The organism is Streptococcus parasanguinis, assembly GCF_964238605.1.
In the GTDB taxonomy this organism is placed as follows: Bacteria; Bacillota; Bacilli; order Lactobacillales; family Streptococcaceae; genus Streptococcus; species Streptococcus parasanguinis_AJ.
Genome location: NZ_CAXSMM010000013.1, coordinates 1 through 52,099 on the forward strand (window position 1 = coordinate 1; position 52,099 = coordinate 52,099).

General features: G+C 41.2%; 67 protein-coding genes and 2 pseudogenes. 58 read left to right on the top strand and 11 right to left on the bottom strand.

All coding sequences use genetic code 11. From position 1 onward, the window contains the following. A pseudogene (locus tag ACESR9_RS08790) lies at positions 1-114 on the top strand (DNA-binding protein); the annotation flags it as partial. A 112-nt stretch (positions 115-226) separates the two neighbouring features. Here the strand turns inward: ACESR9_RS08790 and ACESR9_RS08795 are convergent. Both ACESR9_RS08795 and ACESR9_RS08800 read right to left on the bottom strand, forming a co-directional pair. Continuing rightward, on the bottom strand, positions 227-1,597 hold the full coding sequence (locus ACESR9_RS08795) for a sensor histidine kinase (RefSeq protein WP_070458754.1): 1,371 nt from the start codon (positions 1,595-1,597) through the stop codon (positions 227-229). Then, the gene (locus ACESR9_RS08800; protein WP_006149379.1) at positions 1,594-2,292 is read right to left on the bottom strand and encodes a response regulator transcription factor; all 699 of its coding nucleotides are present in this window, start codon (positions 2,290-2,292) and stop codon (positions 1,594-1,596) included. Before ACESR9_RS08800 ends, ACESR9_RS08795 begins: the two co-directional genes overlap by 4 nt. A 180-nt stretch (positions 2,293-2,472) precedes the next feature. Between ACESR9_RS08800 and ACESR9_RS08805 the strand changes: the two genes are divergently transcribed. From ACESR9_RS08805 to ACESR9_RS08820, 4 genes are all read left to right on the top strand, one after another. Continuing rightward, entirely contained in the window at positions 2,473-2,613 is a 141-nt protein-coding gene (locus ACESR9_RS08805) for a type A2 lanthipeptide (RefSeq protein WP_006149380.1), read from the top strand. A gap of 153 nt (positions 2,614-2,766) precedes the next feature. After that, complete coding sequence (locus ACESR9_RS08810; RefSeq protein ID WP_014713369.1) at positions 2,767-3,678, top strand: ABC transporter ATP-binding protein; 912 nt, start codon at positions 2,767-2,769, stop codon at positions 3,676-3,678. A 5-nt stretch (positions 3,679-3,683) separates the two neighbouring features. Then, positions 3,684-4,433 carry an ABC transporter permease gene (locus tag ACESR9_RS08815; RefSeq protein WP_029689695.1) on the top strand — a complete coding sequence of 250 codons (750 nt, stop codon included), beginning with the start codon at positions 3,684-3,686 and terminating at the stop codon, positions 4,431-4,433. Then, positions 4,430-5,158 carry an ABC transporter permease gene (locus ACESR9_RS08820; protein ID WP_006149384.1) on the top strand — a complete coding sequence of 243 codons (729 nt, stop codon included), beginning with the start codon at positions 4,430-4,432 and terminating at the stop codon, positions 5,156-5,158. Before ACESR9_RS08815 ends, ACESR9_RS08820 begins: the two co-directional genes overlap by 4 nt. A gap of 69 nt (positions 5,159-5,227) precedes the next feature. On the opposite strand, the gene ACESR9_RS08825 is transcribed toward ACESR9_RS08820, so the two are convergent. Both ACESR9_RS08825 and ACESR9_RS08830 read right to left on the bottom strand, forming a co-directional pair. Continuing rightward, the gene (locus ACESR9_RS08825; protein WP_373106317.1) at positions 5,228-5,590 is read right to left on the bottom strand and encodes a hypothetical protein; all 363 of its coding nucleotides are present in this window, start codon (positions 5,588-5,590) and stop codon (positions 5,228-5,230) included. Positions 5,591-5,887: 297 nt separating this feature from the next. After that, positions 5,888-6,250 (bottom strand): MerR family transcriptional regulator, encoded by a 363-nt coding sequence (locus tag ACESR9_RS08830; RefSeq protein WP_000332322.1) that lies wholly within the window; start codon positions 6,248-6,250, stop codon positions 5,888-5,890. A 283-nt stretch (positions 6,251-6,533) separates the two neighbouring features. Here ACESR9_RS08830 and ACESR9_RS08835 point away from each other — a divergent pair, with 283 nt between their 5' ends. Beyond that, positions 6,534-7,289, top strand: a complete 756-nt coding sequence (locus ACESR9_RS08835; RefSeq protein WP_049526034.1) for an SDR family NAD(P)-dependent oxidoreductase — start codon at positions 6,534-6,536, stop codon at positions 7,287-7,289. Between the two features lie 192 nt (positions 7,290-7,481). On the opposite strand, the gene ACESR9_RS08840 is transcribed toward ACESR9_RS08835, so the two are convergent. The 4 genes from ACESR9_RS08840 to rpmF all read right to left on the bottom strand — a co-directional run bounded on the left by ACESR9_RS08840 (position 7,482) and on the right by rpmF (position 9,005). Beyond that, positions 7,482-8,093, bottom strand: coding sequence for a Fic/DOC family protein (locus tag ACESR9_RS08840; RefSeq protein WP_000240414.1), 612 nt, complete (start codon positions 8,091-8,093; stop codon positions 7,482-7,484). Beyond that, positions 8,086-8,274, bottom strand: a complete 189-nt coding sequence (locus tag ACESR9_RS08845; protein WP_000171299.1) for a hypothetical protein — start codon at positions 8,272-8,274, stop codon at positions 8,086-8,088. The genes ACESR9_RS08840 and ACESR9_RS08845 overlap by 8 nt, the downstream gene beginning before the upstream one ends. Before the next feature lie 383 nt (positions 8,275-8,657). Next, positions 8,658-8,807, bottom strand: a complete 150-nt coding sequence (rpmG, locus tag ACESR9_RS08850; RefSeq protein WP_001265622.1) for a 50S ribosomal protein L33 — start codon at positions 8,805-8,807, stop codon at positions 8,658-8,660. A gap of 15 nt (positions 8,808-8,822) precedes the next feature. After that, a complete protein-coding gene (rpmF, locus tag ACESR9_RS08855) occupies positions 8,823-9,005 on the bottom strand; it encodes a 50S ribosomal protein L32 (RefSeq protein WP_003009516.1) in 183 nt (60 codons plus the stop codon). A gap of 214 nt (positions 9,006-9,219) precedes the next feature. Between rpmF and ilvD the strand changes: the two genes are divergently transcribed. Continuing rightward, positions 9,220-10,923 carry a dihydroxy-acid dehydratase gene (ilvD, locus tag ACESR9_RS08860; protein ID WP_373106320.1) on the top strand — a complete coding sequence of 568 codons (1,704 nt, stop codon included), beginning with the start codon at positions 9,220-9,222 and terminating at the stop codon, positions 10,921-10,923. A 531-nt stretch (positions 10,924-11,454) separates the two neighbouring features. Further along, on the top strand, positions 11,455-12,729 hold the full coding sequence (locus ACESR9_RS08865) for a uracil-xanthine permease family protein (RefSeq protein WP_373106321.1): 1,275 nt from the start codon (positions 11,455-11,457) through the stop codon (positions 12,727-12,729). A 162-nt stretch (positions 12,730-12,891) separates the two neighbouring features. Here ACESR9_RS08865 and ACESR9_RS08870 read toward each other — a convergent pair whose 3' ends face one another. Beyond that, positions 12,892-13,233 (bottom strand): metal-sulfur cluster assembly factor, encoded by a 342-nt coding sequence (locus ACESR9_RS08870; protein WP_003010891.1) that lies wholly within the window; start codon positions 13,231-13,233, stop codon positions 12,892-12,894. Positions 13,234-13,403: 170 nt separating this feature from the next. Between ACESR9_RS08870 and hisS the strand changes: the two genes are divergently transcribed. The 16 genes and pseudogenes from hisS to ACESR9_RS08950 all read left to right on the top strand — a co-directional run bounded on the left by hisS (position 13,404) and on the right by ACESR9_RS08950 (position 31,235). Beyond that, entirely contained in the window at positions 13,404-14,687 is a 1,284-nt protein-coding gene (hisS, locus tag ACESR9_RS08875; RefSeq protein WP_003010893.1) for a histidine--tRNA ligase, read from the top strand. Between the two features lie 180 nt (positions 14,688-14,867). Then, positions 14,868-16,352, top strand: a complete 1,485-nt coding sequence (gene thrC / locus ACESR9_RS08880) for a threonine synthase (protein ID WP_014712664.1) — start codon at positions 14,868-14,870, stop codon at positions 16,350-16,352. A 50-nt stretch (positions 16,353-16,402) separates the two neighbouring features. Beyond that, positions 16,403-17,683 (top strand): MATE family efflux transporter, encoded by a 1,281-nt coding sequence (locus tag ACESR9_RS08885; protein WP_373106322.1) that lies wholly within the window; start codon positions 16,403-16,405, stop codon positions 17,681-17,683. Further along, positions 17,680-18,309 carry an HAD-IA family hydrolase gene (locus tag ACESR9_RS08890; RefSeq protein WP_373106323.1) on the top strand — a complete coding sequence of 210 codons (630 nt, stop codon included), beginning with the start codon at positions 17,680-17,682 and terminating at the stop codon, positions 18,307-18,309. Before ACESR9_RS08885 ends, ACESR9_RS08890 begins: the two co-directional genes overlap by 4 nt. 268 nt (positions 18,310-18,577) lie before the next feature. Further along, positions 18,578-19,006: a MarR family winged helix-turn-helix transcriptional regulator gene (locus ACESR9_RS08895; protein WP_023920160.1), complete on the top strand. Its 429-nt coding sequence runs from the start codon at positions 18,578-18,580 to the stop codon at positions 19,004-19,006. 15 nt (positions 19,007-19,021) lie between these two features. Further along, positions 19,022-19,384: a DUF1304 domain-containing protein gene (locus tag ACESR9_RS08900; protein WP_023920162.1), complete on the top strand. Its 363-nt coding sequence runs from the start codon at positions 19,022-19,024 to the stop codon at positions 19,382-19,384. A 514-nt stretch (positions 19,385-19,898) separates the two neighbouring features. Beyond that, positions 19,899-21,257, top strand: coding sequence for an anthranilate synthase component I (trpE, locus tag ACESR9_RS08905; RefSeq protein WP_373106324.1), 1,359 nt, complete (start codon positions 19,899-19,901; stop codon positions 21,255-21,257). Next, positions 21,254-21,814 (top strand): annotated as a pseudogene (locus ACESR9_RS08910) (aminodeoxychorismate/anthranilate synthase component II); the annotation flags it as partial. The gene trpE and the pseudogene ACESR9_RS08910, both read left to right, overlap by 4 nt. A gap of 9 nt (positions 21,815-21,823) precedes the next feature. After that, positions 21,824-22,828, top strand: coding sequence for an anthranilate phosphoribosyltransferase (gene trpD, locus ACESR9_RS08915; RefSeq protein ID WP_373106340.1), 1,005 nt, complete (start codon positions 21,824-21,826; stop codon positions 22,826-22,828). Then, positions 22,825-23,592, top strand: coding sequence for an indole-3-glycerol phosphate synthase TrpC (trpC, locus tag ACESR9_RS08920; protein WP_373106325.1), 768 nt, complete (start codon positions 22,825-22,827; stop codon positions 23,590-23,592). The genes trpD and trpC overlap by 4 nt, the downstream gene beginning before the upstream one ends. Next, positions 23,579-24,166: a phosphoribosylanthranilate isomerase gene (locus ACESR9_RS08925; protein ID WP_373106326.1), complete on the top strand. Its 588-nt coding sequence runs from the start codon at positions 23,579-23,581 to the stop codon at positions 24,164-24,166. The genes trpC and ACESR9_RS08925 overlap by 14 nt, the downstream gene beginning before the upstream one ends. Further along, complete coding sequence (gene trpB, locus ACESR9_RS08930) at positions 24,156-25,361, top strand: tryptophan synthase subunit beta (protein ID WP_373106327.1); 1,206 nt, start codon at positions 24,156-24,158, stop codon at positions 25,359-25,361. The genes ACESR9_RS08925 and trpB overlap by 11 nt, the downstream gene beginning before the upstream one ends. A gap of 1 nt (position 25,362) precedes the next feature. After that, positions 25,363-26,139 (top strand): tryptophan synthase subunit alpha, encoded by a 777-nt coding sequence (gene trpA, locus ACESR9_RS08935; protein ID WP_373106328.1) that lies wholly within the window; start codon positions 25,363-25,365, stop codon positions 26,137-26,139. A gap of 141 nt (positions 26,140-26,280) precedes the next feature. Next, positions 26,281-27,744 (top strand): alpha-L-fucosidase, encoded by a 1,464-nt coding sequence (locus tag ACESR9_RS08940; RefSeq protein ID WP_373106329.1) that lies wholly within the window; start codon positions 26,281-26,283, stop codon positions 27,742-27,744. A gap of 257 nt (positions 27,745-28,001) precedes the next feature. After that, on the top strand, positions 28,002-30,647 hold the full coding sequence (gene polA, locus ACESR9_RS08945; RefSeq protein WP_373106330.1) for a DNA polymerase I: 2,646 nt from the start codon (positions 28,002-28,004) through the stop codon (positions 30,645-30,647). 135 nt (positions 30,648-30,782) lie between these two features. Beyond that, a complete protein-coding gene (locus tag ACESR9_RS08950) occupies positions 30,783-31,235 on the top strand; it encodes a CoA-binding protein (protein WP_021154247.1) in 453 nt (150 codons plus the stop codon). A 57-nt stretch (positions 31,236-31,292) separates the two neighbouring features. Here ACESR9_RS08950 and ACESR9_RS08955 read toward each other — a convergent pair whose 3' ends face one another. Next, entirely contained in the window at positions 31,293-32,162 is an 870-nt protein-coding gene (locus tag ACESR9_RS08955) for a DUF975 family protein (protein ID WP_373106331.1), read from the bottom strand. Positions 32,163-32,312: 150 nt separating this feature from the next. Between ACESR9_RS08955 and tgt the strand changes: the two genes are divergently transcribed. The 34 genes from tgt (at position 32,313) to ACESR9_RS09125 (ending at position 51,928) form a co-directional block, all read left to right on the top strand. Next, the gene (tgt, locus tag ACESR9_RS08960; protein ID WP_003010858.1) at positions 32,313-33,455 is read left to right on the top strand and encodes a tRNA guanosine(34) transglycosylase Tgt; all 1,143 of its coding nucleotides are present in this window, start codon (positions 32,313-32,315) and stop codon (positions 33,453-33,455) included. Position 33,456: 1 nt separating this feature from the next. Then, positions 33,457-34,077 (top strand): uridine kinase family protein, encoded by a 621-nt coding sequence (locus ACESR9_RS08965; protein WP_373106332.1) that lies wholly within the window; start codon positions 33,457-33,459, stop codon positions 34,075-34,077. Between the two features lie 108 nt (positions 34,078-34,185). Then, the gene (locus ACESR9_RS08970; RefSeq protein ID WP_315376041.1) at positions 34,186-35,097 is read left to right on the top strand and encodes a helix-turn-helix domain-containing protein; all 912 of its coding nucleotides are present in this window, start codon (positions 34,186-34,188) and stop codon (positions 35,095-35,097) included. 76 nt (positions 35,098-35,173) lie between these two features. Further along, a complete protein-coding gene (locus ACESR9_RS08975; RefSeq protein WP_150905105.1) occupies positions 35,174-35,554 on the top strand; it encodes a hypothetical protein in 381 nt (126 codons plus the stop codon). Positions 35,555-35,882: 328 nt separating this feature from the next. Next, positions 35,883-36,191 carry a 30S ribosomal protein S10 gene (rpsJ, locus tag ACESR9_RS08980; RefSeq protein ID WP_003009585.1) on the top strand — a complete coding sequence of 103 codons (309 nt, stop codon included), beginning with the start codon at positions 35,883-35,885 and terminating at the stop codon, positions 36,189-36,191. Positions 36,192-36,272: 81 nt separating this feature from the next. Next, complete coding sequence (rplC, locus tag ACESR9_RS08985; protein WP_003010846.1) at positions 36,273-36,899, top strand: 50S ribosomal protein L3; 627 nt, start codon at positions 36,273-36,275, stop codon at positions 36,897-36,899. Between the two features lie 24 nt (positions 36,900-36,923). Beyond that, positions 36,924-37,547 (top strand): 50S ribosomal protein L4, encoded by a 624-nt coding sequence (gene rplD / locus ACESR9_RS08990; RefSeq protein WP_003009591.1) that lies wholly within the window; start codon positions 36,924-36,926, stop codon positions 37,545-37,547. Then, positions 37,547-37,843 (top strand): 50S ribosomal protein L23, encoded by a 297-nt coding sequence (locus tag ACESR9_RS08995; RefSeq protein ID WP_003009593.1) that lies wholly within the window; start codon positions 37,547-37,549, stop codon positions 37,841-37,843. The genes rplD and ACESR9_RS08995 overlap by 1 nt, the downstream gene beginning before the upstream one ends. A 17-nt stretch (positions 37,844-37,860) precedes the next feature. Further along, positions 37,861-38,694 carry a 50S ribosomal protein L2 gene (gene rplB, locus ACESR9_RS09000; RefSeq protein ID WP_000512900.1) on the top strand — a complete coding sequence of 278 codons (834 nt, stop codon included), beginning with the start codon at positions 37,861-37,863 and terminating at the stop codon, positions 38,692-38,694. A gap of 96 nt (positions 38,695-38,790) precedes the next feature. Beyond that, complete coding sequence (rpsS, locus tag ACESR9_RS09005) at positions 38,791-39,072, top strand: 30S ribosomal protein S19 (protein WP_000533766.1); 282 nt, start codon at positions 38,791-38,793, stop codon at positions 39,070-39,072. Positions 39,073-39,083: 11 nt separating this feature from the next. Next, a complete protein-coding gene (gene rplV, locus ACESR9_RS09010) occupies positions 39,084-39,428 on the top strand; it encodes a 50S ribosomal protein L22 (protein ID WP_000818139.1) in 345 nt (114 codons plus the stop codon). A 12-nt stretch (positions 39,429-39,440) separates the two neighbouring features. Continuing rightward, positions 39,441-40,094, top strand: a complete 654-nt coding sequence (gene rpsC, locus ACESR9_RS09015; protein WP_003002336.1) for a 30S ribosomal protein S3 — start codon at positions 39,441-39,443, stop codon at positions 40,092-40,094. Positions 40,095-40,097: 3 nt separating this feature from the next. Further along, positions 40,098-40,511: a 50S ribosomal protein L16 gene (gene rplP, locus ACESR9_RS09020; RefSeq protein ID WP_000960947.1), complete on the top strand. Its 414-nt coding sequence runs from the start codon at positions 40,098-40,100 to the stop codon at positions 40,509-40,511. 9 nt (positions 40,512-40,520) lie between these two features. Continuing rightward, positions 40,521-40,727, top strand: a complete 207-nt coding sequence (gene rpmC / locus ACESR9_RS09025; RefSeq protein ID WP_003002350.1) for a 50S ribosomal protein L29 — start codon at positions 40,521-40,523, stop codon at positions 40,725-40,727. 23 nt (positions 40,728-40,750) lie between these two features. Beyond that, a complete protein-coding gene (rpsQ, locus tag ACESR9_RS09030) occupies positions 40,751-41,011 on the top strand; it encodes a 30S ribosomal protein S17 (RefSeq protein ID WP_003009600.1) in 261 nt (86 codons plus the stop codon). Between the two features lie 25 nt (positions 41,012-41,036). Next, a complete protein-coding gene (gene rplN / locus ACESR9_RS09035; RefSeq protein ID WP_003002384.1) occupies positions 41,037-41,405 on the top strand; it encodes a 50S ribosomal protein L14 in 369 nt (122 codons plus the stop codon). A gap of 74 nt (positions 41,406-41,479) precedes the next feature. Continuing rightward, positions 41,480-41,785, top strand: a complete 306-nt coding sequence (rplX, locus tag ACESR9_RS09040) for a 50S ribosomal protein L24 (RefSeq protein ID WP_003002315.1) — start codon at positions 41,480-41,482, stop codon at positions 41,783-41,785. A gap of 23 nt (positions 41,786-41,808) precedes the next feature. Next, positions 41,809-42,351, top strand: a complete 543-nt coding sequence (rplE, locus tag ACESR9_RS09045) for a 50S ribosomal protein L5 (protein WP_003009606.1) — start codon at positions 41,809-41,811, stop codon at positions 42,349-42,351. A 17-nt stretch (positions 42,352-42,368) separates the two neighbouring features. Then, positions 42,369-42,554, top strand: a complete 186-nt coding sequence (locus ACESR9_RS09050) for a type Z 30S ribosomal protein S14 (RefSeq protein ID WP_001085699.1) — start codon at positions 42,369-42,371, stop codon at positions 42,552-42,554. Positions 42,555-42,837: 283 nt separating this feature from the next. Beyond that, complete coding sequence (gene rpsH, locus ACESR9_RS09055; protein ID WP_003010897.1) at positions 42,838-43,236, top strand: 30S ribosomal protein S8; 399 nt, start codon at positions 42,838-42,840, stop codon at positions 43,234-43,236. 189 nt (positions 43,237-43,425) lie between these two features. Further along, positions 43,426-43,962, top strand: coding sequence for a 50S ribosomal protein L6 (gene rplF, locus ACESR9_RS09060; RefSeq protein ID WP_003010839.1), 537 nt, complete (start codon positions 43,426-43,428; stop codon positions 43,960-43,962). An 83-nt stretch (positions 43,963-44,045) separates the two neighbouring features. After that, positions 44,046-44,402 carry a 50S ribosomal protein L18 gene (gene rplR, locus ACESR9_RS09065; RefSeq protein WP_003010871.1) on the top strand — a complete coding sequence of 119 codons (357 nt, stop codon included), beginning with the start codon at positions 44,046-44,048 and terminating at the stop codon, positions 44,400-44,402. Positions 44,403-44,419: 17 nt separating this feature from the next. Then, positions 44,420-44,914, top strand: a complete 495-nt coding sequence (gene rpsE / locus ACESR9_RS09070; RefSeq protein ID WP_003009617.1) for a 30S ribosomal protein S5 — start codon at positions 44,420-44,422, stop codon at positions 44,912-44,914. 14 nt (positions 44,915-44,928) lie between these two features. Continuing rightward, the gene (gene rpmD / locus ACESR9_RS09075) at positions 44,929-45,111 is read left to right on the top strand and encodes a 50S ribosomal protein L30 (RefSeq protein ID WP_002894509.1); all 183 of its coding nucleotides are present in this window, start codon (positions 44,929-44,931) and stop codon (positions 45,109-45,111) included. Between the two features lie 145 nt (positions 45,112-45,256). Next, positions 45,257-45,697 (top strand): 50S ribosomal protein L15, encoded by a 441-nt coding sequence (rplO, locus tag ACESR9_RS09080; protein WP_003002405.1) that lies wholly within the window; start codon positions 45,257-45,259, stop codon positions 45,695-45,697. Positions 45,698-45,709: 12 nt separating this feature from the next. Next, positions 45,710-47,020, top strand: a complete 1,311-nt coding sequence (secY, locus tag ACESR9_RS09085; protein ID WP_023920186.1) for a preprotein translocase subunit SecY — start codon at positions 45,710-45,712, stop codon at positions 47,018-47,020. A 96-nt stretch (positions 47,021-47,116) separates the two neighbouring features. Continuing rightward, positions 47,117-47,755, top strand: a complete 639-nt coding sequence (locus ACESR9_RS09090) for an adenylate kinase (protein WP_021154254.1) — start codon at positions 47,117-47,119, stop codon at positions 47,753-47,755. Positions 47,756-47,871: 116 nt separating this feature from the next. Next, positions 47,872-48,090 carry a translation initiation factor IF-1 gene (gene infA / locus ACESR9_RS09095; RefSeq protein WP_001029883.1) on the top strand — a complete coding sequence of 73 codons (219 nt, stop codon included), beginning with the start codon at positions 47,872-47,874 and terminating at the stop codon, positions 48,088-48,090. Between the two features lie 23 nt (positions 48,091-48,113). After that, positions 48,114-48,230: a 50S ribosomal protein L36 gene (rpmJ, locus tag ACESR9_RS09100; protein ID WP_001808836.1), complete on the top strand. Its 117-nt coding sequence runs from the start codon at positions 48,114-48,116 to the stop codon at positions 48,228-48,230. A gap of 17 nt (positions 48,231-48,247) precedes the next feature. After that, complete coding sequence (gene rpsM, locus ACESR9_RS09105) at positions 48,248-48,613, top strand: 30S ribosomal protein S13 (protein WP_003009631.1); 366 nt, start codon at positions 48,248-48,250, stop codon at positions 48,611-48,613. A gap of 23 nt (positions 48,614-48,636) precedes the next feature. Beyond that, positions 48,637-49,020 carry a 30S ribosomal protein S11 gene (gene rpsK, locus ACESR9_RS09110; protein ID WP_003002390.1) on the top strand — a complete coding sequence of 128 codons (384 nt, stop codon included), beginning with the start codon at positions 48,637-48,639 and terminating at the stop codon, positions 49,018-49,020. A gap of 45 nt (positions 49,021-49,065) precedes the next feature. Further along, the gene (locus ACESR9_RS09115) at positions 49,066-50,004 is read left to right on the top strand and encodes a DNA-directed RNA polymerase subunit alpha (RefSeq protein WP_003009635.1); all 939 of its coding nucleotides are present in this window, start codon (positions 49,066-49,068) and stop codon (positions 50,002-50,004) included. 11 nt (positions 50,005-50,015) lie between these two features. Then, positions 50,016-50,402, top strand: coding sequence for a 50S ribosomal protein L17 (gene rplQ, locus ACESR9_RS09120; protein WP_003002399.1), 387 nt, complete (start codon positions 50,016-50,018; stop codon positions 50,400-50,402). Between the two features lie 254 nt (positions 50,403-50,656). Beyond that, positions 50,657-51,928: a glutamate-cysteine ligase family protein gene (locus ACESR9_RS09125; protein WP_373106337.1), complete on the top strand. Its 1,272-nt coding sequence runs from the start codon at positions 50,657-50,659 to the stop codon at positions 51,926-51,928. Here the strand turns inward: ACESR9_RS09125 and ACESR9_RS09130 are convergent. After that, positions 51,920-52,099: hypothetical protein (locus ACESR9_RS09130; protein ID WP_373106338.1), on the bottom strand; the 180-nt coding region annotated here is incomplete at its 5' end. The two genes, ACESR9_RS09125 and ACESR9_RS09130, sit on opposite strands and share 9 nt — an antisense overlap.

Genomic DNA, 52,099 nt, shown 5'->3' on the forward strand with positions numbered 1-52,099 from the left:
GGATTAAGATTAGTTTCTATCAATCTAAAGTATCAAGATATTTTTTTATCGTATGATGAAGATCCTAGAATTGTAGGGATTATTGTAGGGAATTTCTTACCTGTTGAACAGTGATATTGTTAATGTAAAATAATAATAGTGTATTATTTTTTCTAGACAGGGTATAAGTGGAAGATAAGATGAATAAAATGGAGAAGACTCTAATGGTTCTTCTCCATTTTTTTATCTAATTGGTAATGTTGAAAATCGGAAGTGAAATGATACTTTCAAAGAATTCATTTTGAACACTAGCAAATGAAATAGAGCCCTGATGCAAATCAACAATTTGTTTTGAAATTTTTAGCCCAATTCCAGTCGTTCTAATTTTAGAAATATCAATATTTTTAAAAGATAATTCATTAAGTTCAGCAATTTTTTCTGGTGAAGCTCCCTGTCCATTATCTTTGATTTCGACAATTACATTTGTATCTTTTTTGTATAAGTGGATTCTTATTGTGCAACCCTTTTCGTTATGTAAAACAGAGTTGTAGATGATATTATGGATAACTCTTGTGATTAAAAACTGCTCAATCATGATAGATTGATTAACAAGTGAATAATCGTAATCAAATTCAAATTCAAATTCATTCCAGATTTCTTGATTTAAAATATGGATGAGAATGTCTTTGAAGAAGGGGATAATTTTTGTTTCAGTCTGATTTAATTGAAGATGACCGGATGAAAGGCGAGCTACTATATTTAAGTCATTTAAAACATTTTGGATGTAATAGGATTCCGTCAATATTGGACGAATATGTTTTTTAAACTGTGTATCTAGTTCAGAATCATTTAACAAGGACGCGTTAGAAATGATGACAGAAAGAGGTGTTTTGATATCGTGTGCAATACCTGAAATCCATTGCTCTTTAAAGACTTCATTCTCTTTGAGTAGAGTATCGGTTTGATTAATTGCAGTTGTAAGATATTCTAGTTCTGATATAGAATTTATTGGATTTTTCAAACCATCTGGGAGATTCTGAATAGCAGTTACAAGAGGCACAATTTTACGATTGATATGCGTCACGCCATAGTAGTAAAGAAAAGCGAAATAAAGGCAGTTGAAAAGCAATACTCCAAATGCTATTAGTGGAAACAGGCGGAGACTATCTATATCTAAGTAATTAAAACTATAACGAGCAATTTTATCTTTTGGAAAACCAACAACAATGATGTATCCACCTTTTATCTGACTAAAAACAGGATAATCTGAAAGATAATAGCGAGAAAACTGTAAAATGTCCCCGTAGTCAAATTGCGAAGGAACTTCTGTAGGTTTATACTGTTCGAACACTTGTTTTCCAGTCTGCTTATCCAATACCATGAGCCATAACTTTTGTTCTTTTAGACTAGAAATATCATTTTCAGGTATGTGGACGTTATTATTTGTGATGGTAATGTGTTCAGAAATTATTTTCACAGTCTCAGTAGCAGTTTGCTTTTTACTAATGTAGAAAACAAAACTGGCAATTAGAATAATATTGGTAATAAAGATAATGATGGAAGAAAAGATAAATTTCTTTAGTGAATACCTTAAAATTTTGGTTTGATTCATAATCATGATAACAATTTATATCCTAGCCCTTTAGCTGTCTTTAAATATTGAGGTTTTGAAGGATTTTCTTCTATTTTTTCTCGAATTTTCCGAATATGTACAGTCAAAGAGTTTTCATAACCAAAGCTATCCACTCCCCAAATCGTATCACAGAGAGATTCGGTTGAAACGATGTAATTTTTATTATCGTAAAGTTTTTTCAAAATCTGAATTTCAATTGGCGTAATAGAAATTTCTGCTCCATTTTTTTGTACTGTTGCATTCCGAAAACTCACCAAAGTCTGTCCAATCTGTATTGTTTCCTGTTCTGATTTATAACTTCTACGGAGCAGAGCCATAATACGATAGATAAGATTTTTTGGAATGAAGGGTTTCATGATATAATCATCACCACCAGCATTGAAACCAGCTATCTCATCTTCAGGATTATTTTTGGCAGTCAGAAAGAGGATAGGAGTATCGCCTTTTTTTCGGATATGTTTTGCTAATGTGTAGCCATCCCCATCGGGTAGCATAATGTCCAAAAGGAAAAGGTCGAACTGCTCTATTTCAATCATGTCCAAACTAGATTCTATATCATAGGCTGATGTTAGATTGGAAAATCCGTAGGCAGTGAGAATATCTCTTATGGAAGAGTTTAAAATTTTGTCGTCATCAATGATAAGGATGTGCTTATTCAGGAGTTGTTGTTCGAAACTCATAATCTTACCTCGCTTATTTAAATTATACCATTTAAAAGAGTGAAAAAAAGAAAAATACTTTAATCTTAATGTAAAATTAAGGTTAGCTTAGTTTAAAATTAATCTAGCATGTCTATAATAAAGACATAACCTAGATAGAGATACTTCTCAAATTAATTTTAATCAGTGAGGTATTTCCAAATGGTTAAACAACAAATGAATCTCGTTGAGATTGAAGCAATGAATTCTCTTCAAGAATTGACTCTTGAAGAACTTGATAACGTTCTTGGTGCTGGTGGTGGAGTAATCCAAATCCATTTTATTCAGACAAAACAATGGTAATAGTGACTCACCAATTAGATATTGTGAATTATGTTGATTCTATCATTTTTGTTGATAAGAGTAGTAGAGATGTTATCAAAGATACTCATGATAATTTGATTCATGGAAATCAAAATTATAGAAAATTTTTTAGTTTAATGGAGGAAGTTCATAATGATTAGTAATGTTTTACAGATAAAAAACTTACAAAAGGAATTTAAGGACACTCAGGTAGTTAACCTTAGATCCTTATCAGTTCAACAAGGTGAGATTTATGGTTTTCTAGGTCCAAATGGAGCTGGGAAAACAACCACCATGAAGATGATTTTGTCTTTGATTTCTCGTACAGCTGGGGATATTGAAGTGTTCGGTCAATCCATAGGTACGGACAAGCAGTATCTTAATCAGATTGGCTCTATGATTGAAGAACCGTCTTATTATCCTAATTTGACAGGCTATGAAAATCTCTTGGTTTTCCAAAAAATCCTTGGATTTGATAAGAAAAATATTCAGGAAACCTTGAAAATTGTTGGGTTAGATCAACCTAAAAACAAGAAAAAATTGGTTAAAGATTATTCTCTGGGTATGAAACAGCGTTTGGCTTTAGCCTTTGCCTTAGTCAAGAAACCGCGTTTGTTGATACTGGATGAACCAACTAACGGGCTAGACCCAGCAGGGATTCATGAAATTCGGGAACTGATTATCAAGTTGGCAAAAGAACAGGGCATTACTGTCTTCATCTCTACCCATATCCTTTCTGAAGTAGAGCATATCGCTGACCGTGTAGGGATTATCAATCATGGTCAACTCGTTTACGAGGGAGAAATTCGTAAAATTCAGTCCAATAAATGGCTGGAAGTGCGTGGGGATTTTAGAGGTCGACGTGAAGCCATTAGCCAAGTGTTATTTGGTTATCCGTGCAAGATGTTAGAAATACATGAGGATAAACTCAAGCTGACTAACCTTGCCGACCAGCAGATTTCTAGTTTGTTACGAGATTTAATAGTCGAGGAAGTTCCAATTTATGAAGTGAAGCAAGAACAAGAAACCTTGGAATCTATCTTCCTCAACTTAACCAAGGAGTGAGTCTTATGTTGAATAATTTGTCTATTGAATTGCTCAAGGCAAAACGAACCAAATCCTTCTTCATTATCATACTAGTTATGGGAGTCGGATTTGCTTGGGCAATTGCAGCCGCTACACGTTACCTAAGTAATCCAGACATGCACCAGATTAACCTAATTTTCTATATGATAAAAGAAGTAAATGGCTTGATTCTCCCTATCGTGATTGCTCTCTTTGTATCCCGGATTGTCAAGAACGAGAAGGAGGGCAACACTTTCAAACTGCTTTTGGCAAATGGTGAAAATGTACGGCATATCTTTCTGAGTAAGCTTGGCCTGACTATGTTCGTTTTGACCTTTCTCGCTATTTTGGAGGGAGTAGTAGTCCAGTTGATTGCAAACTTTTCTGGTCTAGAAATGCCTGTTAGCCTAATCCTCTGGCAAATCGTCATTTTCTTGCTAGCATCTTTTGTCTTAACCTGTCTGTTTTTGACTTTGCAGTTTTTACTGAAAAAGCAGGCATTGATAATGGCATTAGGGATTTTCGGAGGATTTCTTGGAGTTGGATTTGGTCATGCAACAGCTTTTCTACAGCTGATTTTCCCATTTGGTGGTATAGCATATCTGTCTCTGGTGGATTACCAGAAAGTCGCCAGTCAAGTGAGTTATGTTTTGGCGACAAACCTAGGATTTAAACTCTTTACATATTTGCCAATAGCCCTAATCTATCTCTTCTTATCTCTCTATCTAGTTGAAAAGAAAGGAGGCAAGCTATGATGTCTTATCTATCAGTAGAATGGCGGAAAACCCAAAAATTTTCCATGTTGATGATTGGTATTTTCTTCTTAGCTTTTTGTAGCCTGATTGGTCTTGGTATTTACTTAGGTGCAGCTTATTCTATGGTTGCAGAAAGTGAAAAAGTGCCTGTTTTATGGGGACAATTGACCTTCTATTATAGCCAGCTTTTCTTTCCGATTTTGGTCAGCATTTATGTAGCCATGATGTTAGGAAAAGAGTTTGATAGGAAAAATATTGAATTTCTCAGAGCTAATAATGTCAGTCTTGGGAAATTATTGTTGGCAAAAGAAATAGTAATTATCTTGTTTATTGCTGTTTTACAGTTGTTCTTGTTTGGTATTTTTTATGTCAGTGCTCACCTAATTCATTTAGAAATTTCTAATTTGTTCACCTACCTTAAGTGGGATTTATTGGGGATTTTTGGAACAATTAGTATGATGGCAGTACAGTTTTTTGTGACAGCTAAAACTCGTGTTTTTAGTAAATCTGTGGGAATTGGTTCTATTGGTACTTTCGTAGGATTCATGATGATTTTTGTATCAGATAAATTATCTTTAATCTATCCCTACTCCCAAGCTATGGTGGCAATGCGGTCACGGAATTTGATAGACTTTAATTTAGTGGAAATTTTGCTGTTTATCATTGTAAATATTCTTCTGTGGGGTATTTTTCATACATTGAGTAATAAAGAATTGCATAAGTAATGCGAAGACTCTCCGGAGTCTTTTTTATTTGAAAAAAACACCTATTCAGGAAAATAGGTGTGAATGATGTTATTTATTTCCATATTGTTTTAGTGCGTTATTATATGCTTCGCTATCTTTAAGATAGTAGTCGTGCTTAACTCCACTAATATCAACAGAAAAGACCCCATCTTTAAATGAATATTCTTCTGTTCGACTTGCAATATTTTGTCCAGTTAATTCGATCGTATTCTTTTTTTTGTTAATGATAAAACTATCGGCTTCTCCATGCTCTATGGAAGCATTATCTCCTTTAATAGTAAACGCCAACTCGTTTCTTTCACTTGAGATCCAATAATACTCACCATCTAAAGATTGGTGGTTGTTTTTTGAGCAAGCAATTAAAGTAATTATTGATAATGAAAGCAGTAATATACCTACTAATTTTCTCATAATCTTTGCCTCCTTTTATAATATTACTATACCAAAATAATGTTACAAAACTGTATTAATGTCTGTTATAATGGAAATTTCAAATAATGTCCATTATAACAGACATTAGTAAATTATAGAAAAAGATCTATATTTGGCTATAGTTTTACTAAATCTCTACGACTATAGATTAAAAATGTATACACTTCTATTTTACAAGTTCAACTTAAGAAAATCCCAATTACAACCATTTAACAAGTAATATAAAAAGAGTTCAATTGTCAATCCCTTTTTTAGATAAAGAAAATAATAATGGTGCTAATTAGGATTAATACCTAAATAAGTTTTAATTTTCTTTTCAAGAAAATCAATATGTTGGTTAATTTCAGTTTGTTGCTTATGAAGTTCATCAAGTTGAAAAAATAGTAGTCTAAGTCGTTGAGGAATTGTGGAGTCTCCTTTATATCTTAGGTCAGCGTATTCTTGCATATTTTTAATAGACATTCCCGTCTTTTTTAATCTAATAATGAATTGAGCCCACGCTATATCAGAGTCATCATAGTATCTACGATTATTTTCTTCTCTGTGTGAGTAAATCAATTTTTCTTGCTCATAGTATCGAAGTGTGGGAATAGGAAGTCCAGTTTTTTTAGCAAATTCTCCAATAGAATAGTAAGCCATAATATTTCCCCCCTTTATTTTTTATTATTTTAGCATAATTTTTAAAAAATTAAAAAATTTTCAGTTTTCTCTTGACATAAAGTGCGCTTTACTATGTAAAATACATAGTATCAAAGGAATTTGATATAAAGCTAGGAGAGGAGGTAATACCATATAGACGAAAAATTGGTTTGAAGGAATAGAGAGCTCCAAAGGGGCTTAGTGATAAGGCTGTCAAGAACCTTGATGGGAGCAGCGACTCTTATAAAAAATGCAAATAGCAATCTGTAAAGGAGAAAATAGTATGGAACAAACGAAGAATTATACTTGTATTACTGGAGCCAGTGCTGGTATAGGAGCGGAGACAGCAAGACAATTTGCAAAATTAGGAACGAATCTTATTTTAATTGCTCGGCGTCAAGAACGACTAGAAAAATTGAAGCAAGAGATTTTGAACCATTATCCGGATTTAGATGTTGTTATTAAAGTTGTTGATTTATCGAAGTCCAGTAATATTTTTGCTCTTTATGAAAGCTTGAAAAAATATCACATTACTACGCTAATAAATAATGCTGGTTTTGGAAATTATGATAAGGTTGAATCTCAAGATTTAGAAAAGATAATAACATTAATCCATCTAAACATTGAAGCTTTAACAATTCTATCAACTCTATATGTGAGAGATTATAAAGATTGTAAAGGCGCTCAATTGATTAACTTATCATCTAGAGGCGGATACATGATGGTTCCAAATGCAGTTACATACTGTGCAAGTAAATTTTATGTCAGTGCTTTTACAGAAGGCTTGGCATTGGAACTAGAGGCAAATCAACATCAATTAAAAGCTAAGGTTTTAGCTCCAGCTGCCACAAAAACGGAATTCGGTCAAGTTGCTACAGATTCTAAAGAATATGATTATGATGAGCATTTTGCTAAATATCACACAAGTGAAGAGATGGCACAATTTTTGATGGAATTATATCAAAGTGACAAAGTTGTTGGTTTAGTTGATGTTACAAATTTTGAATTTCATCTTAGCGGACCACTACTTAATTATTAATTATTTTAATAAATAGATATAATATGTATTGAATAATAATAGTTGTAGCCATTTTATGACAAGAAAAAAGCTTCTGAAATGTTAGATTTCAGAAGCTTTTTGTCTATCTATTATGATTTAAACCTTGGTAAGTTATAATTTTCTGTGATATTTAGGATATTTAAAAATATAGAAGTATTTTTGTAGACTAATTTACAATTTTTCCAGTATTTTACCAAGTAGTTCTTCTAACTTTCTTAAATCTCCATAGACTGTTCCGTCCATATAAAGATTGTAAACCTCGTCATCTTGCTCCACACGTATTTGTGCAGAATATCCTTTTGACAGTGCTAAGGAACGAATAACTTCTCGTTGAGTTCGTCCATTACCTTCTCGGAAGGGATGGAAATAATTAAGATTATCAAGAATTTTTGCTAATTGTTTAATAATCCCATCTTTTGAATTAGCAGTTTGATAATAGGTATGAATAAGGCGGTTTATATATACTTGGGCAGTACTGAAAGATTGTATTGACATAAAAGGATTCCCATTTTTTGAGATATTCACCTTGCGAAATTGCCCCGCCCAAGCATAGACATCTTGAAATAAATATTTATGAATGGCTAAAATATCACTAATGGAATATACTTCAATGGTTTTCAAGCGCAAGTCTGCAAGCCTTTTAGTAACGAATAAATGCTCATTCCGATAGGCTTCTTCAATATTTGTAATATTTTGTTTGTTGATTAAGACTGTAGAATTTGGATAGGTATATTGGTGATTGGGGTCAATGTACTCATAGCCTTCGTATTGATTTTTAACCAATATTCAATTCCTTTCGTTTGTTGATAACATAAGTTTTTAAATCAATCACATCTTGAACAGTAGGTTCATAATTTTCAATCATTGATGACCCAATAGCATACCAGACAGTATCAAAATCTGAAAAGTTATCAAAGGGAATTCCTAAAATTGTTAATTCTTCTTTATTCACATCAAGAGTCATGGCACACCTCCTTATATAGAGTTATCCTTATTATACCATAAAATCGGTATTTTCACCTAAAGGATAGAGAGCAAAAGATATATGTAAGCGTATAGATTAATACTTACAGAACTAAAAATATTCCCCTGTTTTTAACCCAACTGAAAACCCATACTTTCCAAACCAAATGTTACTATTTGTAAGTAAAAGAACAAATAACAAAAAGAGGAGCTTCACACTAAAGTTCCTCTTCTTTTAAATATCCGAATCATTATTTTTATTTCAAAAAAGGTAGTGAAAAAGGTAGTGATTCGATTGATTTATATTGCAATGTAGTGAAATTTGAAATTTCAAAAATTGCTTAAAATCAAGGTTTTTAACGTCTATTGACGTGTAGTGAACCCCTATTTCACTTCTGTAAACACAACGTGTTTGCGAAGTTTTGGTGAGTATTTCTTCAATTGAAGACGGTCTGGAGTGTTACGTTTGTTTTTAGAAGTAAGGTACAAGCGTTCACCAGATTCTTTGTGTTCAAGTGTAATATTTACGCGCATGGTATCTCCCTTCTATTATTCAGCTGATGCAGCTTTAGCGATCTTACGTCCTTTGTAGTATCCTTTAAGTGATACACGGTGTGAACGTGAGTAATCTCCAGTTGCTTCGTCAAAGTTTACAGATGGAGCTGTTACTTTGTAGTGCGTACGACGTTTGTTTTTCTTCGCTTTTGATGTGCGACGTGCAGGTACTGCCATTTCATTTTTCTCCTTTTAAGATATAAATTCAATTAGGTTTGATTTTCATCAACTTTAACAGTATAACAAAACTTTTTTGTAAAGTAAAGTTACTTGACAAAAAAATTGAAATTTTTGAAAGAAACTTTTCTGTTGTCTGTTTCTCCAAAGTCCATGCCTATCTTTGTGGCCTCTTTTATGCTATAATGGTAAAAAATGTAACGAGAGGAATGACATGACAGAATTAGACAAACGCCATCGTAGTAGTGTCTACGATAGCATGGTAAAATCTCCCAACCGTGCCATGCTTCGCGCGACGGGAATGACCGATGAAAGTTTTGAGAAACCGATTGTTGGAGTGATTTCGACATGGGCGGAAAATACCCCTTGTAACATCCACCTCCACGATTTTGGAAAATTGGCCAAAGAAGGTGTGAAAGATGCAGGTGCTTGGCCAGTCCAATTTGGCACTATTACGGTTGCGGACGGGATCGCTATGGGGACTCCAGGAATGCGCTTCTCCTTGACTTCTCGCGATATCATTGCGGATTCTATCGAAGCGGCTATGGGCGGTCACAACGTCGACGCCTTTGTAGCCATCGGGGGCTGTGATAAGAACATGCCTGGTTCGATGATTGCCATTGCAAATATGGATATTCCAGCGATCTTTGCTTATGGTGGGACTATTGCTCCAGGGAATCTCGATGGGAAAGATATCGACTTGGTTTCTGTTTTCGAAGGTATCGGGAAGTGGAATCACGGCGATATGACCGCTGAAGAAGTGAAGCAATTAGAGTGTAATGCCTGCCCTGGCCCTGGTGGCTGTGGTGGGATGTATACGGCCAATACCATGGCGACAGCGATCGAGGTCCTTGGGATGAGCTTGCCCGGTTCCTCTTCTCACCCTGCTGAATCAGCTGATAAAAAGGCCGATATCGAAGAAGCAGGTCGTGCTGTTGTCAAGATGCTGGAAATGGGACTGAAGCCATCTGATATCTTGACACGTGAAGCCTTTGAAGATGCCATTACTGTCACCATGGCGCTGGGTGGCTCCACCAATGCCACCCTTCACTTGCTTGCGATCGCTCATGCGGCCAATGTAGACTTGACCCTTGAAGACTTCAACGATTTCCAAGAGCGCGTGCCTCATTTGGCGGACTTGAAACCTTCAGGGAAATATGTCTTCCAAGACCTTTACAATGTCGGTGGGGTGCCTGCTGTCATGAAATACCTTCTTAAGAATGGTTTCCTTCATGGGGATCGCATCACCTGTACCGGTAAAACGGTGGCTGAAAACTTGGAAGCCTTCGCTGATTTGACACCAGGTCAAAAAGTCATCATGCCACTTGAAAATCCTAAACGTGCGGATGGTCCATTAATCATCTTGAAAGGAAACTTGGCTCCAGAAGGGGCAGTCGCCAAAGTATCAGGTGTGAAAGTTCGTAACATCACGGGCCCTGCTAAGGTCTTTGACTCAGAAGAAGCTGCCATTGAAGCCGTTCTTTCGGACGAAATCGTGGATGGCGATGTTGTTGTTGTACGTTTCGTAGGTCCGAAGGGTGGACCTGGAATGCCGGAAATGCTGTCCTTGTCATCTATGATCGTTGGGAAAGGTCAAGGGGACAAGGTGGCCCTCTTGACAGACGGTCGTTTCTCAGGTGGGACTTATGGTCTCGTTGTTGGTCACATTGCGCCTGAAGCTCAGGTCGGTGGACCAATCGCCTACCTCCACACAGGAGATCTGGTAACGGTTGATCAAGATACCAAAGAAATCACCATGCACGTTTCAGACGAAGAGTTAGCAAAACGCAAGGCTGCAACAACCTTGCCACCACTGTATAGCCGTGGGGTTTTGGGTAAATACGCTCATATCGTGTCTTCAGCATCACGTGGTGCCGTAACCGACTTCTGGAATATGGAACAGTCTGGTAAACAGTAAATACAAGGACGACTTTGTCCCACCTCCGCACAGTTGAGTAGAGCTGTAAAAGCTGATGAAATCAGTGTAGTAGAGCCCACTCAACCACTGCGTCTTGCTCGACAATCCAAAAATAATTGAGAGGCTAGGACTTTTGTCCCAGCCTCTTTTTTGGCTCAAAGTCGCTATTTTTAACCCTGTCGCTGAAGCGTATGAATATTACTTTTTGGGGGATTTGAGTGTATTATCTGTCATTTTTCTTGTAAATCCGTCTATAATTTGCTATAATTGTGACTAATCGAATCAATCCTTTAATACTGTCCAGAGAGGCAGGCAAGGAGCTATGGAAATGAAAGGCCTGGGAAGACCAGCCTATATTTTGTGTATCTCCTTGTTGTGGGGGATTTTTTTGTATATTGAAAAGTGGTTTGATAAAAAAGAAATCGTCGATGATGGAGCATGAAGCACTCCCTTACGATTTGGTCATCGAAGGTAGACGTTTTTGTTCAGCCATAGCTTGTCGCATCTTAATTTTAGGAGGTTTTTACGATCGTGAATGACGTTAAATATGATGTGAATGATATGCCAAAACCTGGTTTATTGGTTGGTTTATCTTTCCAGCATTTGTTTGCCATGTTTGGGGCGACAGTGCTGGTGCCGATTTTGGTTGGTATTGATCCTGCCATCGCTCTCTTCTCATCTGGTTTGGGGACCTTGGCTCACTTGACCGTTACCAAGTATAAGATTCCAGCCTACATGGGATCTAGTTTTGCTTATATTGCTGCTATGCAGATGTTGATGAAGACTGATGGAATCGCAGCAGTTGCCCAAGGTGCCATGGCAGGCGGTTTGGTCTACTTGTTTGTAGCTCTGATTGTTAAGCATGCGGGTAAAGATTGGATTAATAAGGTCCTTCCACCAATCGTGGTTGGTCCCATTATCATGGTAATTGGTTTGAGTCTTGCGGCGAATGCAGTCACTGATGCGACAACCTTAAATAAAAGCTATAGCGGTTATGCTCTATTGATTTCGATGGTGACCCTCTTTGCGGTTATCCTATTTAACATGTATGGCAAGAAGATTGTCGGTGTTGTCCCAATTTTACTTGGATTAATTGTGGGCTATATTTTCTCAGTGGCTCTTGGTTTGCTGACAGGACATAGTTTTGTCAATTTCTCAGAGGTAAGTGCAGCGCATTGGATTCAAGTTCCAAACTTTGACATTCCATTTGTGGATTATAGCTTTAAGCTCTATCCAAGTGCGATTTTGACCATGGCTCCGATTGCCTTTGTGACCATGACGGAACATTTTGGCCATCTCATGGTTTTAAATAGTTTGACGGAGCGTGATTATTTCAAGGATCCAGGACTTGACCATACGCTTACTGGTGATGGCTTGGCACAGATTATTGCTGGATTCTTTGGAGCTCCTCCGGTAACTTCTTATGGGGAAAACATTGGGGTTATGGCCCTTAGTAAGGTCTACTCAGTTTACGTTATTTCAGGCGCAGCAGTGATTGCGGTTGTCATGAGCTTTATTGGGAAGCTATCAGCACTCTTGCACTCTATTCCAACTCCTGTATTGGGAGGTTTGTCTATTGCCCTCTTTGGGGTTATCGCTGCTAGCGGTTTGAAAATTTTAGTTGAACATAAGATTGATTTTGATAATAAAAAGAATCTCTTGATTGCTAGTGTTATCTTGGTATCAGGGATCGGTGGTTTGATGATTGACCTCGGTGGTCTTCAAATCACGGGTGTGGCAACTTCAACGATTCTAGGAATCGTGTTGTATCAAATTCTTCCAGAACCAAAAGCTGATGAGGCTTAGTCCATTCTGGTAGTGAAAAAGTTTTAATGGATTCAATCATCATAAAAAACGAGGAACAGACTCTGATGGTAGAGCTGGTATTCCTCGTTTTTTATTGTGGATCGGATTTCCAAAGAGGCCTTCCTTCATTCGTTGACTGCATTTTTTAAAAGGTAATGATTGTTATCGTGGTGGAAGGCCAAGGGCGATGCGCCCGTATCGGCTGATTCGTGTAATTTTCCAAGCGGGTGACCAGGTCACTTCGACCTTGACATCTTCGATCCCTTCGATCTCTTTTAGGCGAGCGACGATTTCGATAGGAAGGCTCTCAGCACAGCTACAAGCCGTATCGGTAAAGGTCATAACCACCTTGCAAGTACCGGCTTCATCTAGATGGATCTCGTAGATCAGTCCTAGGTTATAGACATCTAACTCAACATCGGTATCAAATACAAGCTCCAATTTTTCGATTAACGGCTTTTCTAGTGCGAGGGCGCGGTCATTGATTTTGATATCCTCTCTCATCGCAAGATCCTTTCAGTGTAGTATGGCTTCCATTTTCTCATAATTCGGCTGATAAGGCAAGAAGAGAAAGATGTTTTGAACGTGTTGAACGAAGGAAATTCGGTCCAGCCTCCATTTCTCTTCGAATTTGTGGTAAAATAGAGGCAAAAGTAAGACAAAGGATGAAGGCTATGAAATTACAAAAACCAAAAGGGACCCAGGATATCCTTCCTGGCGATTCAGCGAAATGGCAATATGTAGAAGGCTTTGCACGCAAGGTCTTTGCGCGATACAATTATGATGAAATCCGCACACCGATCTTCGAACATTATGAAGTCATCAGCCGTTCAGTAGGGGATACGACGGATATCGTTACCAAAGAAATGTATGACTTCTATGACAAGGGAGACCGTCATATCACGCTTCGTCCAGAAGGAACAGCTCCTGTTGTCCGCTCGTATGTAGAAAATAAACTCTTTGCGCCTGAGGTACAAAAACCAAGTAAGTTTTATTACATAGGCCCAATGTTCCGCTATGAACGTCCTCAAGCAGGTCGTTTGCGTCAATTCCACCAAATTGGGGTAGAATGCTTTGGATCAAGCAATCCTGCAACGGATGTCGAAACCATTGCCATGGCAGCGCAATTCCTGAAAGAATTGGGAATTGACAATGTGACCTTGCACTTGAACACCTTGGGAAGCCCTGCCAGTCGTCAGGCTTATCGTCAAGCCTTGATCGACTACCTCTTGCCAATGAAGGATCAATTGTCTAAGGACAGCCAACGTCGCTTAGAAGAAAATCCGCTTCGTGTCTTGGATTCAAAAGAAAAAGAAGACAAGGCGGCGGTTGAACAGGCTCCTTCCATTCTAGACTATCTAGATGAAGAAAGCCAAGCGCATTTTGATGCGGTTCGTCGGATGTTAGAAGACTTGGGGGTAGCCTATGTCATCGATACCAATATGGTGCGTGGCTTGGATTACTACAACCACACGATTTTTGAGTTCATTACAGAAATTGAAGGCAATGAATTGACAGTCTGTGCGGGTGGTCGCTATGATGGTTTGGTGGAATACTTCGGTGGCCCTGCGACAGCTGGTTTTGGATTTGGTATCGGTGTGGAACGGATCCTTCTCGTTCTTGAAAAGAAAGGCATTGAATTACCGATCGAAACAGGCCTAGATGCCTATATCGCTGTCCTAGGAGATGAGGTTAATGAAGCGGCGCTTAGCTTGGTTCAAGCCCTTCGAATCCAAGGTTTCAAGGCAGAACGTGACTATCTTGGACGCAAGCTCAAGGCACAATTTAAGTCAGCAGATGTCTTTGCGGCCAAAGCCTTGATTACCTTAGGAAGTAGTGAAGTTGAGAGCGGTCAAGTCACTGTGAAAAATAACCAAACTCGTCAAGAAGTGACGGTAGCTCTTGAAAGCTTGAAGAAAGACTTCCCATCTGTTTTAGCAGAGTTGGGATTGGCTTGATCAAGTCTTGCAGACACCTGAAAAACAGATTCGCATGGGAGTAGGAGCAAAGTCGTTGCGCCTGCTCTCTTTTATCTAGCTTCTGTTTGCCGTCCTTTGCCAAGATTTGGCGAAAAGCCGTTAAATTTTCTGACATTTATGATATAATGAGAAGACTACTAGTAAAGGAATGAAACAGTCATGACATTAGTTTATCAATCAACACGAGATGAAAAAAATACTGTAACAGCTAGTCAAGCCATCCTTCAAGGATTGGCGACAGATGGCGGTTTGTTTACTCCAGTCTCTTATCCTCAAGTAGAGCTGGATTTTGATACCCTCAAAGACGCTTCTTACCAAGAAGTGGCCAAGCTTGTTTTGTCAGCCTTTTTGGACGACTTTACAGCAGAGGAGTTGGACTACTGTATTTCTCATGCTTATGACAGCAAGTTTGATACCCCGGCTATTGCTCCGCTTGTCAAACTCGATGGGCAATACAACTTAGAACTTTTCCACGGTTCCACCATTGCCTTTAAAGACATGGCTTTGTCGATCTTGCCTTACTTTATGACAACAGCAGCTAAAAAGCACGGCTTGGAAAATAAAATTGTCATCTTGACGGCGACTTCTGGAGATACAGGAAAAGCTGCCATGGCAGGTTTTGCCGATGTTCCAGGAACAGAGATTATTGTCTTTTATCCAAAAGATGGTGTCAGCAAGGTGCAAGAGTTGCAAATGACGACTCAAACGGGGGACAATACCCATGTCATCGCGATTGATGGAAACTTTGACGATGCCCAAACCAATGTCAAACACATGTTCAATGATGTGGCGCTCCGTGAAAAATTAGCAGCCAACAAGATGCAATTCTCATCAGCCAACTCTATGAACATTGGTCGTTTGGTGCCTCAGGTTGTCTATTACGTATACGCCTATGCGCAATTGGTGAAGACAGGCCAAATCACAGCAGGAGAAAAAGTCAACTTTACCGTCCCAACAGGAAACTTTGGAAATATCTTGGCAGCTTTCTATGCCAAACAAATCGGTCTTCCAGTTGGAAAATTGATCTGTGCGTCAAATGAAAACAATGTCTTGACAGACTTCTTCAAAACACATGTCTATGATAAGAAACGTGAGTTCAAGGTGACCACCAGTCCATCGATGGATATTTTGGTCTCTTCAAACTTGGAACGCTTGATTTTCCACTTGGTAGGCAATGATGCCACAAAGACCAAAGAATTGATGGAAAGCCTTGTTGCAACAGGTCAGTACCAATTGTCCAACTTTGATGCAGACATCTTAGATTTGTTTGCGGCTGCATACGCAGATGAAGCAGAAACTGCTGCAGAGATCAAGCGGGTCTATGAAGCGTCTGATTACATCGAAGACCCTCATACAGCCGTAGCATCAGCCGTTTACCAAAAATACCGGACCCAAACAGGGGATACTGCTAAAACAGTCATTGCCTCTACAGCAAGTCCTTACAAATTCCCTGTTGTGGCAGTAGAAGCGGTGACAGGCGAGACAGGTCTAGGTGATTTCGAAGCCTTGGCTAAATTACACACACTCTCAGGTGTTCCTGTGCCACCGGCTGTAGACGGCCTTGAAACTGCACCGGTTCGCCATCGTACAAGCGTGGCAGCCAAAGACATGCAAGCAGCCGTAGAAGACTACTTGGGACTTTAATTCTCTGTATTAGAAAGATCAAAAGAGCCGTTTGGCTCTTTTATATACTCATGAATTCATACAAAAAAATCTTAAATATCGCTCTTCCTGCCATGGGTGAAAATTTCTTACAAATGCTGATGGGCATGGTGGACTCTTATTTAGTGGCTCACCTGGGCTTGATTGCCATTTCAGGTGTTTCCGTCGCAGGGAATATCATCACCATCTATCAAGCCATCTTTTTGGCACTGGGTGCGGCAGTTGCCAGTGTTATGTCCAAAAGCTTGGGTGAAAAAAATCAAGAAAATATTGCCTACCATGCGACAGAGTCACTGAAGGTGACCTTATTGTTGAGTGCTCTCTTAGGAGGGGCATCGCTGTTATTTGGGCGCCAGATGATTTCGCTGTTGGGGACTGAAGCTGCAGTAGCCGAAAGCGGGGGGATTTACCTTTCCTTGGTCGGCGGGACCATTGTTCTCTTAGGATTGATGACGACCTTGGGCTCCTTGGTTCGGGTGGCCAACAATCCACGTCTTCCTATGTATGTGAGCCTCTTGACCAATCTATTAAACGCTCTGTTCTCCTCTGTGGCCATTTTCCTTTTTGGCTGGGGAATTGTCGGAGCAGCTTTGGGGACAGTGCTGGCCCGTCTGGTGGGGGTTGTCCTCTTGTGGCAAAAGGTCCAGCTACCCTTTGCCCCCCTTCGTTGGGGATTGGATCGTAAGCTCTTGAACTTAGCACTTCCAGCTGCCGGAGAGCGGCTGATGATGCGGGCTGGAGATGTGGTGATCATTGCGATCGTGGTTGCTTTTGGGACCGAGGCAGTCGCAGGAAATGCCATCGGAGAGACCCTGACCCAGTTCAACTACATGCCTGTGTTTGGAGTGGCCACAGCGACGGTCATGCTCGTAGCACGGAGCCTAGGCGAAGGGGATCTTGAGCAGATTGACCGCCTTCGAAAGCAGTCTTACTGCTTGTCCTTTGTGTTGATGTTGCCCATTGCTCTGAGTATCTTTTTTGGGGGCACCCTTCTGACCCATCTCTACACACAAGATACAAAAGCGGTAGAAGCTAGTCTATCGGTTGTCCTCTTTTCTTTGTTGGGAACGCCGTTTACAGCAGGAACGGTCATCTATACAGCTGTTTGGCAAGGCTTGGGAAATGGGAAACTTCCATTTTATGCAACGACGATTGGCATGTGGGTCATTCGAATTGGAGTCGGTTATCTGCTTGGAGTAACTCTTGGCTTTGGCCTTCCAGGGGTCTGGACTGGGACACTGCTCGACAATGGTTTTCGTTGGCTATTTTTGAGTCAGCTATATAGACGAAAAGTAGGAGAGAAGAAAAAATGACAAAACGAGCCTTTATTTGGGATTTGGACGGAACCTTGCTGGATTCCTATGATGCTATTCTGGCAGGTCTTGAGGAGACTTATGCATCTTATCAGCTTCCGTTTGACCGGGCTAGCATTAAAGATTACATCTTGAAGCATTCGGTTCAAGATCTTTTAGTAGCTGTGGCGGAGGAGTATCATCTGGATGTGACGGACTTGAATCATCGCCGAGCAGAAAGTCTAGCAGAGAAAAATGCCCAGGTCGTCCTGATGGAGGGCGCGCGTGATGTCCTATCCTGGGGACAAGAAGCTGGAATTGAGCAGTTTGTCTATACCCATAAGGGAGAGAATGCCTTTGTCATCCTGCGGAACTTGGGTTTGGAATCTTTTTTTACAGAGATTTTGACCAGTCAAAGTGGTTTTGCTCGCAAGCCTGACCCAGAAGCTGCCATGTATCTGATAGAGAAGTACGGGTTGCATCCAGAAAAGACCTACTATATAGGGGATCGGAGCCTGGATATTGACTTTGCAAGAAATAGCCAGATTCATAGTATCAATTTCTTGACGTCTGACTATCAAGGCAATCATCAGATGAACACCTTACTAGATATCCCACGTATTTTAAACGCTGAAAAGAATCTGTAAAGAATTTGTTTTCATTTTGAAATAAAGTCGTAAGCTTTCTTTAAGAAATGTCCGCTATAATAGAACCATAAACAAAGACCTCCTAACTTTGTTTAGAAAAATCCTAAAACTTTTCTTTTTCATAATAATCTCCCTAAGAGTCGCCAAATCAGGCGGCTTTTTTTGTGTGAAAAAACAGTACAAGCTCTTTTCCTTGCTAGGATAGAAGAAAAAGTTTATAATTGACTTATCAATTATTGATTTATCAAAAATAATACGGAGAAGGAATATGGCAGAAATAAATGATTTGCTCTACCAACTACGTTTGGCAGATCAATCAACTACGCAACTCTTTGAAAAGCGACTAGGGATTAGCTTAACACGTTACCAAATTTTGCAGGATTTATTAGAACAAGCACCTTGCAATCAGATCGCGGTTCAGGAACGCTTGCAGATTGATCCAGCTGCTTTAACGCGGCATTTCAAAATATTGGAAAAGGAAGGGTTTGTCCATCGGAGTCGAAATCCAAAGAACCAGCGGGAAATCTTAATTCATTTGACGGATACGGCCTATAATCGTTTGGTCAAACATCCCCCTCGCTATCATGTGGCGGTGAAAGAACAGATGAGTCGGATTTTGACGGCTCAAGAACAAGAGCAATTTTCTTACCTGCTGGACAAATTAGTATCTGGCATTGAACAAATAACAGTCGAATAAAAAGGAGAATCTACGATGTCATTACTGACGATTATTTTAGCAAGTCTTGCTGCACTGGAGCATTTATATATTTTTTATTTGGAGAGCATCAGAACCACATCTGATACCACAAGTCGGGTTTTCAACATGGATAAAGAAGAACTCGCTCGCCCATCTGTGACCTCTTTATTTAAGAATCAAGGGATATACAATGCCTTGATTGGTGTCTTCCTCTTGTATGGATTGTTTGTCTCTAAAAATAGTGAAGTTGTTACGATTTTCGTGCTCTTTATTATTGGAGCCGCAGCTTACGGTGCGATGACAGCCAATAAAAAGATTATCTTGACCCAAGGTGGCCCTGCTATTTTGGCCTTGTTAAGTATCCTATTTTTGGGTTAAAAAAGATGCGCCGATAGGGAACTTTGAGTTGATTGTATTAAATAAGTGTAGAAAAAAGTATAAAAAAAGACTAAAAATTTTATTGACTTTCTAAGAAAAAGGGTTATAATGGTAGCAACAGAAAAGTAATGAGTCAGCTATTTCCAGGGAGCTTGTGGGAATTGTGAACAAGCAATAGCGACTGATGAAAATTGGACTGTTATGATCAATGAATTCTAACCCATGTGAATTCGGTTAGCACCCCTTACCGTGCAACTCCTTGATAGAGGAGATAGAGATGTGGGGAAAGACCAGCTATTTTTCCCTATAAAAGAGGTGGCACCGCGGACACTACGCCCTCACACAGTTTTTGTGTGAGGGCTTTTCTATGTGCCTTAGCAAGCGAAGCGAGCTTAGGCACATAGATCCCAAAGCGCAAACAGAGCGATGGGATAACCTTAATCGCCTTAGCAAGCGAAGTAGGGTGCGGTTGAATTCATTAGAATAAAAGAGTTCTAAAAGAGAGGTTTCTGATATGAAAAAAGTTTTATCTGCTGATGTGTTGAGTCCAATTTTGGCTTATATGCGTTTGGAAGCGCCCCATAAAATGATCTTGGAGTCGATCCCTCGTGAAAAAGAGAATGCGCGTTTTTCAATTGTAGCCTATCGGCCGGTCAGTGAAGTCAAGTTTGAACATGGTGTCCTCTATTACAATGATCAAATTGTTGAAGAGGATCCTTTGGACTTTTTGAACCGCATCACGGTCAAAACGAAAACTTCAGAAGAACTTCCTTTTAACGGTGGGGCGATTGGATTTGTCGGCTATGACTTGATTGGCCTCTATGAGAACATTGGTTCCATTCCTGAAGATACGATCGGCACCCCAGATCTCCACTTTTTCTTATATGAAAGCTATGTGATTTTTGACCACAAAAAGGAAAAGGTCTATGTGGTGGAAGAAAACCTCTATAGTGGACGGAGTGAAGCAGAGCAAGCGTCGAGCTTGGAGCAAGTGTTAGCACAATTGGCAAGACCTGCAAAAGAAGAGTTTCAGGACAAGGATCTGCATGCACTTCATTTCCACAATCATTTGGATCAAAAAGAGTTTGAGGAAATGGTGGCCCTAGCGCGGGACTATATTCGAAAAGGGGATATGTTCCAATGCGTGCTTAGTCAACGTTTTTCAGCTGATTTTTCAGGAAAACCACTAGATTATTACCGCAATTTGCGCGTGACCAACCCTTCGAATTATCTCTACTTTTATGATTTTGGGGAGTACCAAATTATCGGTGCTAGTCCGGAAAGTCTGGTGTCGGTCAAGGACCGAGTGGTGACGACCAATCCCATTGCGGGCACACGTCCCAGAGGGCTCGATGAAGAGAGTGATCGGCAATTGGCAGCTGATTTGGCAGGGGATCCAAAAGAAGTCGCAGAACACCGGATGTTGGTGGATCTAGGGCGAAACGATATTGGGCGTATCGCCCAAAATGGGTCGGTTGAAGTGACCAAATATATGGAAGTGGAATTCTTCCGTTATGTCATGCACCTGACCAGTGTAGTCAAGGGGCAATTACTTCCTGGACTAGCCTCCATTGAGGCTCTGAAGGCAACTCTTCCAGCGGGGACCGTTTCGGGTGCTCCCAAGATTCGAGCCATGAAGCGAATCTATGAGGCAGAAAAAGAGAAACGAGGCGTCTATGCGGGGGCTATTGGCTATCTCTCTGTGACGGGGGATCTCGATTTTGCTATTGCCATTCGAACCATGATCCTCAAAAATAAGAAGGCTTATGTGCAGGCCGGAGCAGGAATCGTTTATGATTCGATCGCTGAAAATGAATACCAAGAAACCGTCAATAAGGCAAAATCGATGACAAGGATTGGAGAAGAAGGATGATTTTATTAGTCGATAATTACGATTCATTTACCTACAATTTAGCACAGTATATCGGAAAATTTGATGAGGTCCAGGTGCTTCGAAATGATGATCCGGATTTGTACCAAGTTGCCCAAGAAGCAGATGCCTTGGTCTTTTCTCCAGGTCCAGGTTGGCCAAAGGACGCGGGTAAGATGGAGGAGATGATCCGAGATTTCGCAGGGGTCAAACCAATCTTGGGGATTTGCTTGGGGCATCAAGCGATTGCGGAAGTTTTTGGAGGGCGCTTGGGATTGGCCCCTCAGGTCATGCATGGCAAACAAAGCCAGATCCAGCTAGAAGCTCCCTCTCCGCTATACGCGGGTGTCGCAAAAGAGGTCCCAGTCATGCGTTACCATTCGTTGACGATTGAAGACATGCCAGAGGATTTTGTCATTACCTCTCGAACGACGGATGATCAAGCGATTATGGGGATTCAACATCGTAGCTTACCGATTTATGGTTTTCAATACCATCCAGAAAGTATCGGGACGCCAGATGGGCTCAAGACCATCGAAAATTTTGTCAAACTAGTCAAGGAGCGGAAGATGAAACAAGTGCTTGCAAAAGTGGCGGAAGGAATGGATCTAACCAGTGCAGAGTTAGAAGCTGCTATGGAGGAAGTCGTTGCTGGTCGTGCTTCAGAAGCCCAGGTGACGGCCCTTCTTCTAGGTCTCAAAATGAAGGGAGAAACGGTTGAAGAGCGGACGGCTATTGCAAAAGTGATGCAGGCCTATGCAGTCGCTATTCCTACAGAAGTTCAAGGAGCGATGGACAATTGTGGAACTGGGGGCGATCGTTCTTATAGTTTCAACATTTCAACAACAGCTGCCTTCGTCCTTGCTGGTGGTGGCATCAAGATGGCGAAACACGGAAATCGTTCGATCTCTTCTAAATCTGGTTCTGCGGATGTACTAGAAGCTCTAGGAATTAACCTTGATTTGGGTCCAGAAGACTTGGGACGAGTGTTTGAAAAGGCGGGAATTGTCTTCCTATTTGCCAAAAATCTGCATCCTGGCATGCGCTATATTATGCCCGCTCGCTTGGCGCTAGGGGTTCCAACGGTGATGAACTTAACTGGTCCTCTTATCAATCCGATTCCTCTAGAAACCCAGCTATTGGGAACAAGTCGTCCTGACATGCTGGAAAGTACAGCAGAGATTCTAAAGAATTTGGGAAGGAAACGCGCAGTGGTGGTGAGTGGTCCACAAGGTTTGGACGAGGCAGGCCTTGATGGGGCAACCCAGCTCGCTATTCTGGAAAATGGACAGGTTACCTTATCCAACTTTCAACCAGAAGATATCGGAATGGAGCGCATCGAAATTGATCAAGTACGTGGTGGTGACGCCAAACGCAATGCGGAAATTTTGCTCAGTGTCTTGAAGAATGAAGCAAGTCCCTTCTTAGAGGTGACGGTCTTGAATGCTGGCCTTGGTTTTTATGCCAATGGCAAGGTAGATTCTATCAAGGAAGGGATTGCCTTGGCACGGGAAGTGATTGCCAGTGGGGCTGCCCTTGAGAAATTGAGATTATTACAGGAGTATCAAAAATGAGTCAAGAATTCTTGCCAAAGATTCTAAAGGAAAAGGCGCGGGAAGTGGCTGCGATGAAGGAAGAGGAGCTCCAACCTTTGCGCGAGACCTACCGCCTGTATGATTACCTAAAGAGTCATCCAGAAAAGCTTCAGGTCATTGCGGAAGTGAAAAAGGCTAGCCCGAGTCTGGGAGATATTCATGTCGATGTGGATATCGTCGCGCAGGCTAAGACTTACGAAGAAAATGGGGCCGTGATGATTTCTGTCTTGACTGATGAAGTGTTTTTCAAGGGCAGTATCGAGTATCTCCGCGAAATATCTAGTCAGGTGCGTATCCCCACCCTCAACAAAGATTTCATTGTGGATGAAAAACAAGTGATTCGGGCGCGAAATGCAGGGGCGACTGTGATCTTGTTGATAGTTGCAGCCTTACCAGAGGCTCGTCTGAAGGAGCTCTATGGGTTTGCGACCCATCTTGGCCTGGAGGTCTTGGTGGAGACCCATAATCTGACAGAACTAGAGGTCGCTCACCGGATTGGGGCTCAGATCATAGGGGTCAATAATCGCAACTTGGTGACCTTTGAGACAGATCTTCATACTAGCCTTGAATTGGCGACAAGCTTTGAACAAGAACCGGTTTACATCTCTGAGTCTGCTATTTTCACAGCAGCAGATGCGCGTATGCTGGCTCCTTATTTTAATGGCATTCTCGTTGGGACAGCGCTCATGAAGGCAGACAATGTGGCTGAAAAAGTAAAGGAGTTGCAGATTGACAAAGGTTAAAATTTGCGGATTGTCCACTCCGGAAGCTGTCCAGACAGCTGTTGATGCCGGTGCGGACTACATAGGTTTTGTTTTTGCACCAAGCAAACGGCAAGTCACGCTGGAGCAAGCTCGGCAGTTGGCTACAGGGATTCCAAAGGGGGTTCAAAAAGTCGGTGTTTTTGTATCACCACAAAGAGAAGAAGTGGAGCAAGCTTGCCAAGTTGTGGGCTTGGACCTGATACAAGTGCATGGACCGATAGATGATAATATCTTGCAAGACCTTCCCCAACAAACGATTCGCGCTGTTCAAGTGGGGAAAGATGCAGCTCTTCCTGAGACCAGTGCCGATTATCTGCTCTTTGATGCTCCTGTAGCAGGAAGTGGAGAGACTTTTGACTGGCAAAAGCTCGAAACCCAAAACTTCATAAAGCCCTTCTTTATTGCAGGAGGCTTGACGGTAGACAATGTAGCAGATGCCATTCGCTTCTTTCATCCTTATGCGGTGGATGTATCCAGTGGGGTCGAGACAAATGGAATAAAAGATCAAGAAAAAATAAAACGATTTATAGAAAGGGTCAAGCATGGCATATAAACAACCAGATAAAAACGGATTTTACGGGCTGTTCGGGGGACGATTTGTCCCTGAAACCTTGATGACAGCAGTTTTAGAATTAGAAGAAGCCTACAGAGAAAGTCAAAAAGATCCTTCTTTTCAAGCAGAATTGGATCAGCTTCTGAAACAATATGTCGGTCGGGAAACACCGCTCTATTACGCTAAAAATCTTACCAAGTATGTCGGTGGAGCCAAGATTTTTCTTAAAAGAGAAGACCTCAACCACACAGGGGCTCATAAAATTAATAATGCCCTAGGACAAGTTTTATTGGCACATCGGATGGGCAAAAAGAAGATCATCGCAGAAACAGGAGCTGGTCAGCACGGTGTTGCAACGGCAACGGCTGCTGCTTTATTTGATATGGAATGCACGATCTACATGGGGGAAGAAGATGTCAAACGCCAAGCCCTCAATGTCTTTCGGATGGAATTGTTGGGCGCCAAGGTTCAATCAGTAACAGATGGGTCGCGTGTTCTCAAGGATGCGGTCAATGCTGCCCTTAGAGCCTGGGTAGCAAATGTGGAGGATACCCACTATATCATGGGTTCTGCTCTAGGACCTCATCCATTCCCAGAGATTGTCCGTGATTTTCAAAGTGTCATCGGTCGAGAAGCCAAACGCCAATTTGCAGAGCAAAATGATGGTGCGCTACCAGATGCCGTCCTAGCCTGTGTAGGAGGCGGATCGAACGCCATTGGCCTCTTTTATCCTTTTGTTGAAGATGCCTCTGTTGCCATGTATGGGGCGGAAGCTGCTGGGCTTGGAGTAGATACAGACCAGCATGCAGCAACCTTGACCAAGGGACGTCCGGGAGTCCTTCACGGCGCCTTGATGGATGTTTTACAGGATGCCCATGGACAGATTTTAGAAGCCTTCTCGATTTCGGCAGGTCTCGATTATCCTGGGATTGGGCCAGAGCATTCTTATTTCCATGACATCAAGCGGGCAACCTATGTGCCTGTGACAGACCAAGAAGCATTAGAAGCCTTTCAATTGCTTTCAAAAGTAGAAGGAATCATTCCAGCTCTGGAATCGAGCCATGCTATCGCCTATGCGGTGAAGTTGGCCAAGGAAATGGGGCCTGAAAAATCCATGATCGTTTGCTTATCAGGTCGTGGGGATAAAGATGTGGTACAAGTCAAAGACCGCCTAGAACAAGAGAGAGGAGAGTAAGATGGGAAAGACCTTAACAGAGCATTTACAAAAGCTGAAAGACCAGCAGCAAGGGATCTTTGTTCCTTATATTATGGCAGGAGATCATGAAAAAGGCTTAGCAGGTTTGCAGGAAACCATCCAATTTTTGGAGGAGCTTGGTGTCTCAGCTATTGAGGTTGGCATTCCTTTTTCGGATCCGGTGGCAGATGGTCCTGTGATTGAAGAGGCGGGACTACGAAGTTTAGCCCATGGGACGACGACAGAGGGTCTGGTGCAAACGATCCAGCGCTTGAAGACTACTGTTCCTTTGGTCATCATGACCTATTTCAACCCCTTGTTCCAATATGGGCTCGAAAATTTCTTTAGAGATGTAGAAGGAACAGCGGTCAAGGGAGTGATTATTCCGGATCTCCCTCATGAGCATGCGGATCTGGTAGAGCCTCTATTAGTGGATAAAGACATTGCTTTGGTGCCGCTAGTGAGCTTAACCACAGGAATCGAGCGTCAAAAGAAATTGATCCAAGATGCAGAAGGATTTATCTATGCCGTTGCTGTCAATGGAGTGACGGGGAAAGCTGGTAGCTATCGAGAGGATTTGGACCACCACTTGGCTCAATTACACGAAATAGCGTCCATTCCTGTTTTAACAGGTTTTGGAGTTTCCAGCATGGAGGATGTTCACCGTTTCAACAAGGTCTCAGATGGGGTTATTGTGGGGTCCAAAATCGTTAAGGCTCTCCACCAAGGGGAGACAGACGACATCGCTCGTTTTATTTCTCAAGCAGTGAAGGGCTAGAAGGTTCATTCCATTCATCATCAGCTTGATTCTCCTAGATCAAGCTCTTTGTCTACTATTTTAAACATTCCCCTCGTTTTTCTTTACAAACGAGGGTTTCTCGTTACAATAGAGGTAGTAACAAGAAAAGAGGAGAAGAGAATGATTAGCCTTGAAGAGATTGATCAAGTCATCCAGTCAGGTCCTTTTGAACCAACCTGGGACTCTCTTAGCCATCAAGTCTGTCCAGATTGGTATCGGGATGCCAAATTTGGAATATTTATCCACTGGGGCGTCTATAGTGTACCTGCTTTCGGTTCGGAATGGTATTCGCGAAATATGTATATCCAAGGGAATCCTTGCTATGACTATCATCGAGCGCATTTTGGAGATCAGGCTATCTTTGGCTACAAGGATCTCATTCCTCTATTTACAGCCGATCGCTTTGATCCGGTATCTTGGCTAGATCTCTTTCAAAAAGCGGGAGCTCAGTATCTTTTCCCAGTTGCGGAGCACCACGATGGTTTTCAGATGTATGCCTCTACACTCTCGCCTTATAATAGCTTAGAAATGGGGCCGAGACGAGATGTCTTAGGAGAGCTGAGGGAGGAAGCAGAAAAACGTGGCCTGCACTTCTGTACGTCCTCTCACCGGGCAGAACACCAGTTTTTCTTTTCACATGGCAAGGAATTTACTAGTGACATTCCGCAAGAAGTCCCAAGAGACAGCCTTTATTGGCCAGCCGAGCCAGAGCCCAAGGATCATTTTGATCTGACTTCCAAGCCTTATCCGAGCAAAGAATTCTTGAAAGATTGGCTGTTGCGAACCTGTGAACTGGTGCGGGACTACCAGCCAGAGCTCCTTTATTTTGACTGGTGGATCCAGCATGAGAGTTTCCGTCCCTACTTGATGCGCTTTTTGGCGTATTATTACAATCTAGCAGCACAAGAGGATTGCAAGGTGGCTGTTTGTTACAAACAGGATGCCCTCCCTTTCGGTTCAGGAATCGTCGAGATGGAGCGGGGAGGCTACGGAGAGACGCAAGCCTTTCTGTGGCAAATGGATACCGCGATCGCCCGTAATTCTTGGTGCTATACCGAGGATCTAGCCTACAAGACCAGTAAGGAATTGCTACAAAATTTAGTCGATGTTGTGGCAAAAAATGGCAATCTTCTGCTCAATATTGGCCCCAAGGCAGATGGTACCATCCCTGAGCAAGACCGAGACATCCTCACAGAGATCGGGGACTGGCTGGCGGTAAACGGAGAAGCCGTTTATCAGAGCCGGCCTTGGCGGGTGTCATCGGACGGACCGACCGAGGCTCAGGAAGGTTCCTTCTCAGATGGGGAAGCGCCACTCTACACCAGCCAAGATTTCCGCTATACCATGCGTGAAGGCCTTCTTTATGCTATCCAGCTAGAACCAAGCGGACGGACAGAGGAGCTGACCTTGCCGTCTCTCGCCTATGATCTCAAGCAACCGAGAATCCTTCATGCGCGTATTCGGCAGGTAGAGCTCCTTGGAGAAAGCCAGCTCGTTTCTTGGAGCCAAGATGAGGCAGGCCTCCATCTTCAATTACCAGCTTGTAGCCAAAAACAACCGCGTGTTTTGCGTCTCAGTTTTTAGTTTTCTTGAAGCTTTCTATAAGGAATGGTTTAGGTTTCTCTTGTATACTGTACTCATCCAATAAGAAATGAGGTACAGAAAATGAAAATCTCAGTCAATTATCCAAAACGCTTTAAGAAATTGCCACAACAAGGGTCTTGTTACGGCGAATAAACACTTCTTTTCATTTTTCATAAGAAACTCCTAAAGAAGGCTCTACCCGAAAGGGTAGAGTTTTTATGTACCAGAGACCTTGTGATTCGTGGTATAATAGGCCTATGGAAAAAAAGAATACATTACTACTCATCGACGGGTCTTCCGTCGCTTTTCGTGCCTTTTTCGCACTTTATAATCAAATTGATCGCTTCAAAAATGCCAATGGTCTGCATACCAATGCGGTCTATGGCTTTAATCTCATGTTGAGCCATCTCTTGGAGCGCATCCAACCAACCCATGTCCTTGTTGCTTTTGATGCAGGAAAGACGACTTTTCGGACGGAGATGTATGCCGACTACAAAGGGGGTCGTGCAAAAACGCCAGATGAGTTCCGCGAGCAGTTTCCTTTCATTCGTGAACAACTGGATCATTTGGGAATTCGCCACTATGAGCTAGCTCAATATGAAGCAGATGATATTATTGGAACGCTGGACAAGTTGGCAGAATCAACTTCTGTTCCTTTTGATGTGACTATTGTCTCAGGGGACAAGGACTTGATTCAGCTAACGGATGACAACACGGTGGTTGAAATCTCAAAAAAAGGAGTGGCAGAGTTTGAAGAATTTACTCCAGCCTATTTGAAAGAAAAGATGGGACTGACACCGGAGCAATTTATCGATCTCAAGGCCTTGATGGGAGATAAGTCGGATAATATCCCAGGTGTCACTAAGATTGGAGAAAAGACCGGAATCAAACTGCTCCTTGAGTATGGCTCTCTCGATGGCATTTATGATCATATCGATGAGATGAAGGCTTCTAAGATGAAGGAAAACCTCATCAACGACAAGGAGCAGGCCTATCTGTCCAAGACTCTCGCGACCATCGATACCAATGCGCCCATTGAGATTGGCCTGGATGATATCACCTATACGGGCCCCCATCTAGAAAATCTCGCCAAGTTTTATGAGGAGATGGGCTTCAAGCAACTCCGTCAGGCCTTGGATCTCAGTGGAGAAGAGGCGGCTCCTGTAGCCATTGACTATACAGAAGTCGAGCAAGTCACTCCAGATATGCTTACGGAAGATAGTTTCTTCCATTTCGAGATTTTTGGGGACAACTACCATACGGAACCCATTATCGGCTTTGCATGGGGGACCAAAGGTCAGCTCTACGCGAGTACAGATACTGGTCTTTTGCAAACACCGATTTTCAAAGAATTTCTCGAAAAAACGCCCCTCAAGGTCTATGACTTCAAGCGGGCCAAGGTCTTGCTCAGCCACTTGGGCATTACCCTTCAAAATCCCGCGTTTGACAGTCGATTGGCCAAGTATCTCTTGTCGACCGTAGAGGACAATGAGATTTCAACCATTGCGAGTCTCTATAGTCAGATTGCGCTGCCACTGGACGAAGTCGTTTATGGCAAGGGAGCCAAAAAAGCTATCCCAGAGAAGGCGGTCCTATTAGAGCATTTGGCACGGAAAGTCGCTGTTCTACTGGATACCGAAGAGCCTATGATGGAGCAGTTGCAAGCCCATGATCAGCTAGATTTGCTTTATGATATGGAGCAACCACTAGCAGCTGTTTTGGCCAAGATGGAAATCGCGGGGATCAAGGTAGAGCGCCAGACCCTCCAAGATATGCAAGTGGAAAACGAAGCGGTCTTGGAACGCTTGACCCAAGAAATCTACGAGCTTGCAGGAGAAGAGTTCAACATCAATTCTCCAAAACAATTGGGTGTCATCCTCTTTGAAAAATTGGAACTCCCTCTTGAATATACGAAGAAGACCAAAACCGGCTATTCCACAGCTGTTGATGTCTTGGAACGCCTGGCTCCCATCGCACCAATTGTGTCTAAGATTCTTGAATACCGCCAAATTGCTAAGATCCAGTCGACCTATGTCATCGGTCTTCAAGATTGGATTTTGGAAGATGGGAAGATCCATACCCGCTATGTACAGGATTTGACGCAGACAGGCCGCTTGTCCAGCGTGGATCCCAACCTGCAAAATATCCCTGTCCGATTGGAACAAGGTCGCCTTATTCGTAAGGCCTTTGTCCCAGAAGAGGAAAACAGTGTCTTGCTCAGTTCGGACTATTCACAGATCGAATTGCGCGTCTTGGCCCATATTTCGGGAGATGAGCATTTGATTGACGCCTTTAAACATGGGGCAGATATCCATACATCGACTGCTATGCGCGTCTTCAATATTGAAAAACCAGAAGATGTGACGCCGAACGACCGTCGCAATGCAAAAGCAGTAAACTTCGGTGTGGTTTATGGAATTTCCGACTTTGGCCTGTCTAACAACCTAGGGATCAGTCGAAAAGAAGCCAAGGCCTACATTGAGACCTATTTCGAACGCTACCCTGGCATCAAGGACTATATGGAGAGAGTGGTACGGGAAGCGCGTGACAAAGGCTATGTGGAGACTCTCTTCAAGCGTCGTCGGGAGATTCCAGATATCAATTCTCGCAACTTCAATGTTCGAGGCTTTGCGGAGCGGACGGCTATCAACTCACCCATCCAAGGATCGGCAGCAGACATCTTGAAAATTGCTATGATCCACTTAGACCAAGCGCTAGAAAGAGGAGCATACAAGACCAAGATGCTTCTTCAGGTGCATGATGAAATCGTTCTGCAAGTACCAAGTGATGAACTGGTAGCGATCAAAGAACTCGTCAAAGAGACCATGGAATCCGCTATCGAACTTGCAGTTCCACTGGAAGCTGATGAGAATGAAGGCAAAACATGGTATGAAGCCAAATAAGATTGAGTTTGTTTAAAACAGAAAGCGGTAGGAGACTTTTCAGTTTCCTACCGCTTTTAACGACAAACACTTGCAATGCCCTTCGTATTGTTATACTATTTAAAGAAAGGAAACGCATACAAAAAGGAGATTCTTATGGCTTATTCATTTCGCAATCCTAGTGATGGCATTATCAAACATTACCTAGAAACCAGCAAGATCATTGCTGTAGTTGGATTATCTGATCGTGAAGATACGACCAGTCATCGTGTCAGTAAGGAGATGCAAGAACGGGGCTATCGGATTATTCCCGTCAACCCCCGTGCAGCCGGTGGTCAGATCCTTGGGGAGACGGTTTATGCTAGCCTACAGGAAATTCCTTTCCCAGTAGATATCGTTGATGTGTACCGTCGCAGTGAGTTTTTACCAGATGTGGCACGTGATTTTATTGAGACGGATGCGAAAATTTTCTGGGCACAATTGGAGCTGGAAAATCAAGAAGCAGAAGAAATCCTTCGTGGAGCTGGACGAGAAGATATCGTCATGAACCGCTGTATCAAACGGGAACACACCCGACTGATCTTAGGAGACTCCCTATACGGTTTATAAATGATAAACAATTGACATAGAAGAAAACCCCAGCAAGCTGGGGTTTTCTTCTTACTCTTATTCAGTTTCATGGCTTGGATGGCCTGTAAAATGGCGCGGCCCTTGTTTAATCTGCTTGATTTGATCATAAAAGGCAATTTGGCAGTTGATAAAGTAAGGCATGGTATAAAAGCCGATGACATCGCGCGTGAAGTAATTCAAGAAGTACCAACCAATCAAGGTTAGATCGAGCACCAAGCGATTGCTGCGGAACCCTTTCATGGTTTCACGACTTTGGCGAAGGACTCCAAAGGCTCCCTTGTAGTTGCCGTCTCGTAATTGCTCGTAGAGGATCAATTCGACCAGGCTGAGACTGTAGTATTGTGGCAGGTAAAAGAGGAGGCCAATCAGGCCAAGTATGACACCAGCAGTCATCAGAGGCATTTGTTGCATGAGAGATTGGAATTCAGGACTGGAAGCACTCAGAGTGCTAGGGTTGCTCACCTTATCGTAGATCGCCAAAAATCGAATGCTGGCGTAGGTGCTGATGAGACTCCCTACATAGAGGATGAGTCCCCATAAAAAGAGGACGACTTGCTTTAAGATCAAGGTGGCAAATACAGAGGTAAAGCGATCTTGTTTAAAGATATCTAAGACGCGTGTTCGGTGTTCGATCTTGGGATTAATCGTATCTAAATAGCTAAAAGTCGCACCAACCACTAAAATGGAGATGACAAAGGAGACGACAGAAGGAAAGAGCTGTCGCTGGATCATGTAGATACTTGCTTGCTGCAAGGTCATATCCGGTAGTAGATCGACCAGATCTTGCCCACTTAAGAGAAAGTTAGCAAGAATGGTCAACAGGACCGGAAGAGCAAAAAGGATAGCTAAGCCCGGTTGCTGGATTTGCATGGTACGTGCCCGGAGGCGAATCAGTTTAAGGTTCATAGATGACACTCTCTTCATAGTAGTACTTTTTATTATAACATAAGTCCGTGACAGAGCTGGTAAAATTTGGTACAATCGTACAGGTGCTCACAGGAAAACTGTGACAGGAATAAGAAGGCTGGGACTGTTTTTCCCAGTACGGAGGTAACCATGACAGATTCACCGATTCAATATCGATTAATCAAAAAAGAAAAGCATACAGGTGCTCGTCTGGGAGAAATAATCACCCCTCACGGGACCTTCCCAACCCCAATGTTTATGCCTGTAGGGACTCAGGCAACCGTTAAGACCCAATCGCCAGAAGAACTCAAGGAAATGGGTTCCGGCATTATCTTGGCCAACACATACCATCTCTGGCTTCGTCCCGGGGACGACTTGGTCGCAAAAGCAGGAGGATTGCACCAGTTCATGAACTGGGATCAGCCAATCTTGACAGATAGTGGAGGTTTTCAAGTCTATTCACTAGCGGATACCCGCAATATTACTGAAGAAGGGGTGACCTTTAAAAACCACCTCAACGGCTCGAAAATGTTCCTTTCTCCAGAAAAAGCCATCTCGATTCAAAACAATCTAGGCAGCGACATTATGATGTCCTTTGATGAATGCCCTCAGTTTTATCAGCCCTATGATTATGTGAAAAAATCAATCGAACGGACCAGTCGTTGGGCAGAACGTGGGCTAAAAGCTCACCGTCGTCCTCATGATCAAGGGCTTTTCGGGATTGTTCAAGGGGCTGGATTTGAAGACTTGCGCCGTCAGTCTGCTCAAGATCTGGTCAGCATGGACTTTCCAGGCTATTCCATCGGTGGGTTAGCTGTTGGGGAAAGCCATGAAGAGATGAATGCAGTACTTGATTTCACAACTCCGCTCCTACCAGAGAACAAGCCACGTTATCTCATGGGAGTGGGAGCTCCAGACAGTCTGATCGATGGTGTTATTCGTGGAGTGGATATGTTTGACTGTGTCTTGCCGACGCGGATTGCGAGAAATGGTACCTGTATGACTAGTCAAGGACGCCTGGTAGTGAAAAATGCGCAATTTGCAGAAGATTTTACACCGCTGGATCCTGAATGTGATTGCTACACTTGTAAAAACTATACCCGAGCTTATCTTCGCCACCTCCTCAAGGCAGATGAGACCTTCGGCATTCGCTTGACTAGCTACCACAACCTCTACTTCTTGATTAACCTTATGAAGCAGGTCCGTCAAGCCATCATGGATGACAATCTCTTAGAATTCCGTGAGCATTTCGTCGAAAAATATGGCTATAACAAGTCAGGACGGAATTTCTAGGATGGATCGCGAAAGACTATTAGACTCCTTGGTTAAAAAGATCCAGGCAAAAGAATGGCAGACCATTGGGATCTATGGTCATGGTGGTTCAGGAAAAACAACCTTTGCAAAAGCACTCTGTGAGCGATTGGACCTCATGAAAGTTAATCTTTTAGAGACAGATCCCTATGTTATTGGAAGTCCAAGAGGATTGGTTGTACCAAAAGACTCCCCAGGTCAAAAAGTGACTGCATGTCTGTCGAGTGCCCACGAATTAGCTAGTCTAGAACGAGATATTCAAGCCCTTCAAGCGGGAATGGATATACGAACAATTGATAAGCCATGGACTCCAAGTCACATATTATCTGGCGCAAAGCCTATTCTTATCGTAGAGGGAATGTCGGTAGCCTTTCTCCCTAAGTTTTTGTTTGATCAAACCATTTGTTTCTACACAGATGATCATACAGAGCTGGAAAGACGATTAAGCAGAGACGTCGCCCAACGAAATCGAGAAATGGACTTCATCTATCGAACTCACCAGATCAGGCGAGAACAATACCATCAGTACTACCAACCTATGGAAGGTGAAGCAGATATCCTGGTCAATACATCACAAGATCAATTTTGTATTGAAAAAGAATAGAAAGTTCTACGGAAAAGTAGAACTTTTTTGATTAAATTTCATAGAGCATCGATATTGTTGTAAGCAAATTTGTTATTGGGTATAATGTATTCAGGAAGGATGATAACTATGGTAGAAGATCTTCGAAAATTTGCAACTCTTGTGAAAAAGTATAGAAAACAAAAAGGAATGACCAAAGAAGAGTTGTGTCAGGATGAGAGCGAGTTGACTGTGCGTCAATTAACTCGAATAGAGTCAGGCTTGTCGAGACCAACATTAACTAAGATAAATTTTTTAGCTGAACGACTAGACATGAATTTATTTTCATTGATGCCAGACTATACAGAATTACCAAAAGAATATTTAGACTTAAAATACCAATTATTAAGAAATACGACGTATTCGGATAAAAGAAAGATTTATGAAGAGGAAAAACGTTTCGAAATCATATATGAGAATTATTATGAAGATTTGCCTGAAGAGGAGCAATTGATTGTTGATATCTTAACCACTATATCTGATGTTAATGAAAGTGAATTAATTGAACTTGGAAATCATTTATTGGAGGATTATCTTGATCAACTAAAAAAGAAGAATACATATACCTTAAATGATCTTTTGTTGATTAAATTGCTTTTAATAATAATGATACACGATGATGACATATACTGTAATCCAGGATGGCAATTGTTACCGCAAATTGTACAAAGGTTATTGGTAGATGATGGTGAATTATTAATCTATCAGCAATTTGTATTGAGAGATACACTTTTTCTAGCCTTAGGGTTGTTTTTTAGATTAGGTGATTATAAAAAGGTTAGAGAAATATTAGACAGGTTAATTCAAATTATGGAACTAACTCAAGACTATCAGAAAAAATCTTTGATAGATATGTTTGAATGGAAATATTATCTCAGTTATAAGAATGATAAAAAAGAGGCTAAAGAGTATTACGAATCAGCTATACACTTTGCAGAAATGATTAAAGAAGATATGCTATTAAAAAAACTAAAACAGGAATGGCAACAGGATATCAAATAATTAGCAGGACATTTTTGTCCTGTTAAACTATATATCAAAAACCTATAATAAGTGTATTAAGAAAGTAGGTGAAAAAATGGCTAATCAAACTAAAAAGATCATATCTCTAATAGCAACAGTTCTATCTATTGGGATTGTATCGTATGCATTACAAAAAAACGCCGTTGCTGAATCAACAGGAATTGATCAAAAGGAAAATCAAACAATACAAATTTATAAAAAACTCTTGAGTGGTAAATCAGAAAAAGAAATAAATGATTATTTTGGTAATTTACCTGATAGTAAAGTAATTGTCGCTGATGAATCCGGTGGATTTACAACGAGTTCCACAAATGATTATAGTAATCCAGTTGAAACTATTGATGAGAGGGGGAATAAAGAGTTAAAGTCATTTCAAGATACAAGCACTGCATCAACAATTGGTGAAATAAAAGCAGCCTTGAAAATCAATAAATAAAAAGTGAAAAGATGTAATTAGCGTATCACTTTACGTTAAAAAGTTCTACGGAAAAGTAGAACTTTTTTCTATATATTTTTCTATATAATAGCAACTTTTTTAGCACTCTATTTCTTTCGAAAACACTTTCATCAAAAAAACGAAAAAAATCTTCTCAAATCCCTTGCATTGGGCCTTTGTTTGTGTTAAACTACTATGGTGCTGTGAAAAACAGCTATTAGCTTTGATGCAAGAGGTTGCGACACGCTCGGTTGCATTGCCACGCAACGCGCGTCGGTTTTCTTGTGGAGCTAGCCTATTATCTTAAATAGACGAAAAGGAGAAAAAGATGGCAAACAAAAAAATCCGCATCCGTTTGAAAGCGTACGAACACCGTACACTCGACACAGCGGCTGCAAAAATCGTAGAATCAGCTACTCGTACAGGTGCACAAGTTGCGGGTCCAATCCCACTTCCAACTGAGCGTAGCCTCTACACAATCATTCGTGCGACTCACAAATACAAAGATTCTCGCGAACAATTCGAAATGCGTACACACAAACGTTTGATCGATATCATCAACCCAACTCAAAAAACAGTTGACGCTTTGATGAAATTGGATCTTCCAAGTGGTGTAAACGTAGAAATCAAACTTTAATCTAAAGCTTGATCCAGAGCATAAAAAACGCTCGTTAAAAACTTTTTGAATAAAAAACTATAGAAAAGGAACTATTTTCTCATGACAAAAGGAATCTTAGGGAAAAAAGTGGGAATGACTCAAATCTTCACTGAAGCTGGCGAATTGATCCCTGTAACAGTTATCGAAGCAACTCCAAACGTTGTTCTTCAAGTTAAAACTGTTGAAACAGATGGTTACAACGCTATCCAAGTTGGTTTCGATGACAAACGCGAAGTATTGAGCAACAAACCTGCTAAAGGACATGTAGCAAAAGCTAACACGGCTCCTAAGCGCTTCATTCGTGAATTCAAAAACGTTGAAGGCTTGGAAGTTGGTGCTGAAATCACAGTTGACACTTTCGAAGCTGGAGACATTGTTGATGTAACTGGTACTTCTAAAGGCAAAGGTTTCCAAGGTGTTATCAAACGCCACGGACAATCACGTGGACCTATGGCTCACGGTTCTCGTTACCACCGTCGTCCAGGTTCTATGGGACCTGTTGCACCTAACCGCGTATTCAAAGGTAAAAACCTTGCAGGACGCATGGGTGGCGATCGTGTAACAATTCAAAACCTTGAAGTTGTACAAGTTGTTCCAGAAAAGAACGTTATCCTTATCAAAGGTAACGTACCAGGTGCTAAGAAATCTCTTATCACTATCAAGTCAGCAGTTAAAGCTGGTAAATAATAAGGAAAGGGGAATACAGTCAAAATGGCAAATGTAACATTATTCGACCAAACTGGTAAACAAGCGGGCGAAGTTGTTCTTAACGATGCGATCTTTGGTATCGAACCAAACCAAGCAGTTGTATTTGATGTGATCATCAGCCAACGTGCTAGCCTTCGTCAAGGAACTCACGCAGTTAAAAACCGTTCAGCCGTTTCAGGTGGCGGACGCAAACCATGGCGTCAAAAAGGAACTGGACGTGCTCGTCAAGGTTCTATCCGCTCTCCACAATGGCGTGGTGGTGGAATCGTCTTCGGACCAACTCCACGTAGCTATGCGTACAAACTTCCTCAAAAAGTTCGTCGCCTTGCACTTAAATCTGTTTACTCAGAAAAAGTTGCTGAAAACAAATTTGTAGCCGTTGATTCTCTTGAATTTACAGCTCCAAAAACTGCTGAATTTGCAAAAGTTCTTGCAGCTTTGAGCATCGATTCTAAAGTCCTTGTTATTCTTGAAGAAGGAAACGAATTCGCAGCTCTTTCAGCTCGTAACCTTCCAAACGTGAAAGTTGCGACTGCTACAACTGCAAGTGTTCTTGACATCGCAAATAGTGACAAACTTCTTGTTACTCAAGCAGCTATCTCTAAAATCGAGGAGGTTCTTGCATAATGAATTTGTATGATGTTATCAAAAAACCTGTTATCACTGAAAAGTCAATGGCTCAACTTGAGGCAGGCAAATATGTATTCGAAGTTGACACTCGCGCTCACAAACTTTTGATCAAACAAGCTGTTGAAGCTGCGTTTGAAGGTGTAAAAGTTGCGAATGTGAACACTGTAAACGTAAAACCTAAAGCAAAACGCGTTGGACGCTACACTGGTTTTACTTCAAAAACTAAAAAAGCTATCATCACGCTTGCAGCTGATTCTAAAGCAATCGAGTTGTTTGCTACTGAAGCTGAATAATCTAAGGAGGAAATATCGTGGGAATTCGTGTTTATAAACCAACAACAAACGGTCGCCGTAATATGACTTCTTTGGATTTCGCTGAAATCACAACAAACACACCTGAGAAAACTTTGCTTGTTTCTCTTAAAAACAAAGCAGGTCGTAACAACAACGGTCGTATCACTGTTCGTCATCAAGGTGGTGGACACAAACGTCATTACCGTTTGATCGATTTCAAACGTAACAAAGATGGAGTTGAAGCAGTCGTTAAAACGATCGAATACGATCCAAACCGCTCAGCTAACATCGCGCTTGTACACTACACTGACGGTGTGAAAGCTTACATCATTGCCCCTAAAGGTCTTGAAGTAGGTCAACGCATTGTATCAGGACCAGAAGCAGATATCAAAGTCGGAAATGCTCTTCCACTTGCTAACATCCCAGTTGGTACTTTGATCCACAACATCGAATTGAAACCTGGTAAAGGTGGAGAATTGGTACGTGCTGCTGGAGCTTCTGCTCAAGTATTGGGTTCTGAAGGTAAATATGTACTTGTTCGTCTTCAATCAGGCGAAGTTCGTATGATTCTTGGAACTTGCCGTGCTACAGTTGGTGTTGTCGGAAACGAACAACATGGACTTGTTAACCTTGGTAAAGCGGGACGTAACCGCTGGAAAGGTGTTCGCCCTACAGTTCGTGGTTCTGTAATGAACCCGAATGATCACCCACACGGTGGTGGTGAAGGTAAAGCACCAGTTGGACGTAAAGCGCCATCTACTCCTTGGGGTAAACCTGCGCTTGGTCTTAAAACTCGTAACAAGAAAGCGAAATCTGACAAACTTATCGTTCGTCGTCGCAACCAAAAATAATCATAAGCAACTAGCTTACACTTTCCGCCAGCTCGGTAGCGCTGCATAGCAGCGCAAGCCGCTGTGGTACTAAATTTTAAAGGAGAAAATTACAAAATGGGACGTAGTCTTAAAAAAGGACCTTTCGTCGATGAGCATTTGATGAAAAAAGTTGAAGCTCAAGCAAACGACGAAAAGAAAAAAGTAATTAAAACTTGGTCACGTCGTTCAACGATCTTCCCAAGTTTCATCGGATACACTATCGCAGTTTATGATGGACGTAAACATGTACCTGTTTACATCCAAGAAGACATGGTAGGTCACAAGCTTGGTGAATTTGCACCAACTCGTACTTACAAAGGTCACGCGGCAGACGACAAGAAGACACGTAGAAAATAAGGAGAACATAAATGGCAGAAATTACTTCAGCTAAAGCAATGGCTCGTACAGTGCGTGTTTCACCTCGTAAATCACGTCTTGTTCTTGACAACATCCGTGGTAAAAGCGTAGCCGATGCCATCGCTATTTTGACATTCACACCAAACAAAGCTGCAGGGATCATCCTTAAAGTGTTGAACTCAGCAGTAGCAAACGCTGAAAACAACTTTGGTTTGGAAAAAGCTAACTTGGTAGTATCTGAAGCATTCGCAAACGAAGGACCAACAATGAAACGTTTCCGTCCACGTGCGAAAGGTTCAGCTTCACCAATCAACAAACGTACAGCTCACATCACAGTAGCTGTTGCAGAAAAATAAGGAGGTAAACTCGTGGGTCAAAAAGTACATCCAATTGGTATGCGTGTTGGTATCATCCGTGATTGGGATGCCAAATGGTATGCTGAAAAAGAATACGCGGATTACCTTCATGAAGATCTTGCAATCCGTAAATTCATTCAAAAAGAATTGGCTGACGCAGCTGTTTCAACTATTGAAATCGAACGCGCAGTAAACAAAGTTAACGTTTCTCTTCACACTGCTAAACCAGGTATGGTGATCGGTAAAGGTGGGGCAAACGTTGATGCACTTCGTGCAGCTCTTAACAAATTGACTGGTAAACAAGTACACATCAACATCATTGAGATCAAACGTCCTGACTTGGATGCTCACCTTGTTGGTGAAGGAATCGCTCGTCAATTGGAACAACGTGTTGCTTTCCGTCGTGCACAAAAACAAGCGATCCAACGTGCTATGCGTGCTGGAGCTAAAGGAATCAAAACTCAAGTATCAGGTCGTTTGAACGGTGCAGATATTGCCCGTGCGGAAGGATACTCTGAAGGAACTGTTCCGCTTCACACACTTCGCGCTGATATCGATTACGCTTGGGAAGAAGCAGACACTACTTACGGTAAACTTGGTGTTAAAGTATGGATCTACCGTGGTGAAGTTCTTCCAGCTCGTAAAGACGCTAAAGGAGGTAAATAACCAATGTTAGTACCTAAACGTGTAAAACACCGTCGCGAATTCCGTGGTAAAATGCGCGGTGAAGCAAAAGGTGGAAAAGAAGTAGCATTCGGTGAATACGGTCTTCAAGCTACAACTAGCCACTGGATCACAAACCGTCAAATCGAAGCTGCTCGTATCGCCATGACTCGTTACATGAAACGTGGTGGTAAAGTTTGGATTAAGATTTTCCCACACAAATCATACACCGCTAAAGCTATCGGGGTACGTATGGGATCTGGTAAAGGGGCTCCTGAAGGTTGGGTAGCACCAGTTAAACGTGGTAAAGTGATGTTCGAAATCGCTGGTGTATCTGAAGAGATCGCGCGCGAAGCACTTCGTCTTGCTAGCCACAAATTGCCAGTTAAAACTAAATTTGTGAAACGTGAAGCAGAATAAGGAGAGGTCATGAAACTTACAGAAGTAAAAGAATTTGTTAAAGAACTTCGTGGTCTTTCTCAAGAAGAACTCGCGAAGCGTGAAAATGAATTGAAGAAAGAATTGTTTGAACTTCGTTTCCAAGCAGCTGCTGGTCAATTGGAACAAACTGGACGTTTGAAAGAAGTGAAAAAACAAATCGCTCGTATCAAAACTGTTCAATCAGAAGCTAAATAATAGACTAGGGAAGGAGAATTTCAATGGAACGCAATAATCGTAAAGTTCTTGTTGGACGCGTTGTGTCTGACAAAATGGACAAAACAATCACAGTTGTAGTTGAAACTAAACGTAACCACCCAGTCTATGGTAAACGTATCAACTATTCTAAAAAATACAAAGCTCATGATGAAAACAATGTTGCTAAAGAAGGCGATATCGTTCGTATCATGGAAACTCGTCCGCTTTCAGCTACAAAACGCTTCCGTCTTGTAGAAGTCGTTGAAAAAGCGGTCATCATCTAATCATACCTGAAAGGAGAAAACGTAAATGATTCAAACAGAAACTCGTTTGAAAGTCGCTGACAACAGTGGCGCACGCGAAATCTTGACAATCAAAGTTCTTGGTGGTTCAAAACGTAAATTCGCGAGCATCGGTGATGTAATCGTTGCATCTGTAAAACAAGCTACTCCTGGTGGTGCGGTTAAGAAAGGTGACGTTGTAAAAGCTGTTATCGTTCGTACTAAATCAGGTGCTCGTCGTAAAGATGGTTCATACATCAAGTTCGACGAAAATGCAGCAGTGATCATCCGTGATGACAAAACTCCTCGCGGAACTCGTATCTTTGGCCCAGTTGCACGTGAATTGCGTGACGGTGGTTTCATGAAGATCGTATCACTTGCTCCAGAAGTACTTTAATCAATAAAAAAACAAACACAGTCCCCTGGCTCAGCCAGGGTGCCCGTCGGGCGTAAGAATAAAAGGAGAATAAAATGTTTGTAAAAAAAGGCGACAAAGTTCGCGTTATCGCTGGCAAAGACAAAGGCGTAGAAGCTGTTGTTCTTACTGCTCTTCCAAAAGTAAATAAAGTTGTTGTAGAAGGTGTAAACATCATCAAGAAACACCAACGTCCAAATAACGAAAACCCTCAAGGTGCGATCGTTGAAAAAGAAGCTCCAATCCATGCTTCTAACGTTCAAGTTTTGGATAAAAACGGTGTTGCTGGACGTGTTGGCTACAAATTTGTAGACGGCAAAAAAGTTCGCTACAACAAAAAATCAGGCGAAGTGCTTGACTAATCACGAAGGAAAGGAGAAGTATAATGGCTAATCGTTTAAAAGAAAAATACCTTAATGAAGTAGTACCATCATTGACTGAACAGTTCAACTATTCATCAGTTATGGCTGTGCCAAAAGTTGATAAAATCGTTTTGAACATGGGTGTTGGTGATGCAGTATCAAATGCTAAAAACCTTGAAAAAGCTGCTGAAGAGCTTGCTTTGATCTCAGGTCAAAAACCATTGATCACTAAGGCTAAAAAATCAATCGCCGGCTTCCGTCTTCGTGAAGGTGTTGCGATCGGTGCAAAAGTTACCCTTCGTGGTGAACGTATGTACGAATTCTTGGATAAATTGGTAACAGTTTCACTTCCACGTGTACGTGACTTCCATGGTGTTCCAACTAAATCATTTGATGGACGCGGAAACTACACACTTGGTGTGAAAGAACAATTGATCTTCCCAGAAATCAACTTTGATGATGTTGATAAAACTCGTGGTTTGGATATCGTAATCGTAACTACAGCGAACACAGACGAAGAATCACGTGCATTGCTTACTGGCCTCGGAATGCCGTTTGCAAAATAATATAGGAGGTAAAACTAATGGCTAAAAAATCTATGATTGCTAAGAACAAACGCCCAGCGAAGTTCTCTACTCAAGCATACACTCGCTGTGAACGTTGTGGACGTCCACACTCAGTTTACCGCAAGTTTAAACTTTGCCGTGTTTGCTTCCGTGAATTGGCATACAAAGGTCAAATCCCAGGTGTCACAAAAGCATCTTGGTAATTTAAGATATCAAGGGCGTTAAAACTCCAAGTGAAAATAGGAAACTTGACGAAGAAACTTTAGTTTCTAGGAAAGTTTATCTTTTTCACACAGAGTTTAGCCCGGGTTCAGTTGGGCTTGCCAATTTGAACACGAGCTACAGCTTTGGCAAAAAAGACCAATTTTCTTTGGAGCATCGCTCCTGCATCAAATTGCCTATTTTTGCTCTCGCTGTTACGCTCTCTGTATCATGTATTAACTAGCAAGTGCAACTTGCAAACTACTAGTAAGAGGAGAAATTATAATGGTTATGACTGACCCAATCGCAGACTTCCTTACACGTATTCGTAATGCTAACCAAGCAAAACACGAAGTACTTGAAGTACCTGCATCAAACATCAAAAAAGGGATTGCTGAAATCCTTAAACGCGAAGGTTTTGTAAAAAACGTTGAATTCATCGAAGATGACAAACAAGGCATCATCCGTGTATTCTTGAAATACGGACAAAATGGTGAAAAAGTTATCACAAACTTGAAACGTGTATCAAAACCAGGTTTGCGTGTTTACAAAAAACGTGAAGATCTTCCAAAAGTTCTTAACGGACTTGGAATTGCTATCCTTTCAACTTCTGAAGGTTTGCTTACTGATAAAGAAGCACGCCAAAAGAACGTTGGTGGGGAAGTTATCGCTTACGTTTGGTAATATTTAGCTCCCAATTTCGTTGTGACTCTTCGTTATTGTCTCTTGCCTAACCCAAAGTTATGTCTGCGAGACAATGCCTCGACTCACTTAGAAATTGAGACCTAAACATTAACTTTTAAATCAAAAAGATTTAAACCCCGTGAAAACTGGCCCGCAAAGGCCTGACAATTTAACAGGAGAATAAAAAACATGTCACGTATTGGTAATAAAGTTATCGTGTTGCCTGCTGGTGTTGAAATCACTAACAATGACAACGTTGTAACTGTAAAAGGACCTAAAGGAGAACTTACTCGTACGTTCTCAAAAGATATTGAAATCCGTGTGGAAGGTACTGAAGTAACACTTCACCGTCCAAACGATTCAAAAGAAATGAAAACAATCCACGGAACAACTCGTGCCCTTTTGAACAACATGGTTACTGGTGTATCAGAAGGATTCAAGAAAGAACTTGAAATGCGCGGGGTTGGATACCGTGCACAACTTCAAGGATCAAAACTTGTTTTGGCTGTTGGTAAATCACACCCAGACGAAGTTGAAGCTCCAGAAGGAATTACTTTTGAACTTCCAAACCCAACAACAATCGTTGTTAGCGGAATTTCAAAAGAAGTAGTTGGTCAAACAGCTGCTTATGTACGTAGCCTTCGTTCACCTGAACCATACAAAGGTAAAGGGATCCGTTATGTTGGTGAATACGTTCGCCGCAAAGAAGGTAAAACAGGTAAATAATGTAGTTTGGTTGTTTTTCAACCAAACTTCATCTTACCAACTCAGTGCTTAGCACATGATTTTAAAATTAAGAGGTGAAAATTGTGATTTCGAAACCAGATAAAAACAAAATCCGTCAAAAACGCCACCGTCGCGTTCGCGGAAAACTCTCTGGAACTGCTGATCGCCCACGTTTGAACGTATTCCGTTCTAATACAGGCATCTACGCTCAAGTAATTGATGACGTAGCGGGTGTAACGCTCGCAAGCGCTTCAACTCTTGACAAAGAAGTTTCAAAAGGAACTAAAACTGAACAAGCCGTTGTTGTCGGCAAACTTGTTGCTGAACGTGCAGTTGCTAAAGGTATTTCTGAAGTGGTGTTCGACCGCGGTGGATATCTATATCACGGACGTGTTAAAGCTTTGGCTGATGCAGCTCGTGAAAACGGATTGAAATTCTAATAGGAGGACACTAGAAAATGGCATTTAAAGATAATGCAGTTGAACTTGAAGAACGCGTAGTTGCCATCAACCGTGTAACAAAAGTTGTTAAAGGTGGACGTCGTCTTCGTTTTGCAGCTCTTGTAGTTGTTGGTGACCGTAATGGCCGTGTTGGATTTGGTACTGGTAAAGCTCAAGAAGTTCCAGAAGCAATCCGTAAGGCTGTTGAAGATGCTAAGAAAAACTTGATCGAAGTTCCTATGGTTGGAACAACAATTCCACACGAAGTAACATCAGTATTTGGTGGAGCTCGTGTATTGTTGAAACCAGCTATCGAAGGGGCTGGGGTTGCTGCAGGTGGAGCAGTTCGTGCCGTTGTCGAATTGGCAGGTATTGCAGATGTTACATCTAAATCACTTGGATCAAACACTCCAATCAACATCGTTCGTGCAACTGTTAACGGTTTGGCACAATTGAAACGCGCTGATGAAGTTGCTGCCCTTCGTGGTATTTCAGTTTCTGACTTGGCTTAAGAAAGGAGATTCAAATGGCTCAAATTAAAATTACTTTGACTAAGTCTCCAATCGGACGCATCCCGTCACAACGTAAAACTGTTGTAGCACTTGGACTTGGCAAATTGAACAGCTCTGTTATTAAAGAAGATAACCCAGCAGTACGTGGTATGATCACTGCTGTATCTCACTTGGTAACAGTTGAAGAAGTAAAATAATCTATTTAAAATAGAAACAAAGTTTTCAGGGGTATGAGAAGTTCTCATCCCCTAAAACTAAATATAAGTATAGGCGAGTTTGTAGTTAGGACACCTTTTCCTGATTACATGCGTTAGCAATTTACAAAAGAGGAGAAAATAAATAATGAAACTTCATGAATTACAACCTGCTACAGGTTCACGTAAAGTCCGCAACCGTGTTGGTCGTGGTACTTCATCTGGTAATGGTAAAACTTCTGGCCGTGGTCAAAAAGGTCAAAAAGCTCGTAGCGGTGGCGGTGTACGTCTTGGTTTTGAAGGTGGACAAACTCCATTGTTCCGTCGTCTTCCAAAACGTGGATTTACAAACATCAACGCTAAAGAATATGCTATTGTGAACCTTGATCAATTGAACGCCTTTGAAGATGGTGCTGAAGTAACTCCAGTAGTACTTGTAGAATCAGGAATTGTAAAAGCTGAAAAATCAGGTATCAAAATTCTTGGTAACGGAGAATTGACTAAGAAGTTGACTGTTAAAGCAGCTAAATTCTCTAAATCAGCTGAAGAAGCTATCACTGCTAAAGGTGGTTCAGTTGAAGTCATCTAAGTGAGGTGACCTATGTTTTTTAAATTATTAAAAGATGCATTTAAGGTGAAACAAGTACGGTCGAAGATTTTATTTACGATCTTCATCATTCTTGTTTTCCGCATTGGGACCACGATTACAGTGCCTGGTGTAAATGCGAAAATTCTGAACAACCTTCAAGATGTGTCCTTCTTGAACATGCTCAGTTTGGTTTCTGGGAATGCCATGAGGAACTTCTCAGTTTTCGCATTAGGGGTTAGCCCATACATTACAGCTTCGATCGTCGTGCAACTTTTGCAAATGGATCTGTTGCCTAAGTTTGTTGAATGGGGCAAACAAGGGGAAGTTGGTCGAAGAAAGCTCAACCAAGCAACACGCTATATTTCTTTGGTTCTAGCCTTTGTTCAATCCATCGGGATTACAGCCACCTTCCACACTTTGTCTCAGGCGAAATTAGTCGCAACTCCAAATACCAAGACCTATCTATTAATCGGTGCGATTCTGACGACCGGTTCCATGATTGTGACTTGGCTTGGAGAACAAATCACAGATAAAGGGTACGGTAATGGTGTTTCAATGATTATCTTTGCAGGGATTGTGTCATCAATTCCTGAGATGATTAAAGAAATCTATGAAAATGCATTTGTGAATGTTCGTTCTGGTCAAATGACCAATTCCCTCATTTTTGTTGGGGTATTAATCCTTGCTGTCTTGGTTATTGTTTACTTTACAACCTTTGTGGAGCAAGCACAATACAAGATTCCAATCCAATATACAAAGATTGCACAAGGAGCTCCATCAAGTTCTTACCTACCTTTGAAAGTAAACCCAGCAGGAGTTATTCCTGTCATCTTCGCTAGTTCGATTACAGCAGCGCCTGCTGCAATTTTCCAAGTGATTAGCGCTATGGGTTACAATGCAGGATGGGTGAAAACAGCTCAAGCCATGTTGGCTACAAACACACCAACTGGTGTGGCAATGTATGCCTTATTGATCATTCTCTTCACCTTCTTCTACACGTTTGTTCAGATCAATCCTGAAAAAACGGCAGAAAACCTTCAAAAGAGTGGTGCCTATATCCCAGGCGTCCGCCCTGGTAAGGGGACAGAAGAGTTTATGTCTCGTTTGCTACGTCGTTTAGCAAGCGTCGGATCAGTATTCCTTGGCTTTATTACCATCATTCCAATCCTGGCTCGAGATTTATTTGGTTTGACAGATGCAGTTGCTCTTGGAGGAACTAGTTTGTTAATCATTATTTCAACAGGTATTGAGGGAATGAAACAATTAGAAGGCTACTTATTAAAACGTAAGTATGTCGGATTTATGGACACAACAACAGAATAGAATAAGGTTGACTTTGTCAGCCTTCTATTTTGTTTTTAAATGGAAATAGGAATTCGCTCCTGCTTCCATTTAAAAACAAAATAAGGAGAATTCATCATGAATCTTTTAATTATGGGGTTGCCTGGAGCAGGTAAAGGAACTCAAGCAGCTAAAATCGTTGAAGAGTTTCACGTAGCGCATATCTCCACTGGAGATATGTTCCGCGCAGCGATGGCTAACCAAACTGAAATGGGTGTATTGGCAAAATCATACATTGATAAAGGTGAGTTGGTACCAGATGAAGTAACCAATGGAATTGTAAAAGAACGCCTTGCTCAAGATGATATTAAAGAAACAGGTTTCTTGTTAGACGGATATCCACGTACCATTGAGCAAGCTCATGCTTTAGATAAAACATTGGCTGAACTTGGTATTGAGCTTGAAGGTGTTATCAACATCGAAGTAAATCCAGACAGTCTTTTAGAGCGTTTGAGCGGACGTATCATTCATCGTCAAACTGGAGAAACTTTCCATAAAGTATTCAATCCACCAGTTGATTACAAAGAGGAAGATTACTACCAACGTGAAGATGATAAACCTGAGACAGTAAAACGTCGTTTGGATGTTAATATTGCCCAAGGTGAACCAATCATTGAATTTTATCGTTCAAAAGGACTCGTACATGACATCCAAGGGAACCAAGATATCAATGATGTATTTTCAGACATTGAAAAAGTCTTGTCAAATTTGAAATAAAAGCGTTTTTCATGCTTGCAATATTGGACAACTAGTGTTACAATTAGTTAGTCTGACTTATAATTGTTACCTCTGTGCTCAGAGGAATGAATCGAAATTTATGGAGGTACTTTTGCGTGGCAAAAGACGATGTGATTGAAGTAGAAGGCAAAGTAGTCGATACAATGCCGAATGCTATGTTTACGGTTGAACTTGAAAATGGACATCAGATTTTAGCAACAGTTTCTGGTAAAATTCGTAAAAACTATATTCGTATTTTAGCGGGAGATCGTGTTACAGTGGAGATGAGTCCGTACGATTTGACACGTGGACGTATCACATACCGCTTTAAATAATCGAAAAACTTGGAGGGATAAAAATGAAAGTAAGACCATCGGTCAAACCAATTTGCGAATACTGTAAAGTAATTCGTCGTAATGGTCGTGTTATGGTAATTTGCCCAGCAAATCCAAAACACAAACAACGTCAAGGATAAGATAGAAAGGAGAAAACATGGCTCGTATTGCTGGAGTTGACATTCCAAATGACAAACGTGTAGTAATTTCATTGACTTATGTGTACGGTATCGGACTTCCAACATCTAAGAAAATCCTTGCTGCTGCAGGCGTTTCTGAAGATATTCGTGTTCGCGATCTTACACCAGATCAAGAAGATGCTATCCGTCGTGAAGTTGACGCAATCAAAGTTGAAGGTGACCTTCGTCGTGAAGTAAACTTGAACATCAAACGCTTGATGGAAATCGGTTCATACCGTGGTATCCGTCACCGTCGTGGACTTCCAGTTCGTGGACAAAACACTAAAAACAATGCTCGCACTCGTAAAGGTAAAGCTGTTGCGATTGCAGGTAAGAAAAAATAAAATAAAATAAGGAGGTAAAAATCTTGGCTAAACCAACACGTAAACGTCGTGTGAAAAAGAATATCGAATCTGGTATTGCTCATATTCACGCTACATTTAACAACACAATTGTTATGATTACTGATGTGCATGGTAACGCAATCGCTTGGTCATCTGCAGGTGCACTTGGATTTAAAGGTTCTCGTAAATCTACACCATTTGCTGCTCAAATGGCATCAGAAGCTGCTGCAAAAGCTGCTCAAGAACACGGACTTAAATCTGTTGAAGTAACTGTTAAAGGTCCTGGTTCAGGTCGTGAGTCTGCTATTCGTGCACTTGCTGCTGCTGGTCTTGAAGTAACTGCAATCCGCGATGTAACTCCTGTACCACACAATGGTGCTCGTCCTCCAAAACGTCGCCGTGTATAATCATCAACAATTACACAGCTTTTCGTTTAAGAGGGAGTATAGCAAATGATTGAGTTTGAAAAACCAAATATAACAAAAATTGATGAAAACAAAGATTATGGCGTGTTTGTCGTAGAACCACTTGAACGTGGCTATGGTACAACACTTGGAAACTCACTTCGTCGTGTACTTCTGGCTTCACTTCCAGGTGCAGCTGTCACTTCAATCAACATTGAAGGTGTACTCCACGAATTTGATACCGTTCCAGGAGTCCGTGAAGACGTTATGCAAATTATTCTTAACGTTAAAGGAATCGCCGTTAAATCTTACGTCCAAGACGAAAAGATTATTGAACTTGATGTAGAAGGACCTGCAGAAGTAACTGCTGGAGATATTCTTACTGATAGTGACATCGAAATTGTAAACCCTGATCATTATCTATTTACAATCGGAGAAGGAGCATCTTTGAAAGCAACGCTTACTGTAAACAGTGGACGTGGCTATGTTCCAGCTGATCAAAACAAAAAAGATGATGCACCAGTGGGAACACTTGCTGTAGATTCAATCTATACGCCAGTGACTAAAGTCAATTACCAAGTTGAACCAGCACGCGTTGGTAGCAACGATGGCTTTGACAAGCTAACCCTTGAAATTTTGACAAATGGGACAATCATTCCAGAAGATGCCTTAGGTTTGTCTGCTCGTATTTTGACAGAACACCTAAATCTATTCACAAACTTAACTGAAATTGCTATTGCAACAGATGTTATGAAGGAAGTAGATACAACTTCTGATGATCGCATTTTAGAACGTACGATCGAAGAATTAGATCTTTCAGTTCGTTCATATAACTGTTTGAAACGTGCTGGCATTAATACTGTTTACGATTTGACTGAAAAATCAGAAGCAGAAATGATGAAAGTTCGTAACTTGGGACGTAAGAGTCTTGAAGAAGTTAAAATCAAACTTGCCGACTTAGGCCTTGGGTTAAAAAACGATAAATAGAGGAGGAATACATGGCTTACCGTAAACTAGGACGCACTAGCTCACAACGTAAAGCGATGCTTCGCGATTTGACTACAGATCTTATCATCAATGAAGCAATTGTAACAACTGAAGCACGTGCGAAAGAAATCCGTAAATCAGTTGAAAAAATGATTACTTTGGGTAAACGTGGTGATTTGCATGCACGTCGTCAAGCTGCTGCATTCGTACGTAACGAAGTTGCATCACAAAACTTTGATGAAGAAACAGGTAAATACTCAGAAACAACTGCACTTCAAAAATTGTTCTCTGAATTAGCACCTCGTTATGCTGAGCGCAATGGTGGATATACTCGTATCCTTAAAACTGAACCACGTCGTGGTGATGCTGCGCCAATGGCTATCATCGAATTGGTATAATATCATCAATTTTGTTGAGTGTTATGATGATGGAATACACTGTTATTCTTAGTCTAGCTCTGGTCTACCGCTGGGGATTTTCCCCAGCGGGAACACTCATCATATTGAATGAATGGTAGACGCTTGTTTACGAAATTGCTTTAATTTAAAACAATTTCGTAAGCAGGCGTTTTGTCTTGCTTTTCATGAGTAGTCGAGAATAGCAAAAAATGATATAATGAAACCCATATCTCCATTAGAAGAAAAAGGATTCAATGACAAAACAACAAGCAATTAAATTACTAAAAGAGAAGTACCTTAGTAATATGAAAGAGGATTCGGAACTCTTTGTCGGAGTTGAATTAGAGTTCCCGATTGTAGAAATAAATGGAAACAAAACAAATATAGAGGTGACGAAAAATCTTTTTCGAACCTTAGCCAACTTATCAGATTTTGAAGTCGAAAAAATAGATGACGATCAAAATCCAATTCAATTGGTTCACTGCTCTTCTAAAGATCGTATTCTATTCGAGTTGAGTTACAATACAATTGAATTTGCATTTGAGAGAGCTCATTCTATAAATGAGGTAGCCAAACGTTTTGAGGCCTATTTGGAGATCATTCAACCGATTTTGCAAGAAAATAATCACGAAATCCAAGGGCACGGAATCCATCCTTTGTGGAAAGAAAATGATAATAGCCCAGTGAAAATCGAACGATACAAGATGTTAATGGCTTTCCTTGCAATGAATGGTACAGGGATGAAAACACATTCCTATCCTTCGTACGGAGCATTTATATGCGGAAACCAGGTTCAATTGGATGTAAGGCGCGATAACTATCTTCGCATCATTAATGCATTTAATAAAATTGAAGCAGCAAAAGCATATTTGTTTTCTAACTCAGAATTTTCAGCAGAAGTTTGGGATACAAAAATTGCCAGAGATATTTTCTGGGAAGAATCCTTACATGGTTATTATAAGGAAAATGTAGGGATTTATCCTAAGGAATACCAAAGCGAAGAAGAGTTTTTTAATAATCTCGCTAGAACGGCTATTTTTACGGCAACTAGAGAGGGGAAATCTTATTATTTTAAACCAATTCGAGTCGAGGACTATCTAGATCAAAAAGAAATTACAGCCTATACGGCTGATGGGAATGAGAAAATCATTAACCCTGTAAAAGAAGATCTAAAACAACATCGAAGTTACCAATTTCAAGATCTAACTGCTCGTGGGACTGTGGAATTTAGAAGTGTTTGTACACAACCATTAGAAACAACCTTTGCCCCGATAGCCTTTGAGTTGGGCTTATTTGTAGAATTAGAAAAACTAGAAAACTATTTAGAAGATTCTTCATTCATTAAAAATGAAGAACAGGACTATCGAAAACTTAGAAAGAAATATTCAAAGAAAATTCTAAGTAAAGACGAAAAAGAAGCGATACAATCCTTTTCAAAAGATCTTCTAGACATAGCTGAAGCAGGTTTAATGAAAAGAGGTTACGGAGAAGAAAAATTTCTCATCATTAAAAAAGAACTAGACTAATAGAAAAGCCTGTAATACAGGCTTTTCTTTGTTTCTTTCAAAAAAACTTTCAAAAAAATAAAATTTTTTGGAAAAAAGTGTTGACAGTAAGGTAAGGTCATGATATACTAATATAGTTGTCGCGCGAGAGCGACAAAGACCTTTGAAAACTGAACAAGACGAACCAATGTG

Excerpts from the sequence above, each read along its gene's own strand:
- ACESR9_RS08795 (WP_070458754.1), bottom strand. The coding sequence starts at position 1,597 with ATGATTATGAATCAAACCAAAATTTTAAGGTATTCACTAAAGAAATTT.
- ACESR9_RS08800 (WP_006149379.1), bottom strand. The coding sequence starts at position 2,292 with ATGAGTTTCGAACAACAACTCCTGAATAAGCACATCCTTATCATTGAT.
- ACESR9_RS08805 (WP_006149380.1), top strand. The coding sequence starts at position 2,473 with ATGGTTAAACAACAAATGAATCTCGTTGAGATTGAAGCAATGAATTCT.
- ACESR9_RS08810 (WP_014713369.1), top strand. The coding sequence starts at position 2,767 with ATGATTAGTAATGTTTTACAGATAAAAAACTTACAAAAGGAATTTAAG.
- ACESR9_RS08815 (WP_029689695.1), top strand. The coding sequence starts at position 3,684 with ATGTTGAATAATTTGTCTATTGAATTGCTCAAGGCAAAACGAACCAAA.
- ACESR9_RS08820 (WP_006149384.1), top strand. The coding sequence starts at position 4,430 with ATGATGTCTTATCTATCAGTAGAATGGCGGAAAACCCAAAAATTTTCC.
- ACESR9_RS08825 (WP_373106317.1), bottom strand. The coding sequence starts at position 5,590 with ATGAGAAAATTAGTAGGTATATTACTGCTTTCATTATCAATAATTACT.
- ACESR9_RS08830 (WP_000332322.1), bottom strand. The coding sequence starts at position 6,250 with ATGGCTTACTATTCTATTGGAGAATTTGCTAAAAAAACTGGACTTCCT.
- ACESR9_RS08835 (WP_049526034.1), top strand. The coding sequence starts at position 6,534 with ATGGAACAAACGAAGAATTATACTTGTATTACTGGAGCCAGTGCTGGT.
- ACESR9_RS08845 (WP_000171299.1), bottom strand. The coding sequence starts at position 8,274 with ATGACTCTTGATGTGAATAAAGAAGAATTAACAATTTTAGGAATTCCC.
- rpmG (WP_001265622.1), bottom strand. The coding sequence starts at position 8,807 with ATGCGCGTAAATATTACACTTGAACACAAAGAATCTGGTGAACGCTTG.
- rpmF (WP_003009516.1), bottom strand. The coding sequence starts at position 9,005 with ATGGCAGTACCTGCACGTCGCACATCAAAAGCGAAGAAAAACAAACGT.
- ilvD (WP_373106320.1), top strand. The coding sequence starts at position 9,220 with ATGACAGAATTAGACAAACGCCATCGTAGTAGTGTCTACGATAGCATG.
- ACESR9_RS08870 (WP_003010891.1), bottom strand. The coding sequence starts at position 13,233 with ATGAGAGAGGATATCAAAATCAATGACCGCGCCCTCGCACTAGAAAAG.
- hisS (WP_003010893.1), top strand. The coding sequence starts at position 13,404 with ATGAAATTACAAAAACCAAAAGGGACCCAGGATATCCTTCCTGGCGAT.
- thrC (WP_014712664.1), top strand. The coding sequence starts at position 14,868 with ATGACATTAGTTTATCAATCAACACGAGATGAAAAAAATACTGTAACA.
- ACESR9_RS08885 (WP_373106322.1), top strand. The coding sequence starts at position 16,403 with ATGAATTCATACAAAAAAATCTTAAATATCGCTCTTCCTGCCATGGGT.
- ACESR9_RS08890 (WP_373106323.1), top strand. The coding sequence starts at position 17,680 with ATGACAAAACGAGCCTTTATTTGGGATTTGGACGGAACCTTGCTGGAT.
- ACESR9_RS08895 (WP_023920160.1), top strand. The coding sequence starts at position 18,578 with ATGGCAGAAATAAATGATTTGCTCTACCAACTACGTTTGGCAGATCAA.
- ACESR9_RS08900 (WP_023920162.1), top strand. The coding sequence starts at position 19,022 with ATGTCATTACTGACGATTATTTTAGCAAGTCTTGCTGCACTGGAGCAT.
- trpE (WP_373106324.1), top strand. The coding sequence starts at position 19,899 with ATGAAAAAAGTTTTATCTGCTGATGTGTTGAGTCCAATTTTGGCTTAT.
- trpD (WP_373106340.1), top strand. The coding sequence starts at position 21,824 with ATGAAACAAGTGCTTGCAAAAGTGGCGGAAGGAATGGATCTAACCAGT.
- trpC (WP_373106325.1), top strand. The coding sequence starts at position 22,825 with ATGAGTCAAGAATTCTTGCCAAAGATTCTAAAGGAAAAGGCGCGGGAA.
- trpB (WP_373106327.1), top strand. The coding sequence starts at position 24,156 with ATGGCATATAAACAACCAGATAAAAACGGATTTTACGGGCTGTTCGGG.
- trpA (WP_373106328.1), top strand. The coding sequence starts at position 25,363 with ATGGGAAAGACCTTAACAGAGCATTTACAAAAGCTGAAAGACCAGCAG.
- ACESR9_RS08940 (WP_373106329.1), top strand. The coding sequence starts at position 26,281 with ATGATTAGCCTTGAAGAGATTGATCAAGTCATCCAGTCAGGTCCTTTT.
- polA (WP_373106330.1), top strand. The coding sequence starts at position 28,002 with ATGGAAAAAAAGAATACATTACTACTCATCGACGGGTCTTCCGTCGCT.
- ACESR9_RS08950 (WP_021154247.1), top strand. The coding sequence starts at position 30,783 with ATGGCTTATTCATTTCGCAATCCTAGTGATGGCATTATCAAACATTAC.
- ACESR9_RS08955 (WP_373106331.1), bottom strand. The coding sequence starts at position 32,162 with ATGAACCTTAAACTGATTCGCCTCCGGGCACGTACCATGCAAATCCAG.
- tgt (WP_003010858.1), top strand. The coding sequence starts at position 32,313 with ATGACAGATTCACCGATTCAATATCGATTAATCAAAAAAGAAAAGCAT.
- ACESR9_RS08965 (WP_373106332.1), top strand. The coding sequence starts at position 33,457 with ATGGATCGCGAAAGACTATTAGACTCCTTGGTTAAAAAGATCCAGGCA.
- ACESR9_RS08970 (WP_315376041.1), top strand. The coding sequence starts at position 34,186 with ATGGTAGAAGATCTTCGAAAATTTGCAACTCTTGTGAAAAAGTATAGA.
- ACESR9_RS08975 (WP_150905105.1), top strand. The coding sequence starts at position 35,174 with ATGGCTAATCAAACTAAAAAGATCATATCTCTAATAGCAACAGTTCTA.
- rpsJ (WP_003009585.1), top strand. The coding sequence starts at position 35,883 with ATGGCAAACAAAAAAATCCGCATCCGTTTGAAAGCGTACGAACACCGT.
- rplC (WP_003010846.1), top strand. The coding sequence starts at position 36,273 with ATGACAAAAGGAATCTTAGGGAAAAAAGTGGGAATGACTCAAATCTTC.
- rplD (WP_003009591.1), top strand. The coding sequence starts at position 36,924 with ATGGCAAATGTAACATTATTCGACCAAACTGGTAAACAAGCGGGCGAA.
- ACESR9_RS08995 (WP_003009593.1), top strand. The coding sequence starts at position 37,547 with ATGAATTTGTATGATGTTATCAAAAAACCTGTTATCACTGAAAAGTCA.
- rpsS (WP_000533766.1), top strand. The coding sequence starts at position 38,791 with ATGGGACGTAGTCTTAAAAAAGGACCTTTCGTCGATGAGCATTTGATG.
- rplV (WP_000818139.1), top strand. The coding sequence starts at position 39,084 with ATGGCAGAAATTACTTCAGCTAAAGCAATGGCTCGTACAGTGCGTGTT.
- rplP (WP_000960947.1), top strand. The coding sequence starts at position 40,098 with ATGTTAGTACCTAAACGTGTAAAACACCGTCGCGAATTCCGTGGTAAA.
- rpmC (WP_003002350.1), top strand. The coding sequence starts at position 40,521 with ATGAAACTTACAGAAGTAAAAGAATTTGTTAAAGAACTTCGTGGTCTT.
- rpsQ (WP_003009600.1), top strand. The coding sequence starts at position 40,751 with ATGGAACGCAATAATCGTAAAGTTCTTGTTGGACGCGTTGTGTCTGAC.
- rplN (WP_003002384.1), top strand. The coding sequence starts at position 41,037 with ATGATTCAAACAGAAACTCGTTTGAAAGTCGCTGACAACAGTGGCGCA.
- rplX (WP_003002315.1), top strand. The coding sequence starts at position 41,480 with ATGTTTGTAAAAAAAGGCGACAAAGTTCGCGTTATCGCTGGCAAAGAC.
- rplE (WP_003009606.1), top strand. The coding sequence starts at position 41,809 with ATGGCTAATCGTTTAAAAGAAAAATACCTTAATGAAGTAGTACCATCA.
- ACESR9_RS09050 (WP_001085699.1), top strand. The coding sequence starts at position 42,369 with ATGGCTAAAAAATCTATGATTGCTAAGAACAAACGCCCAGCGAAGTTC.
- rpsH (WP_003010897.1), top strand. The coding sequence starts at position 42,838 with ATGGTTATGACTGACCCAATCGCAGACTTCCTTACACGTATTCGTAAT.
- rplF (WP_003010839.1), top strand. The coding sequence starts at position 43,426 with ATGTCACGTATTGGTAATAAAGTTATCGTGTTGCCTGCTGGTGTTGAA.
- rpsE (WP_003009617.1), top strand. The coding sequence starts at position 44,420 with ATGGCATTTAAAGATAATGCAGTTGAACTTGAAGAACGCGTAGTTGCC.
- rpmD (WP_002894509.1), top strand. The coding sequence starts at position 44,929 with ATGGCTCAAATTAAAATTACTTTGACTAAGTCTCCAATCGGACGCATC.
- rplO (WP_003002405.1), top strand. The coding sequence starts at position 45,257 with ATGAAACTTCATGAATTACAACCTGCTACAGGTTCACGTAAAGTCCGC.
- secY (WP_023920186.1), top strand. The coding sequence starts at position 45,710 with ATGTTTTTTAAATTATTAAAAGATGCATTTAAGGTGAAACAAGTACGG.
- ACESR9_RS09090 (WP_021154254.1), top strand. The coding sequence starts at position 47,117 with ATGAATCTTTTAATTATGGGGTTGCCTGGAGCAGGTAAAGGAACTCAA.
- rpmJ (WP_001808836.1), top strand. The coding sequence starts at position 48,114 with ATGAAAGTAAGACCATCGGTCAAACCAATTTGCGAATACTGTAAAGTA.
- rpsM (WP_003009631.1), top strand. The coding sequence starts at position 48,248 with ATGGCTCGTATTGCTGGAGTTGACATTCCAAATGACAAACGTGTAGTA.
- ACESR9_RS09115 (WP_003009635.1), top strand. The coding sequence starts at position 49,066 with ATGATTGAGTTTGAAAAACCAAATATAACAAAAATTGATGAAAACAAA.
- rplQ (WP_003002399.1), top strand. The coding sequence starts at position 50,016 with ATGGCTTACCGTAAACTAGGACGCACTAGCTCACAACGTAAAGCGATG.
- ACESR9_RS09125 (WP_373106337.1), top strand. The coding sequence starts at position 50,657 with ATGACAAAACAACAAGCAATTAAATTACTAAAAGAGAAGTACCTTAGT.